At 41.9% G+C, this 57671-nt stretch carries 33 protein-coding genes (2 of these 33 cut by a window edge); 9 read left to right on the top strand and 24 right to left on the bottom strand.

The genetic code is table 11. The features are described from left to right. Window positions 1-1464, bottom strand: the 5' portion of a protein-coding gene (locus MMU05_RS12330) for a glycoside hydrolase family 3 protein (RefSeq protein WP_241141988.1). It extends 876 nt beyond the left edge of the window; the window shows 1464 of its 2340 coding nt (coding positions 1-1464); it begins with the start codon at window positions 1462-1464; the stop codon falls past the left edge of the window. A 222-nt stretch (window positions 1465-1686) separates the two neighbouring features. On the opposite strand from MMU05_RS12330, the gene MMU05_RS12325 reads away from it, so the two are divergent. Then, window positions 1687-5115, top strand: a complete 3429-nt coding sequence (locus MMU05_RS12325; RefSeq protein WP_336246920.1) for a ThuA domain-containing protein — start codon at window positions 1687-1689, stop codon at window positions 5113-5115. Between the two features lie 730 nt (window positions 5116-5845). On the opposite strand, the gene MMU05_RS12320 is transcribed toward MMU05_RS12325, so the two are convergent. From MMU05_RS12320 to MMU05_RS12295, 6 genes are all read right to left on the bottom strand, one after another. After that, window positions 5846-6598 carry an NIPSNAP family protein gene (locus MMU05_RS12320; protein WP_241141986.1) on the bottom strand — a complete coding sequence of 251 codons (753 nt, stop codon included), beginning with the start codon at window positions 6596-6598 and terminating at the stop codon, window positions 5846-5848. Window positions 6599-6628: 30 nt separating this feature from the next. After that, a complete protein-coding gene (locus MMU05_RS12315) occupies window positions 6629-7000 on the bottom strand; it encodes a transmembrane 220 family protein (RefSeq protein WP_241141985.1) in 372 nt (123 codons plus the stop codon). Between the two features lie 91 nt (window positions 7001-7091). Then, window positions 7092-7415, bottom strand: a complete 324-nt coding sequence (gene rhaM / locus MMU05_RS12310) for an L-rhamnose mutarotase (protein ID WP_241141984.1) — start codon at window positions 7413-7415, stop codon at window positions 7092-7094. 82 nt (window positions 7416-7497) lie between these two features. Beyond that, window positions 7498-8058, bottom strand: coding sequence for a LutC/YkgG family protein (locus tag MMU05_RS12305; RefSeq protein WP_241141983.1), 561 nt, complete (start codon window positions 8056-8058; stop codon window positions 7498-7500). Further along, a complete protein-coding gene (locus MMU05_RS12300) occupies window positions 8055-9413 on the bottom strand; it encodes a lactate utilization protein B (RefSeq protein WP_241141982.1) in 1359 nt (452 codons plus the stop codon). The genes MMU05_RS12305 and MMU05_RS12300 overlap by 4 nt, the downstream gene beginning before the upstream one ends. Continuing rightward, the gene (locus MMU05_RS12295; RefSeq protein ID WP_241141981.1) at window positions 9410-10168 is read right to left on the bottom strand and encodes a (Fe-S)-binding protein; all 759 of its coding nucleotides are present in this window, start codon (window positions 10166-10168) and stop codon (window positions 9410-9412) included. Before MMU05_RS12295 ends, MMU05_RS12300 begins: the two co-directional genes overlap by 4 nt. Before the next feature lie 649 nt (window positions 10169-10817). Between MMU05_RS12295 and MMU05_RS12290 the strand changes: the two genes are divergently transcribed. Together MMU05_RS12290 and MMU05_RS12285 are read left to right on the top strand one after the other, a co-directional pair. Beyond that, window positions 10818-11981 carry a hypothetical protein gene (locus MMU05_RS12290; protein WP_241141980.1) on the top strand — a complete coding sequence of 388 codons (1164 nt, stop codon included), beginning with the start codon at window positions 10818-10820 and terminating at the stop codon, window positions 11979-11981. A gap of 111 nt (window positions 11982-12092) precedes the next feature. Next, window positions 12093-13277: a hypothetical protein gene (locus MMU05_RS12285; protein WP_241141979.1), complete on the top strand. Its 1185-nt coding sequence runs from the start codon at window positions 12093-12095 to the stop codon at window positions 13275-13277. 36 nt (window positions 13278-13313) lie between these two features. Here the strand turns inward: MMU05_RS12285 and MMU05_RS12280 are convergent, their stop codons facing one another. From MMU05_RS12280 to MMU05_RS12270, 3 genes are all read right to left on the bottom strand, one after another. Next, window positions 13314-14351: a GntR family transcriptional regulator gene (locus MMU05_RS12280; RefSeq protein ID WP_241141978.1), complete on the bottom strand. Its 1038-nt coding sequence runs from the start codon at window positions 14349-14351 to the stop codon at window positions 13314-13316. A 388-nt stretch (window positions 14352-14739) separates the two neighbouring features. Next, a complete protein-coding gene (locus MMU05_RS12275) occupies window positions 14740-16860 on the bottom strand; it encodes a bifunctional rhamnulose-1-phosphate aldolase/short-chain dehydrogenase (protein ID WP_241141977.1) in 2121 nt (706 codons plus the stop codon). 96 nt (window positions 16861-16956) lie between these two features. Continuing rightward, window positions 16957-18315: an FGGY-family carbohydrate kinase gene (locus tag MMU05_RS12270; RefSeq protein WP_241141976.1), complete on the bottom strand. Its 1359-nt coding sequence runs from the start codon at window positions 18313-18315 to the stop codon at window positions 16957-16959. A gap of 371 nt (window positions 18316-18686) precedes the next feature. Between MMU05_RS12270 and MMU05_RS12265 the strand changes: the two genes are divergently transcribed. From MMU05_RS12265 to MMU05_RS12250, 4 genes are all read left to right on the top strand, one after another. Continuing rightward, a complete protein-coding gene (locus MMU05_RS12265) occupies window positions 18687-20087 on the top strand; it encodes a purine-cytosine permease family protein (RefSeq protein ID WP_241141975.1) in 1401 nt (466 codons plus the stop codon). Next, a complete protein-coding gene (locus MMU05_RS12260) occupies window positions 20084-20278 on the top strand; it encodes a hypothetical protein (protein WP_241141974.1) in 195 nt (64 codons plus the stop codon). Before MMU05_RS12265 ends, MMU05_RS12260 begins: the two co-directional genes overlap by 4 nt. Then, window positions 20262-21542 carry a sugar isomerase gene (locus MMU05_RS12255; RefSeq protein WP_241141973.1) on the top strand — a complete coding sequence of 427 codons (1281 nt, stop codon included), beginning with the start codon at window positions 20262-20264 and terminating at the stop codon, window positions 21540-21542. Before MMU05_RS12260 ends, MMU05_RS12255 begins: the two co-directional genes overlap by 17 nt. 118 nt (window positions 21543-21660) lie before the next feature. Beyond that, entirely contained in the window at window positions 21661-22692 is a 1032-nt protein-coding gene (locus MMU05_RS12250; RefSeq protein ID WP_241141972.1) for a PDDEXK nuclease domain-containing protein, read from the top strand. Window positions 22693-23003: 311 nt separating this feature from the next. Here the strand turns inward: MMU05_RS12250 and MMU05_RS12245 are convergent, their stop codons facing one another. From MMU05_RS12245 to MMU05_RS12200, 10 genes are all read right to left on the bottom strand, one after another. After that, window positions 23004-24380 (bottom strand): alkaline phosphatase family protein, encoded by a 1377-nt coding sequence (locus MMU05_RS12245; RefSeq protein WP_241141971.1) that lies wholly within the window; start codon window positions 24378-24380, stop codon window positions 23004-23006. After that, entirely contained in the window at window positions 24377-25591 is a 1215-nt protein-coding gene (gene eboE, locus MMU05_RS12240) for a metabolite traffic protein EboE (protein ID WP_241141970.1), read from the bottom strand. Before eboE ends, MMU05_RS12245 begins: the two co-directional genes overlap by 4 nt. Window positions 25592-25626: 35 nt before the next feature. Continuing rightward, complete coding sequence (locus tag MMU05_RS12235) at window positions 25627-26781, bottom strand: 3-dehydroquinate synthase (RefSeq protein ID WP_241141969.1); 1155 nt, start codon at window positions 26779-26781, stop codon at window positions 25627-25629. Between the two features lie 93 nt (window positions 26782-26874). Continuing rightward, the gene (gene eboC, locus MMU05_RS12230; protein ID WP_241141968.1) at window positions 26875-27786 is read right to left on the bottom strand and encodes a UbiA-like protein EboC; all 912 of its coding nucleotides are present in this window, start codon (window positions 27784-27786) and stop codon (window positions 26875-26877) included. Window positions 27787-27788: 2 nt separating this feature from the next. Next, the gene (locus MMU05_RS12225; RefSeq protein WP_113925701.1) at window positions 27789-28697 is read right to left on the bottom strand and encodes a TatD family hydrolase; all 909 of its coding nucleotides are present in this window, start codon (window positions 28695-28697) and stop codon (window positions 27789-27791) included. A gap of 223 nt (window positions 28698-28920) precedes the next feature. Further along, window positions 28921-29823: an EboA domain-containing protein gene (locus MMU05_RS12220; protein WP_241141967.1), complete on the bottom strand. Its 903-nt coding sequence runs from the start codon at window positions 29821-29823 to the stop codon at window positions 28921-28923. Window positions 29824-30244: 421 nt separating this feature from the next. Further along, a complete protein-coding gene (locus MMU05_RS12215; protein ID WP_241141966.1) occupies window positions 30245-32449 on the bottom strand; it encodes a S9 family peptidase in 2205 nt (734 codons plus the stop codon). A gap of 42 nt (window positions 32450-32491) precedes the next feature. Then, entirely contained in the window at window positions 32492-33208 is a 717-nt protein-coding gene (locus MMU05_RS12210; RefSeq protein WP_241141965.1) for a 4'-phosphopantetheinyl transferase family protein, read from the bottom strand. Continuing rightward, complete coding sequence (locus MMU05_RS12205; RefSeq protein ID WP_241141964.1) at window positions 33205-47469, bottom strand: non-ribosomal peptide synthetase; 14265 nt, start codon at window positions 47467-47469, stop codon at window positions 33205-33207. Before MMU05_RS12205 ends, MMU05_RS12210 begins: the two co-directional genes overlap by 4 nt. 189 nt (window positions 47470-47658) lie before the next feature. Then, the gene (locus tag MMU05_RS12200; protein WP_241141963.1) at window positions 47659-51096 is read right to left on the bottom strand and encodes a non-ribosomal peptide synthetase; all 3438 of its coding nucleotides are present in this window, start codon (window positions 51094-51096) and stop codon (window positions 47659-47661) included. Window positions 51097-51311: 215 nt separating this feature from the next. Here MMU05_RS12200 and MMU05_RS12195 point away from each other — a divergent pair, with 215 nt between their 5' ends. Continuing rightward, complete coding sequence (locus tag MMU05_RS12195; RefSeq protein ID WP_241141962.1) at window positions 51312-51917, top strand: DUF2911 domain-containing protein; 606 nt, start codon at window positions 51312-51314, stop codon at window positions 51915-51917. A 66-nt stretch (window positions 51918-51983) separates the two neighbouring features. On the opposite strand, the gene MMU05_RS12190 is transcribed toward MMU05_RS12195, so the two are convergent. The 4 genes from MMU05_RS12190 to MMU05_RS12175 form a co-directional block, all read right to left on the bottom strand. Continuing rightward, window positions 51984-53147: a Gfo/Idh/MocA family protein gene (locus MMU05_RS12190; protein WP_241142052.1), complete on the bottom strand. Its 1164-nt coding sequence runs from the start codon at window positions 53145-53147 to the stop codon at window positions 51984-51986. A 213-nt stretch (window positions 53148-53360) separates the two neighbouring features. Further along, window positions 53361-54392: a sugar phosphate isomerase/epimerase family protein gene (locus tag MMU05_RS12185; RefSeq protein ID WP_241141961.1), complete on the bottom strand. Its 1032-nt coding sequence runs from the start codon at window positions 54390-54392 to the stop codon at window positions 53361-53363. Between the two features lie 223 nt (window positions 54393-54615). Beyond that, window positions 54616-55827 (bottom strand): hypothetical protein, encoded by a 1212-nt coding sequence (locus MMU05_RS12180; RefSeq protein WP_241141960.1) that lies wholly within the window; start codon window positions 55825-55827, stop codon window positions 54616-54618. Between the two features lie 139 nt (window positions 55828-55966). Beyond that, entirely contained in the window at window positions 55967-57046 is a 1080-nt protein-coding gene (locus MMU05_RS12175) for an aldose 1-epimerase family protein (RefSeq protein WP_241141959.1), read from the bottom strand. A gap of 333 nt (window positions 57047-57379) precedes the next feature. Between MMU05_RS12175 and MMU05_RS12170 the strand changes: the two genes are divergently transcribed. Continuing rightward, on the top strand, window positions 57380-57671 hold the start of the coding sequence (locus MMU05_RS12170; RefSeq protein WP_241141958.1) for an NIPSNAP family protein. 494 nt of this gene lie beyond the right edge of the window; only the first 292 of its 786 coding nucleotides appear in the window; its start codon is at window positions 57380-57382; the stop codon falls past the right edge of the window.

Below are 57671 nucleotides of genomic sequence, written 5' to 3'. Positions count from 1 at the left end.
TGTCTGGAAAATATTCCTCAACAACCTCACCGCTGACTTTTCAAATCTTGCCCTAATCCATTCTTCCCCATGTTCTTTAACGCCTAACTGATAGGCTTCCAAGACGGGATTGATGTCATTGTTGCCACCAAACTGATCCCCGCCCGCCATGATGACCCGGTAATGCCTTTCTGCAATGCTGGCAGTTTCCATACCCCACGGTTTTCCGGCAAAGACTTCCACATTGTCCCTTTCATTCCCTGTCACTCCCCAATCGGTACAGACGACGCCTTCATACCCATATTTTCCTCTCAACAAATCGGTAATAAGATATTCGCTGTAGGCATTAGCTACATTTTCTCCGTTTTTGCTGTCCTGCCCATAAGAAATGGTATAGTAGGGCATGACTGCTGAGGCAGATTTGGTTTTTCCGCTCAGTTTAAATGCGCCTTCAGTGAAGGGTACCAAATGTTCTTCGAAGTTGTTCCCGGGATACACTGCAAACTTTCCATAAGCAAAATGTCCGTCTCTTCCTCCTTCTTCAGGTCCGCCACTTGGCCAATGTTTGACCATGGCATTGACACTTTGAAAGCCCCAACCCCCGGAGATTTCATATTCAGGTGCAGAAGACTGAAATCCGTCTACATATCCCCGTGCCATGTCCGCCGATAGTCTTGAATCCTCTCCAAAAGTGCCTTTCAATCTGTTCCACCTTGGTTCGGTACCGAGGTCTATCTGCGGAGAAAGTGCTGTCGTCAATCCCAAAGCCCGGTATTCTATGGAAGCAACTTCTCCAAACCTTTGCACCAAAGCTGGATCAAAAGTCGCTGCCAATCCAAGGGCTTCAGGCCACATGGAGATATTGCCTCCTGCGCCGGCATTGTATTCCGTACTCGCGATTGGGCTGTGTCTTGGGTCTGAACTGTTGTTGGTCGGAATTCCGAAACCCAAACCTTCGACATAAGCTTGGGCATTGTTGTTCCATTGGGCAGCTACTTCGGGGCTTTCTACCCTTGTGATCAATACATGCCTGAGATTGTCTTCTGTCAAAAACTTCTTTTGTTGGTCTGAAAGCGAGGAAGAAGGCTTGCCGCTCTCAGGAAATGATTTTCCTTCGTAAGTACCTGCACCAAATCCCACGGGTGCAGCAGGGATAGCTTGATGAGAACTGTAAAGCATCAGTCCTGCAATCTGTTCGACTGACAATCTGGAGGCCAAGTCAGTTGCCCTTTCCTCAAAGGAAAGCCTCCAGTCTTCGTATTTGTCAAGTTCTCCGTTCTTATTCAGGTCCTTGAATTTCAACCCTTTTTCATCAAGAATATTGACACCCGAAGATTTTGAATAACCGAGTTTTGCACCCAATGATTGGGTGAGGATGGTGATATTTTCATCTAATTGGGTTTCTTCCACCACATTTTTTTCACAGGACATCAACATGGCTGCTATCGCAAACATGGGGATGGTTTTTTTGGTTATTTGTTTCATGGTCAGCACATTTATACCCAAATGTATTTCAAAATGTAAAAAATACATAATGAAATTTTTGCAGGTCAATTTAATTAATTAATATTTGCTTTTGGTTCAAAGAAATCGACCAATCTTACGGCCAAATGCCCACTTAAATGATTCAACCGCAAGCACATTGAGAATCTCTCTATCTTTCCAAATATTTCCAAAATACAATAACCTATGTTAACCTTGAATTCCTTGAAAAGAAGTTTATTTCTTCTAGTGATGGTCTTGGTGGTTTTTTCTTCCTGTAACAAAAGAAGCGGAAAACCAAAAGTCCTAGTATTTAGTAAAACGGCCGGATATTATCATGAATCCATCGTGGATGGGGTAGCCGCTATCCAAAAGCTCGGTGCAGAAAACGAATTTGATGTGGATACCACCACCAATTCGGAGATGTTTACCGAGGAAAACCTGAAACAATATTCAGCAGTCATTTGGTTAAGTACAACGGGTGACGTGCTCAACCATTATCAGGAAGCAGATTTTGAGAGATATATCCAAGCAGGTGGAGGATATGTAGGAATCCACGCAGCAGCAGATACAGAATACGAGTGGGGATGGTACAGTAGGCTTGCCGGTGCTAATTTTTCTTATCACCCCGGCATAGGGGACCCACATCCAAATGTTCAGGATGGTAAATTGAATGTTACGGATAGGAATCATTCTACCACCCGTTTTTTGCCTGAGATATGGAACAGAAGAGACGAATGGTATCATTTCCAAAAGCTGAATCCTGATGTCAATGTATTGATGGATATCGATGAATCAAGCTACTTGCACACCAAACCGATGGGATTCCATCCGATGGCTTGGTACCATGAATTTGATGGTGGAAGGGCATTCTACACCGCAGGAGGCCACACAAAAGAATCTTATTCTGAGGAGCTTTTCCTAAAACATGTTCTTGAAGGAATCAAATATGCTATCGGGGAAAACAAAGAGTTGGATTATTCCAAAGCGAAGACCCAAAGAGTTCCTGAGGAAAACAGGTTTGAGAAGATCAACCTTGTAGTCGGTGAATTTACCGAACCTACCGAAATGACCATTTTGCCCAATCTTGACATCTTGATAGCACAAAGAAGAGGTGAAGTCATGCTGTACAAAAACGGTGATTCGACAGCACGTGAGATTGCAAAGCTTGATGTGTATTGGAAAACAAGTACCCCCGGTGTCAATGCCGAGGAAGGTTTGATGGGCATTCAAAAAGACCCTAATTTTGCTAAGAACAATTACATTTTCATGTTTTACAGCCCTACCGGCAAGGAGGTCAACAGGCTTTCTAGGTTCAAATTTGAAAATGACAAGCTGGATTTGGCTTCTGAAAAAATCATTTTGGAACTGTATTCCCAAAGGGAAATATGCTGCCATACCGGTGGTTCCATTGCTTTTGATAAGGATGGCTTGCTTTACCTTTCGACAGGTGACAACTCCACGCCTTTTGACCAAAAAGACAGCAAATTTGTCAACAGAGGCTTTGCACCTTTGGACAACAGAGATGGTTTTGAGCAATATGATGCTAGGAGAAGCTCGGGAAATGCCAATGACTTGCGAGGAAAGATTTTGAGAATCAAGGTCAATGAAGATGGCAGCTACGAGATTCCGGAAGGCAATCTATATCCAAAAGGTACAGAAGGCACAAGACCTGAAATCTATGTTCAGGGAAACAGAAACCCTTATCGAATTTCCGTCGATCAAAAAACAGGTTTCCTCTATTGGGGTGAAGTTGGGCCGGATGCTGCCAATGACAGCTTGGATACAAGAGGTCCAAGAGGTTATGACGAAGTCAATCAGGCAAGAAAAGCAGGCAATTTTGGTTGGCCATATTTTGTGGGCAACAATTACCCTTACCGGGAATTTGACTATGCAACCGGAACTCCTGGAGCGCCTTTTGACCCTGAAAAACCTACCAACAACTCCAAAAACAATACAGGAGCCAAGGTGGTGGCACCTTTGTCTCCAGCTTTTATTTGGTATCCGTATGGAGTTTCCCCTGAGTTTCCACAGTTAGGCACAGGCGGTAGAAATGCCATGGCAGGTCCTGTCTATTACTCAGACATGTATCCTGCAGATACAAAATATCCTTCCTACTATGACGGGAAGTTTTTTATGTACGATTGGGTGAGGGGTTGGATCAAAGTGGTAACCATGTTGCCAAACGGTGACTTTGACAAAATGGAGCCCTTTATGTCCAAAACCAAATTCAATGCTTTGATTGATTTGGAAGTCGGTCCTGATGGGAAATTTTATGTTTTGGAATATGGAAATGGTTGGTTTACCAAAAATGCGGATTCAGGACTTTCGAGGATCGATTTCAATGCAGGAAACAGAACGCCTGTAGTCCAGTCCATTTCAGTTGATAAAAAATCCGGTTCCATTCCTTTCACGGCAACATTTACTGTAGAAGCCAATGACCCTGAAAATGACCCAATGAGTTTTGTATGGGATCTTGGAAACGGCGAGACAGTGACTACTTCAGAGCCAAAACTGACCCATACTTTCAATGCCGTTGGAGATTATGATGTGCAGGCAACGGTAAGTGATCCTGGCAAGTTGAGTGCAAAAAGTACCATTGCCTCTGTTTATGCAGGAAATATTGCGCCGATAGTAAACATTGAAATAAAAGGAAATCAGACTTTTTATTTCCCTGGCAAAAAAGTGGCTTATACCGTAACGGTATCCGACCCTGATGACGCAGAAGCGGGCCAAAATCTATCTACCCTCTATTTGGCAGCAGACTATATCTCAGGATTGGATCAGGCAGAGGCTGCTAAAGGTCACCTTATCATGACCGATGCTATGACCGGAAAAAGCATCATCAGTTCGTTGACCTGTAAGACTTGCCACAAAGAAGATGAAGCCTCTATAGGCCCTTCTTATGTAGACGTTTCAAGAAAGTACAGAAGAAATCCTGAAGCTGCTACTGCTTATCTCGTAAACAAAATCCAAAAAGGTGGAGGCGGTGTATGGGGTGAAACTGTAATGCCTGCAAATCCAAACTTGAAAAATGAGGACGCCAAAAAAGTGGTAGCTTATATCCTTTCGCTCGGACGCAGAGATGCTGTTGAGAAGTCTTCGTTGCCTGCCACTGGATCTGTTGAACCAACAGCAGGAAAGCCACTCAGCGATAATGGTGTGTTTGTGCTCTCGGCAAGCTTTACGGATAGGGGTGCTGAGGGTGTCAAACCGTTGACCGGAAATAGTTCGGTAACGCTCCGCAATCCAAAAATGGGAATGCATCAAGCTACAAATCTGGTTGAATTCTCTACCACGACTTATGAGGGAATGATCTTTATGATGATTCCTTCCAAGGAAGCATCCTTTTCATTCCAAGGAATTGATCTGACTGATGTTGCTTCTATCCAAGTAGTGGGAGGTGGTCAGGAGCCTGGAAAAGAAGGATTTGCGATTGAAGTCAGGTTGGATTCTCCAAGTGGACAGAAAATCGGGGAATCCAGATTCATCACTCTTGCCGGTGGACCCGGAGGAATAGCGGCAGGAATAGCCAACATTGCCATTGAGCCAATCACTGATGGCAAAAAGCATGATGTTTATTTTGTGACGAGACCTGCAGCGGCAGGTGAACCTATAGCGACAATACATTCAGCCGAATTCAAATCCAAGTAAAAGTCCAATATCGGAAGCATTACCTAGTACGCGTGATTTATAGCCAAAAGAAAAGCCCCAAGGAAATCTGTTGATGACCTTGGGGCTTTCTCATTTATAGATGCTATCAGAAAAGTTTAGGAAACGTGGCAGTCAAAGAGAGCAAACTTGCTAAAATTTCCAAGTGTGTAAGTGAAAAATCTGTAGACCACAACATTAAAGGATCAACCACAAATGAACAAAAGGGATTGAACCTGCTAATATTTTGCGGAATGGAATAGTTGAAAACTTCGGATATCGTAGAAAAAAAGTTAACCACAAATAAAAGGAAACAAAGGGAATAATCCTGCTAAAAAAGGATCAACCACAAAGGAACAAAAGGAAACAAAGGGATTGAACTTGCTAATTTTTTTAAGGGGTACTTGAAAATCCTATAAATCACGGTTAGAATGAATCAACCACAAAGGAACAAAAGGAAACAAAGGGATTGAAACTGCTAGTAAAGGATCAACCACAAAGGAACAAAAGGGCTTATTAAGGGACAGTTTAAAGCCCCAAGGAAATCTGTTGATGACCTTGGGGCTTTCTGATTTATTCTCGGGCCTCAACAGAAGGTGCACTTTCGATCTAGTCCTATACCCGCAAAAGCAATATCGATCAATATCCAATATCTATCAATATCTTTTGGGAAGCGGTTTAAGTTTATATATTTAGTGATGAGTCGAGTTTAATTTTTCACCCTGAGAAAACATTATTTCAAAGGCGAGAAAGGCAAAGGCTTGAGGTATACCGAGGTTATCTTTTCAACTATTTTTCCGTTTTGCTCGGAAGCATCACGGACGACAATCCAAGATGGATCTTTGCCGAATTTCTCAAAAGAAGCTTTGCCTGCTTTCTCACTTTTATGCGCCAGGAGGTAAACCAATTTGGTCTGCACAGCAGGATCTTTTTCGACCGTGTACCAATACATCACATTGATCATGCCGTGTTTTTGGAATAATTCACGGGTGTAATCCCGGAATCTCGCATGAATCGCGTCCACTTTTCCGGGCATCATGTAATATGTCCTCAATTCAAAAACCCTGTTACCTTCATTCTGATCACGGATGATTTCCGGCGTCAGGTCAGGGGCATTTTTCATGAATACCTGTTCCACTTTAGCTACCAATGGACCATTTGCTTCAGAAGCTTTTGCGGCAGCTTGCCACTCAGGGCTGTTGGCAAATTTATTCCACAATACATCCCTAGATTCTTTGTCCGGATAGGCAAGGATAAAGGTAAGGGTGTTGTTGGTATCGTCGGTAGGAATGAAATAGGCAATATTTTCTATTCCGTTTTTTTCAAACAACTTCAGCGTATGGTCTTGAAATCTTTTGATCAGATCCGGTCTTTTCCCTTCATGGGCAGTGTAAGTCCGCATTTCAAAATAACGGGTTTCCTGAGCATGGATCAGATTGGGAATCAGGCCGCAAAGGACCAAAATAAATATTGAAAACTTTTTCATAGAGAATGGTAATTTAATTGGACTGTAATTTTAGATTTTATTTTTCCAGCCAAAATAGGCTGAAACGGAAAGAATAGCTGCTATGATGAGCAAGCCAAAGGTTTCCCTTGCCTCTTCGGAATCTTGTGTTTTCATGGTCAGGTCTTTGTTTTCCATTTCATAATTGACCCACTTGGATACCGAAGTCGGGTAGAAATAAACCGCTCCGACGATGCAGGCTACAATAATTATTCCCAAAGGAATCAAAGGATGTTTTCCCCTTGCGGCAAGTCCGCAAAATATAGCTGCAAGGATATAAAGGGAAACCCATATTTGAGGGTCGGGATCGTTGACCTGCCAATATGCAAAAAGAAGGAACACGACGCTCCAGAAAATGAAGAAGTATTTTGGGAAATTTTTCATGGTAGGATGGGTTTTGTCTACAATTTAGGAATTTAAAGTTTTCCTTTTACATACTTTTTCAACCAAATTGATACGTTGGTAGAAAGAAAAATCACAATCTGAACACTTCCTCTAAAGGAATGCTTACCGGCGAATTGTCCTCATTGGAAATAGAAATATCGGCCATGTCCTTCCACCATTTTTGTACCACAGGATGGTTGCCGAGTTCTTGGGAATTGCCCTTTCCGGTTATTTTTTGAAAGGCAAATAGGGTGGAAGTGTCCCTGTCCAAAAAAATGTAATATTCAGAAATCCCTGACTCCTCTAATAATTTTCTCAATTCAGGCCATATTTCATCATGTCTCCGCTTATATTCTTCCTCCATGCCGGGACGGATAGACATCTTGAAGGCAAATGTGCGCTGTTCTGTTTTCATTCTGTTTAAATTCAAAGTAAAAGTCCGGCTAAAATCTTGACCAGATTTTGTCAAACCTTCGAGGTTTTGGAAACCTCAAAGGTTAGATCAACACCACCCTCAGACTCTTTGCACCATGTGCTCCAATAACCAAGGACTGCTCGATGTCTGCCGTCTTTGATGGGCCGGCGATAAACAGTCCAAAACCCGATTCCTGCAAGCCGATCCTGTCATAAGCCTGATGCATGTTGGCCACCAAATGGGCAGAATCCAACACAATCACCAAATGCTCTGTGATAAAAGGAAGCGCTCGCAAACCCATATCCCGATCTTCCAACCATATTGCACCATTTTCCGCCACCCCAAATTGTCCCCGTATAATGGCAAGATTCAGGTCATTGAGTTGGTGAGCATCTTCAGTGATTTTGATGTTGTTGAAGGAAGAAAAATCTTCAATATGAGAATAGACTTTCTCGAAAACCCCAGAATCCAACAAGCTAAAAAACTCCGCTTTTGTGATGACTTCGCCTTTGTTGGCTAGAATGGACGCTATAAACCTGGCTTTCAAATCTCCCTCAAATTCGAATTCAGGAATAGTGGGAAGTTCCTTTGCTTCCAAAGGAACAGCCTTGATTTTGGACAATATCAGATCCCTGCTGCTCATTTTCGGTTCTTTTTGTACCAGTCTTTGAATGATTCTTTTGGCAACTCAGGCAAGTCCCGTTGCTTTCCCCAAGTATTCAAACCTGAATAGGTAATGCTGTCAGGCAGGATTTTCAATGCGCCACGCATCATATTTCCGCTGAGGTTATAAGCAAAAGGAACAGCGAAAACCCCGTTGGCAATCTTCATCGCCAGGCTTTTAGCCCTGTCAGGCTGTGCTTTGGTGATTTCTTGACGCCACTCATAGAGTTGCTCGTGGATGTTGATCTTGACCGGACAGACATCGGTGCAGCTGCCGCAAAGGGTAGATGCAAAAGGCAGGGAACTGTGCTTTTGTAAATCGATACCGGGGGAAAGGATAGACCCAATCGGTCCGGGAACTGTGCTTTCATAGCTAAAACCTCCGCTTCTTCGATAAATCGGGCAGGTATTCATGCAGGCGCCGCAACGGATACATTTGAGTGAATTTTTGAATTTTGGTCTTGCCAATTGGGCGGTGCGGCCATTGTCTACCAAGACGATATGGATTTCTTTTCCCGGAAATGGACTTCTGAAATGGGAGGTGTAATTGGTGACGCTTTGTCCTGTCGCCGATCTTGCGAGCAGACGGTGGAATACCCCCAAATGGGCCCGCTTCGGAATGATTTTTTCTATTCCCATACAGGCGATGTGCACATCTGCGAGGTGGACACCCATGTCGGCATTGCCTTCATTGGTGCAGACCACAAACTCTCCCGTCTCCGCAACTCCGAAATTCACTCCTGTGATCGCCACTTTTGCAGAAAGGAATTTTTCTCTCAAATGGATTCTTGCCGCGTGGGTGAGGTAATCCGGATCTTCGTTTCCTTTTTCGGTATGGAGTTTTTCGTGAAAAATCTCAGAAATATCCCTTTTCTTCAAATGGATTGCCGGTAATACAATATGGCTGGGAGCTTGATTTAGGAACTGTACGATCCGCTCGCCAAGGTCCGTATCCACGACTTCAATGCCGTTTTTTTCCAGATAGGGATTCAGGTGGCATTCTTCTGTCAGGATGGATTTGCTTTTGACGATGGCATTGCAGCGTTTTTCCTGCAGGATTCCAAGGACAATCCGGTTATGTTCTTCTGCATCTTTTGCCCAATGGACATGGATGTTGTTGGCTTTTGCATTTTTTTCAAATTCCTCCAGATAACTCCCCAAATTGGCTAATACATTATCTTTGATCTGGGAGGCAAGTTCCCGGAGATTTTCCCATTCAGGGACGGATTTGCTGATTTTATCCCGCTTGTCCCTGACAAACCACAGGGTTTCATCATGCCATTTGGACTTGGCTTGATCCTGCAAAAATTCAGCTGCCTGTATGGGATGGCTCATGAGATGGCTTCATTTAGAATTTCGGCGATATGCTTAAACTGGATCGGATTGCCGTTTCGCTTGGCTATTCCCTGCAAATGCATGATACAGGACATGTCGCCTCCGGTCAGGATTTCAACATGTTGTGCTTGGTGGTCGGCCAACCTGTCTTTGCCCATTTGGATGGAAAGGGCTTCTTCGCTTACCGCAAATGTGCCTCCAAAACCACAGCATTCATCCTTCCTTTCCAATTCCACCCATTCCAATCCCTCCAGATTAACCATCAATTGCTTCGCTTTGTTGAAAGGAGTTTGGTGTAATTCACTTGAGGACGAAAGCCTCAAACCCCGTTGCCCATGGCAGGAGGCATGGTAGCCGACCCTGTGTGGAAAGCTTCCTTTGATGTTCTCGATTTTCAAGATATCAGTCAAAAATTCCGTCAGTTCAAAAATCTTGTCATGAAGCTCGGACTGTTCTTTTTCCATTCCTGCGATCGCCGGTGCATGTTCTTTGACATGGAGGACGCAGCTTCCTGATGGGGCGACGACATAATCAAAGTCTTTGAAAATCCTGATAAAATGCTTGGTAGTCGCTACCGTATCCCGTTCATACCCGGCATTGGCCATGGGCTGCCCGCAACAGGTCTGACCCATTGGATAAGTCACCTGACAACCCAATTTTTCCAGCAATTCCAAAGTTGCAATCGCCACCTTGGGATAAAACTGATCGACGTAGCAGGGGATGAAGAGGCCTATATTTTTTTTATTCTCGGGCATTTTATCAATTCTAAATTAATGGATACTAAGATAAGGATAGATATTGGTCCTGAAAGTGAAGGGTTAACTCAATATAATTGAGTATTTAAAGAGCGTTCTAAAGCCATAGAGAAAAGGTAATTTTTTCATTCTCAATTCAGATTCTGAAGAACTTTTCCAAAGTTCGGAATGGATGTGAGGGGACTATCTTGGTTTTTGCCCAACTTTGGAAAAGGTTCTCACTACTCAACCGCTTGTCTAAACGGAATTGATTCTCAATTTCAAATAATTTGAACGATGAAATATCCTGTAGTGTAGGGGTTTGAGTTTAAGCAGTGGATTCAAACGGGAAGGTTCAATTTCCCTAATCGAAAAAATACGCCTAATTTTTCGATTAAGATCTAAATATTAGGCCTAAAATTTCGATTACGATCTGAAAAATCAGCTTCATATTTAAAGTAGGTTTAAATCCTACACTAGATTGGAAGGAGAAATTTGATATTAATGACTCCAGGATCCCTAACTCTTACTATTATTTTTCCTCAATTTGGAATAGGTTGAATAATTTATTTTGATGTATAGAATTTATTCTTTAGGTTTAATCATCGAGCATTTGCAAAAAGTAATGTGTCGAGCAAACTTTTTGATTAACATTTAAACCTTTTCCTCTATGCGTTATCCATCTCTATTGATTCTATTCATTTTTTTTCTCTCCTGCAATTCCAAAAATCGGGATTCTGAAGTTATTGAAACTGCTTCACCTCAAAAATCAATTTCCTTGGTTAAGCTTGATAGTATTCAGATTGATTATTTGGGAAACCCCACCGTTCACGATATTGACCCAAAGTCTGGAACAGTTATTTTTATGGATCATAAAGAGTTTTCAGAAGATATCTTTATCGCTGACTTTGAGGGTAATATCCTTTCATCTTTTTCCAAGTTCGGTGACATGCTTGATACTTATGGAAAATTAATGGGTACGATAAAAATTAATGGTCCTAATTCATTTTTGGTGTATGGTTATAAAGGATTTCTAACTTATGATTTTGAAGGAAAACTTCAATCTTTGGTCAAATACGATGATTTTTATGTTCCTAGCGAATCTTGGAGAGCAATGGGGTTTGGAATGGAAAGCTTATCAAATAAATTCCTTTACATAAACCAGGAGGAAAGGCCATGGGAAGTTCATCAATATAAAGGCCATAAATTATTATCCTTGCTTGACCCTATTGATGGGAAAAGGAATTCTATTATTGGGTTTCCAGAAAATAGTGTTTTTTTAAATGGCAACTATTTCTTTTCTGCCTCATGGTTCCCTGTTTACACAATTTTTGAGGACAATATTTATGTAGTATTTGGTTCTGAGCCGGTAATTTATGTTTATGAGGGTACCGAACCCTATTCTCTAAAGTCTTCCATTACAATTAATCTTCCTGATTACAATTATTTTAAAGGAACTGATGATCCAAACGATGAAACATATTTTCTTATGCCATTAATATCAGGTAGTATTGAAAATATAAAACTTATAGATGGATACTTTTTAATTGCCTATTTTCCAGGCTATGATGAATTAGATATTCAATCAAATTTTGAAGAAAAATCCCAGGAAGAGAGAATTGTTTTTAGGGAAATGATGGGGAAAAAGTATCTCCACCGCATTGCAATCATTGACTCACTGGGAAATGTTATTAAAGATTTTGTCCCGGAAGGTCTGGTACCCCGAAGCATGCTGCTCCGCAATGGAGAACTCTGGATGATGGAAAAACCGGATGAGGAAGAGGAAAAAGATTATTTCAGGCTGTTCAAGGTTGGGCTGAAAACAGAGGAATGATGTGAGGGGTACTTTTGAGGAATATGAATATTTAGAATAACAACCTAAACTTATTTTAGATCGTTATACACCTTATCCAAGCACTTTTCAACCATTTACTTTCTCACAACCATGGCAACAATAACCCAAAAACTATCGCTGGCATTTGTTTTTTCTTTATCAATGCTCTTTTTGCCAACAGATTCATTTTCCCAATACCAATTAGAGAAGGTGGAGGAGTTTAAAATCAACTCCTTGCTTCCGGTTGTGATTGTTGATTATCATCCAGAGAGCAAACTTTACTTGGGATATATTTCCGATTCTAAAGGGACGAGGATAATCCTGATAGACGAACAAGGAGATTTTGTCATCAATAAAGGTTTGGTAGGGGAAGGACCTAATCAATCCTCGGCTGCATTCAATGCCATGGCTTTTACAGAGGAAGGTGATATTTGGCTTCAGACACCTTATCAGCTTTTTCTTTATGACCAAAAGCTAAATGTCAAAAAAAAGATCCGCTATCAATCTGGAAGAAAGGTTCATATTTATGGCAGGTTGGAATTTTTCCCCTATTTCTATCAAAATGAATCACCTTCAAGTTTGTCATTTATTACCAATCCTACCGGAACAAATTCTTTCATTCCAGATCCTGATGTAGTCAACCCCACTACTTTAATTGAGATAAATTTTGTCGAGAAAGATGAACTGTTTAGGTTGGCCCCAATCACCGAAAGGTCGATGTTTAAAGTTTTTGACAAATCGAATTATGGCATGCTGTATTCCGTTGTTTACAGTGTTGACCAAACCAGAAGAAAGCTTTATTTGACCAACAGTATAGATAATGAAATCACTAAGTATGATTTGATTACCCGTATGTTGGAATCAAGAATTAAGATTAACCATGGTGAATTCGACATGCTCAAAAAGAGCTCGATTTCAGACGATGATTTTCCATCTGATGGAAGAATCAGTTTAGGTCCTAAGAACAATAAATTATTTTTCCTTGACGGTGGAATGATTGTTCTCGATTATATCCGGGAAATACCCTATGGTACTTATGAAAGTAAGAAAGCAGATGATCCTACCTATCATCATTTTGAAGATCCTGCGTACCACAGACTCATTTTGTTTGATGGAACCAAGCAAGTAAGCGGAGACATTCCGCTGCCAACAAATGGAAAAGTAACCATGGCTTTACCTGGCAACAGACTTTTGATCCAATTGATCAATACGGATGTGGAAGAAGATTTTATCCGGTATGGGATTTATAAGGTGATTGAGTCAAATAATTATTTGTTAAAGCATCTGATTTTTTAAGTTCAGATGCTTGGGAGAAAAAATCTGATTTAAACCTCACAACGTCTTCCTCACCGTCATCTTAAATGGGTTTTTGGAGACTTTTTCGGTGGTTTTTCCCAAAATCAGTTCTGCAATCCTTTTTCCCATATGCTCAAAATCCGTGGAAATAGTTGTGATACCATCTGCCAAAATTTCCTTTAGCGGAGTGTCATTATACGAAATCAATCCCACTGCCTTTCCCAATTCCAAACCTTGTTCCCGGCTTTTCTTGACAACATTCACCAGGTCCGTCTCCGCCAATGTGATATAAACATCGCCTTCGTACAGGGGTTCAGCATCGATACCGTCCAAGATTACATTGTCAAAATTGTAGTAGAAGCAGAATTTCTTAAACCCATCCACAATCTCCGGCGGATACATCAGCCCCCGCGGATAGACGAGTTTGAGTTTTTGGTATTTTTTCAAATGCTCGATCCCATCTTCCAAGGCGTGGAAAATGTCCTTTTCAAAATCCTGATACACACCGGGGAATTCATTTTCGTGGCCTTTGACCGCACGGTCCATGATCAGCAGTTTGTTTTCGGGAAACTGCCGTGCAATGTCATAAGAATCCATCAGGTGGGAATCTTCATCATAGAAATGGGGAGCAAGCACATAGTAGTGGTACTTTCCCATATTCCTTTCGAGCAGTTCCTGCACCATCGACTTATTGTAATGATGGACATGGATGTCCACGGTGGCTTTTTCGCCGAGGGTTTCCAAGACCGAATAGTAGATGATTTTTTTGTAGGAACTGAGCTTGTTGAAAAGGAGCAGGACTTTGAGTTTGTTGGAAGTATTGGTCGAACTCACATAAAAGCCTTTCCCTTTGACCGAAGTGATGATGCCCCGGTCTTTGAGTTCGTTGTACGCTTTTTCTACAGTATCCCTCGAAAGCAAGAAATCAAAGCTCATCTCGTTGATCGAAGAAATCCGCTCTCCGATCTTCAGCCTGCCGCTTTCGATATCTTCCAAGATCAGGTTGACTACCTGCTGGTACTTCGGGGTTTTGGACCCGTTGTTGATTTTGTCCATTTTGTCGAACATCGTCATTTTTGGGTTGTTTTGGAGTTAATGTGAATTCATTTCAGCCTCTTTGCAAATGGCTCATTATCCTAATTCAGACGGGAAGGAAGACGGAAGACCGAAGACGGAAGTACCGTAGATACCGAATCCCTACCTTAAACTGAAATTCATTTGTTCGAGGCGGGGAGGACGATCCCGTACTTACGGGAGGCCGGCACAGGCCTTGTGCGTGGATAGGATTCCGCCGTCTATTCCTGAAGTTTTCGAGATTAATAATTTTGTGCCGGATACAATGCTTAAATCTTGCTTTAAAATTTTCTTATCCGGTTTTTCTGTCTTCCGTCTTCTGTCTTCCGTCCCATTTGAAAAAGAAAACAATCATTCCTTGCATTAGCACTTCACTATGCCATTCCGACTACCTCGGGAAAGAAGCTGCGAATCCACCATCCACATTCAGCATATTTCCCGTTGTTTTATTGAGCATGCCACTCACAAAGACAAAGGCCGCCATGGCAATGTCCTCTGTCCTCACTTCTTCCTTCAAAAGTGTCCTGCTGGCATAGAATTTTGGCAAATCCTCCAAAGGTACGCCATAAGCTTTGGAACGGTCTTCTGCCCATCCACTCTGCCAAATCGATGAATTTTCAATCACCGCATCGGGATTGATGGAGTTGACACGGATTTTGTAATCACCCAATTCGGCTGCCATCAATCTGGTGAGGTGGAGTTGGGCGGCTTTGGCAGAACCATAACCGGCGTTTTTTGGACCGGCCACCAATCCGTTTTTGCTGACAATGTTGATGATATCTCCGCCTTTGTTTTGTTTTTTCAGCACATCAAAGGCCATTTGGGAGACGATGAATTGTCCTTTGACCAAGATGTCATACAACCTGTCCCATTCCTCCAACGAATGCTCTTCCAATGAACGGCTGATGCTGATGCCTGCATTGTTGACCACAATATCCAAACCGCCATAGTTGAGGCAGATTTCCCGGATACAGGCTTTCAAAGTTTCAGGCTTGGTCACATCAAGATACACCCCTATGACATTGTCTTTGGTAAATTTCTTCTCAAACTCAGCCACTGAAGCAGCGAGTTTGGTGCTGTCAATGTCAGTCAAAATCACACAGGCACCTTCTTTGGCGTATTTTTCGGCAATTGCTTTTCCGATACCTCCTGCACTTCCGGTGACCAAAGCCACTTTTCTTGACAGTGGTTTTTCGGCAGGCATCCTTTGGAGTTTGGCTTCCTCAAGCAGCCAATACTCAATATTGAAAGCTTCCTGCAAAGGCAGCGACACATAAGTCGATATTGCCTCGGCGCCTTTCATGACGTTGATGGCATTGATATAAAACTCCGCCGCGACACGTGCGGTCTGCTTGTTTTTAGCAAAAGTAAACATCCCGATTCCCGGCCATATGATGACTACAGGATTGGCATCCCGGATAGCAGGGCTGTTTGGATGCTTGTGGTCTTGGTAGTATTTGGCATAATTGGCCCTATATCCTTCAAATTGGCTGTTCAGTTTTTCAAGCAAACCTTTATCAGTCAGGTCTTCCTCAGGTGCCAGATTCAAAACCAAGGGGCAGATTTTGGTGCGGAGAAAATGATCCGGGCAACTTGTACCCATCGCGGCAAGCGGTTCGACATCTTCGCTGTTGATGAATTCCATTACAGCAGAGGCATCGGTAAAATGTCCGACCATCAAGCCTTCCGAAGAACAGAGACCACGGAGGGTAGGAGCAAGTTTGGCAGCCTGATCCCTTCTTTGGGTTTCGTCCAAAGAAGTTGTGGTTTTGGTTCCGCCAAAAACCGGCCTGTCCTTTCCATAATTTGCGTGGAGGTATTGGCTGCAGGTTTCGATGACTTCAAGGCTGTTGATATAGGATTCATAGCTTGTTTCTCCCCAGGTAAAAAGTCCATGCTGACCGAGGACAATGCCCCGAAGGTTTGGGTTTTTGGTGATGGCTTCTTCGAGTTTTAGCCCAAGGTCAAAACCCGGTCTTTGCCAGGGAACCCAGGCGATGCTTCCGCTAAATAAGTCCTGAATGATTTTCTCACCATCCTTTGCGGCCGCGATGGCGATCAGCGCATCCGGATGCAAATGGTCAATATGGGTATAGGGCAAAAATGAATGCAGGGGCGTATCAATGGAAGGCGCTTTGGAATTTAGGTCGTAGATGCAGTGGTTGAAAAGCTCCACCATTTCATCTTCGAATTCCAGGCCTCGGTATATTTTTTTCAGGGAATGCAGTCGGTCGAGGTACAGGCCAGCCAAGCCGCTTTTGGTCAAAGTCCCGATATCTCCACCGGAACCTTTCACCCACATCACAGGGACGTCATTGCCGGTCAGCGGGTCTTTTTCAATGGTTTTGCAACTTGTATTTCCGCCGCCGTAGTTGGTGATTCTCAAGTCAGCGCCCAATATATTGGACCTGTAGATGAGCATGGCCACTTCATCGTGCTTCAGTTGGTCTGCTTTGGCATCATCCCAGAGGTAGCTGACGTGCTCAAATTTCTTGCTGTTGTTTCCCATTTTTGTTTCAATTTTGATAGATAAAATTGACGGTTTGGTGCTGTTAATGTGTCCTGTACTATCTTGGAATTTGTGTCTAAGGTAGGAAGAATGGCGCTATAAGCCGGTTTCAAATTCCTTGATCCTAAGAATATCCTGTTTCAATTTGCTTTGGTCCAAAGCGAGCAAAGCCCCCAATGCAGATGCCCGTGGCTGGTTGCTGAGGTAGATTTTTTTGTTTGGATATAGGAGTTGAAGGAAAGCCAAAAAGGTTTTGTTCTTGGTAAATCCTCCCGCGAGGATGATATCCGTGACTTCGCTTTTGCCTAACACCAAATCCGTGCTGCATTGCTGCCATTTGGCCAGATCGAGCATAAGTTGCAGGCAGGCTTCTTCGGCATTTGTAAATTCATCCAAAGGATTTTCACGTCCTTCCCATTTGACTTTTGGTCCTGAACCTTGGAAGCTGATAGGACTGAACACGTCTTTTTTGTTTGCTGCGAAAAGGGAAATGATCCGTTTTTGGGAGAACTCCAGTTTTTGTAGCCTTTCGACAGTATCCCCAAAATGGGAAGCAATCCTGTTGACCTGTACTTCGTATTCTTTGCCTAGGAAAATCCGCGCTCCTTTTACTTTCCTTCCATCAGGCTGCAAGAAACTCAGACAGTCGCTTTCCAATTCTTCGGCTGTCAAAGTTTGCTGATCAAATGGATTCAGTGAAATGCTCCAGGTTCCTGTTGAAATCAGGATAAATGGATGATCAATCAAACGTATGTACGGAAGCAAAGCAGCAGAACTGTCATGCATCCCAAAACCTATTTTCACATTTTGGCCAAAGAGATTTTTGTCCACTCCGGTTTCGGTGGGAAACGGAGGAAGGATTTTTTCAATCCGGGTTTTCTTTACCCAATGGGCAAAATCCTTTTTCTCAAAATCCCAAAAACAGGTGTGGCAACCGACTCCGGTATAGTCATTCCATTTTTCTCGGGTCAGAAGAAAAGAAAAGTATTGGGGAAGGTGGAAGCTGAATCGGATATTTTTGAAAAGTTCCGGTTTTTCATGCTTCAGCCAATAAAGCTGGAATCCGCTGTTGAGCATCCTCAATGCCGGGCTTGCGGTTTTTTGGAGGAGATTTTCTTCTTCTGCTAAGAACTTTTCCCAAAGTGATTCAGGTACCGGTTTCAGGTAATTGTAGAAAGGCGTACAGACCTTTCCTTCTTCATCCACATGTACCAAACTGGCGCCATAAGCCGAAAAGTTAATTCCGAAGACCTGGTATTTTGGATCCTTCAGAAAATTTTCAGTTACCTCCAAAACCCAATTGCTGACCTTCATCAGGTCATCGCAGGGAAAACCATCATCGTCTTGGATCTCTGGTACATGCATGCTGGACTCTTCGAGAATTACAAAGTCCGGGTTGTAGAGGATCGCTTTTTTGTTGGTTTTCCCAATATCAAAGATCAGATAGGCTTCCATATAATTTCCGTCAGCAATAAGACTAACCCATTGAAAAGAGATCCAACAGGTTATTTTGGGTTTGAAGTTTTCGGTTAATTCAATACTTATTTTCGTAATGGTGCCAAAGAAATGGAAAATCTATACTTCTTGGCAGGATGCTGAAATGTCCGGCACATCGGTCTTCCGACTTCGGTCTTCCGTCATGTCTGAATAAGAATCTTGGCATACTTGCAAAGAAGCTGATAACCACTTAATATCTCCCCAATATGGCAAGAAATGGAGGCAATTTAAACCCAAATTATTCAAAATTTTGCATTTTTGTTTGGTGCGGACAGTGCAGGATAGCGACTGGATTTTTATTCTTTTACTTACTAGATTAACCCGATCTTATGAGCCCACAAACCCAAAACACCGGCCCGGCAGTCAATGAATACGAGCGCGAACCTGTTCCCGCTTCCGCACAGAAAGGTTGGCGGAGTTTCCTTGGAATGTATGCCGGAGAACATACGGCCGGAACAGAATTTGTCATCGGACCGCTCTTTGTAGCGCACGGCGTCGGTGCGTTTGATTTTTTTTCTGGATTGATTTTGGGAAACATCCTGGCAGTATTGAGTTGGGGACTGATGACGGCGCCGATAGCGACTTCAAAAAGAATGACGCTTTATTACCAATTGGAGCGGATCTGCGGGTACAAGATGGTATCGATCTACAATGTTGTGAATGCGCTGATGTTTTGCTTCTTGGCGGGATCAATGATTGCAGTGTCAGCGACAGCCGTTGGCATTCCTTTTAACCTGACCATGCCGACGCTCACAACCTGGCTACCCACATCTTTAGGGTGGGTTTTGGTGGTATTGGTGATCGGTTTTTTGACCACTTTGGTAGCGATCAAAGGGTACAACCAAGTCGCAAGGTTTGCGAATGTGGCGGCACCTTGGATGATTTTGATTTTTTTGTCTGCAGCTTTGGCGATTTTACCAGAACTTGGAGTTACGCGTTTTTCGGAGTTTTGGGCTGTTGCCAATAAGGTGATCTGGACAGGAATTCCTTTAGAGGGGGTGAGCAAATTTTCCTTTTGGCATGTGCTGTTCTTTGCCTGGTTTTGCAATATGGCGATGCATATCGGGATGTCCGACCTGACGATTCTCCGCTATGCAAAATCCTGGAAATATGGCTTTCTTTCATTTTCAGGGATGTTTATCGGGCATTTCATTGCATGGATATCTTCTGGAATTCTATATGCAGCATTTCTTCAAAGCAGCAATTTTTCCACTGAATTTGCACCCGGACCGATAGCTTATGGTGCCGCAGGTTTGGCGGGTGCCGTTTGTGTGGTAGTCGCCGGTTGGTCGACCGCCAATCCTACGATCTACCGTGCAGGACTGGCTTTGCAGGGTGTTTTCCCAAAAATGAAAACCTGGAAAGTCACCGCTTGGGTCGGTGCGGTAACAAGCATAGCCGCTTGCTTTCCGGCCTTGGTGATGAAGCTCTTGGACTTTGTAGCCTTATATGGCTTGGTACTGATGCCGATGGGAGCGGTGATATTTGCGGATTTTTACCTTTCTCCAAGGTTTGGGATAACACAGGAAATGGCGTATAATCGAAATATCTCCTTTTCAAATGCCACTTTCTTTACCTGGCTGATTACTTTGGCCATCTGTCTGGGTTTGAATCTGGGATTCGGAATCGACATTTTCTTCCTTGGTTTACCCGGATGGTTTATCGCCGTATTCACATTTTTGATTTTATCCAATACATTATACCCAAAAGGAAAGGAGGCGCTCGTATGAAAATCCTATTGATCATCATTTCTTACATCGGTTTGGCCTTGTCCATTATACCATCGGTATTGGTATTTTTGGGTAAAATTAGCATGCAGACCAATACGACCCTGATGGCGGTCGGGATGGTATTGTGGTTTGGCACAGCGCCTTTTTGGATCAACAAGAAAACGGACAAAGACAATGCATCTGACAACTGAAAATATACAGGAATCAAATTCCAAATATGTAGCCCTTCATCAGAAGTCCTTTGCTGCTTTGGCTTCGCAATTGGAGGATGAAGGGATTTCAATCGAGAAAATACTTTTGAAAATCAGAAGTTTTCAGATCGCGGTGCCAAGTTGGGCATTGGGTGCAGGAGGAACGAGATTTGGGAGATTTGGAATAGGGGGAGAGCCAAGGTCTTTGGAAGAGAAAATCCAAGATATTGGCCTTTTGGCCAAACTCACCAAAAGTACAGATGCTGTTTCTCTGCATATTCCCTGGGACATTCCATCAGATTATGCCGCAATCATGCAGCTTGCCAAAAGCCACAACATCGGTTTTGATGCGGTCAATTCCAACACCTTTCAGGATTATGGGCAGGAGAAAAGCTATAAATTTGGTTCGCTGAGTCACAATGACCCAAAGGTCAGAGAACAGGCAGTTGCCCATAACAAACAAGTGATTGAAGTTGGGGAAAAGTTGGGGAGCAAAGGACTGACTGTTTGGTTGGCCGATGGAAGCAACTTCCCCGGTCAGCAAAGTTTCCGTAGGGCTTTGGACAATACCTTTGAATCCCTTCAAAAAATCTATGGGTCAATGCCCAAAGACTGGAAACTGCTGCTGGAGTACAAGCCTTACGAACCGAATTTTTACAGTACAGTGATTCCGGATTGGGGCACCTCTCATATGCTGTGCAGGCAATTGGGAGACCGGGCCAAAGTCCTTGTCGATCTTGGACACCACCTTCCCAATACCAATATTGAGCAGATTGTGGGGATTTTATTGGGACAAAATCAGTTGGCGGGATTCCATTTCAACGATTCTAGGTTTGGAGACGATGACCTGACTACAGGCAGTATCAAACCTTATCAGTTGTTTTTGATCTTCCTTGAACTTGTGGCAGGCACAGAAGACGGTTGTCAGACTTGGGAAAGTATCTCTTGGATGATCGATGCGAGCCACAATACCAAAGATCCCTTGGAGGACCTGATGCAGGCGTTGGAGGCGATCAAGATTGCCTATGCCAAATCCCTTTTGGTGGATCGGGTGAAACTGACCGAACATCAACTTAATGGCGATGTGGTGATGGCGCAGGAAATCCTGCAAAAAGCTTTTTTGACGGATGTGAGGCCATTATTGAAAGAAGCCCGGTTGCAATCTGGTGGGGCTTTGGAACCTATTTCCATTTACAGACAACATGAAATCCGAAAGCAGCTGATTCAAAAAAGGGGAGAGAATACGAGGGCGACGGGGTTGTAATTTACTTCTGAGTAAGTGACCATGCTATCAAACTGTGCTAACATAGAAAGTTGGGGTGTAAAAGTGATATGGCAAGGAGCAAAATTGTTGTAAATTACAGTTTCTAAAACAGTTGATTATGAGTTTCGTAAAGCCTGATACATACATTTCCGAAATAAAACTTATTTTAGAACAAGCCCGACAAAAAGCCTATCAAGCAGTAAATTCAGCAATGGTTGAGGCGTATTGGCTAATCGGGAAAAAGATTGTAGAAGAAGAACAAAACGGAAAAGAAAAAGCAGAATATGGCGAAGCCGTTTTGAAAAACCTGTCTAGTACACTAACTTCTGAATTTGGGAAAGGGTTTTCCTATTCCAATCTTCGAAATTTCAGACAGTTTTACCTTACTTATTCCGATAAAGAGAATTGCTACGCACTGCGTAGCAAATTAACTTGGACACATCATCGACTCATAATGCGAGTTGAAAATCCCGAAGCAAGAAACTATTATTTGAAAGAAACCGAAGAACAAAATTGGAGTTCCCGAGTTTTAGAGCGCAATATCAATACTTCGTATTATCACCGATTGCTTTCTTCACAAGATAAAAAAGAGGCATTGGAACACAGTACAACATTAGAAAAGCACACAAAAACAGATTTCATTAAAGACCCTTACGTTTTTGAATTTTTAAATCTTCCTCAACCAATTACCGCTACTGAAAATGAAATTGAAACAGCCTTAATTGAAAATTTGCAACAGTTTTTGTTAGAATTAGGAAAAGGGTTTTCATTCGTTGGCAGACAAGTCCGCATAAGTACCGAAACATCTCATTTTTACATTGACCTTGTATTTTACAATTACATTCTAAAATGTTTTGTATTGTTTGACTTGAAAACAACCAAACTTACACACCAAGACACGGGACAAATGGATATGTATATCAGAATGTATGACGATTTAAAAAAACAACCCGAAGACAATCCGTCAATTGGTATTATACTTTGTGCAGAAAAAGACGAAACTGTTGTTCAATATTCAATACTCAAAGAACACAAACAACTTTTTGCAACTAAATACATGCCGTATCTACCAACAGAAAAAGAATTGGCAGAAGAAATAGAACGAGAAAAAATATTGATAAAACATAAACTTGAAAACGACCAAAAATAGAAAAGCAAAGTCACCAAAGGTACTTACATGCATGCTCAGACCTTTTCTTAAAATTTGGTTCGGCACTGCCGAACCCATAACCCGAAAATTTCATCTGCCCAAGTCAGTTTCTCCACTGACTTTTCAATGAGCAATAATAGGGTTGTCGGTGGAGACACTGACAACGGCAGGAAAAATTGAACCACAATAGTAAAATCAATTTATTCTGATGAATTCACCTCTGCGCCCTTTGGGTACTCCGTGGTGAAAAATTAAGGAGAGGAGCACTTTGCGAAACCTTTGCGCTCATTGCGGTTAATTTCTCAAATATCTCAATTGCCAAATACCGATTTCAAAATCAAATCCTGGATTTCGATGGGGGAGAGTTTTGCTTTGGAATTCAATGCAGGATCTTGGCTGATGAAAACCGGATGGTCGAGGCTGTCCTTGGGAATGGCACCGTGTGAACCTTTGACCAAGTTGGCATCCAAAGGAATGATGTCCATCAGGTACCGGAAGCCAAGTTTTTTCTTCAGGATTTTGAGGCCGACAGTGGCTTTTAGCATTTTGATTTTTGGGTCGGCAAACATCTCTACTGGGTCATAACCCGGTTTGCGGTGGATGTCCACACAACGCGCATAGTCCGGCGCTTTGGTATCATCCAACCAAAAATAATACGTAAACCAGGAATCCTTGTCGGCTACAGCCACCAATTCCCCTGATCTTTCATGGTCGAGGTGATAGTCTTTTTTGCCTGCCTCATCCAAGACCGATTCTATTCCGGAAATACTTTCTAACAAAGATTTCACAGCTGGAATGTCCTTTTTGTCTTTGACATAAATATGTGCCAATTGGTGGTCAGAAACAGCGAAAGCCTTGGATATCCCGGCGTCCAAAGTCTCCAATCCCAATTCATTTTTGACAGCGATGTATCCTTTTTCTCTCAAAATCCTGTTGATGTGGATCGGGTGATTGACAGAAGTGATGCCGTATTCGGAGAGCAAAATCACTTTGGCACCCTGCTTTTCATAATAGCCGATTAGGTCTTTGGCGACTTCATCTATTTCGCCCAATTCTTTTCCGATTTTGGAAAAATCAATACCGCACTGTTGCAACTTATAATCCAAATGGGGCAAATAGATCAGCGTCAGCGTCGGATTGTGCCACTCGTCCACTTTTTTGGATGCGTCCGCAATCCATTTGGTGGAGGCAATATTTGCGTTTGGTCCCCAAAAAGAAAAAAGCGGAAACTGTCCCAATTCTGTCTGTAACCTATCCCTCAGATCCATCGGATGGCTGTGGCAGTCGGGTAATTTTAGACCATTGGCCGGATAAAGCGGCCTTGGGGTTACCTGATAATCCGCATTGGAGTACATGTTGTACCACCAAAACATATTGGAAACCGTAAAATCAGGATTGATTTTTTTAGCCACATCCCAGATTTTTTCGGATTGAACCAAGTGGTTTGATTGCCTCCAAAACTTGATTTCGCATTCGTCCCTGAAATACCAACCGTTACCGACGATACCGTTTTCGGAAGGCCATTTTCCTGTGAGGTAAACAGATTGCGCCGAACAAGTTACGGCAGGCAAAACCGGATCGATGGTGGCCCTTTGGCCTTTTGCAATCCAATCTCTCAAAAATGGGGTATGCTCGCCGATCACCCGACCGGACAAAGCGACGATATCTATGACTACTGTTTTTTTCATGGGTTGCTGCTGTTTTGTATGACCCACTGCAGTTCCCGGATGATCGATCCTCCGAGATCAAGGTTGATGCTTTCCGGCAACACTTCCCAAGTGTATGTTTCCACTTCAAGGTGATTGCAGACAGGGTCTTTGGCAATGTAATTCAACACATCAAGGATGTCTTGTTGCGTGGAGGAGATTTTTCCATAATCCGCTAGGAAAACGGGGACATGGTAATGGATTCTCCATTCCTCTGAGGCTGTACTTTCCAAGGTTTCCATGGCCTCTGGCAAATCATTGAAAGAAACCAAGCTGCTGTCTGAATTTCGGGCTACGACTTGGTGCAAGTATGTTGACTCTGCAAATGGGCTAAGCAAGGATTCGAGTTCTTTCCTTGCAGATTGGTCCTTGGGGATATTTACCTTCAATGCAGCACTGATCTGGATTTTTCCGATTTTGATGCCGGCTGATCTGAATGACTGGAATATTTCCGCTGGTTTTTCATAAACTACCGCAAAATGACAAATGTCATAACAGATCCTGATATGTTCTTTGAGACAGGATTCTGCCTCTTGGGAGGAGATTCCAAGTTTCTCGGTGAGGTATTTTCCACCAACAGGAACCAACCAATTTTGATAGAAATCAAGCACTTCCTGCGTGTTTTCCAAGATTCCGTCAGGTTCTGGTTCGATGTCAAGGTGAAGGAGTTTGCCTGAATTTTTATGGATTAAATATAGCTTTTCAGCAATTTTGGCAAAGTTCAAAGTTGAGGACTGAATTGCTTGATCCATTTGAAATTTGTCTTTGTGCCAATGTCTGTAGGATAGCGGAGAAGTGGAAATGCCGCCATCCATGCCATCAGGAATCAGCGTTGCGAGGATATCGAAAAGCCGGTCTGTGTAAGCCCATCTTTCCCGAGTCGTCCAATCAGGTTGATGGACTTCATCTTTTACGACCTGATTGTGAAAACCCCCGTAAGGAAATCCATTGAAAGTAAATACATAACAGTCGTTTGCTGCTAACCAAGATTTGAATTCCTTCAGGTTTTCGGTTTTTGCCAATTCCAGGCTAGCCTCATGGGATGAACGGAGTCCGATTCCAAAAGGTGCGTTTGGAGAAACGGCAGCTTTTATCCTTGGGATGTATTCTTTGAGGTTTTGAAAAGTTGCCTCCCAGCTTTCTCCCGGATGGATATTGGTACAATAGGTTAAATGGTGACCGTTTTTAAACATGGGTTTTGTGGAATTAATCAAATTAAACCCAAAATTCAGGAACGGGCAACAAGATTTTCTTGGTGAAACAATTTTAGATGATCAATGGATTTCAGAATCAGGTCATTGTTCATTTGGTGGACTTCAACGCCTTTGCCCATAGATTCCAACAAAGTAATGGTGAGTTCACCGCCAAGATGCTCCCGAAACTCTTCCAAGCCTTTAAGCAATGCCTGACCGGACAATTCCGGGTTGTAGATTTCAAATCCCAGGGTTTTGATTAGGGTGATGATCCGCATCAGGTCGTCTTGGCTGATCATTCCTTTGAGATAAGAATAAGTACTGTCCAAAGCAATTCCTATCGCTACGGCTTCACCATGTCTGACCTGATAGTGGGTAAGATGCTCAAGTTTATGGGCTGCCCAATGTCCAAAGTCCAAGGGTCTTGCCGAACCCGTTTCGAAGGGGTCTTTGCCTGCGATATGGTCCATGTGCATTTGGGCACATCTGATGATCAGTTCCTGCATGGGTTCCATCACCCTGTTGGCGAGCTGATCGGCATGTTTTTCCAACCATTCAAAAAAGCTCAAATCTTTGATCAGAGCCACTTTGATAGCCTCTGAAATTCCAGATCTCCAATCCCGGTCGTCTAATGTAATAAGGAAATTAAAATCATTGATGACTGCAAAAGGAGGGGCAAAAGTGCCTAGGTAATTTTTCTTTCCGTAAGAATTGATGCCGTTTTTGACACCTACGCCGGAATCATTTTGCGATAGTACAGTGGTCGGAATCCGGATATGCCTGATTCCCCTGTGGGAAATGGCAGCTGCAAAACCAACCATATCCAACACCGCTCCGCCCCCGATTCCCACGATATAGGAATGTCTGTCAATCCCATAAATGCTTGTGGCATCCACAATTTTCTTGAAAATAGTTTCATCGTTTTTGGATATTTCCCCACCAGGGACTACCAAAGGTTCTGAGTTTAACAAAAACTTGTTTTCGTAAGCTTTTGCGTATTCCGTGATATCGTTGAGGAGATTTGGAAAAGCATCTGATACACCGCTGTCCACCACAAAAAAGGCTTTTGCTTTTTTTCCGTTGTCCAGAAAATCCGCAAGCATTGGGTTATTGACATTAAAAATTCCTTCCAAAAAACAAACCTGATACCGAAACGGCACGGAGAAGGCTTGTTCAATAATCTTTTCCATTTTTATAAACTTAAATTATCAAAGTCTCTATTCAATCTCAAATATGGCCTTTTTGTTTTCTTAATCTGCAACTGAATATGATTGCAAAAAATTTCAAGTGACGGCGAATTTTTTGGCAAGGTAAATTGAAATGGGCAATAACAATAATACAATTATACCAAATTGCCATCCGGCAAATGCAGCTGCAAGGGTAGCATTGAGGATAATCAGAGAAATTACCCCTGCTTTGACAGCCTTTCCTATCAGTTGGGGGATTTGTTCACGGATAGCCTTGATCAAAGGAGGGAATATCATGTAGGCAAAAAGTGCGATGAATGGAATGACATGAAAAAAACGATTTCCTTCCAGAATACTTAAAACAGCAATAGAAAGTATGATGAAAACGTACATCAAAAAACCACCATTGAGGGCTCTTCTGTTTTTACCATGGACTTCCCCACGACTGATCATGGTGATCGCAGCCACAAAAATCAGCGGTATAAACCCCAAATACCAATAGCTCTGAAGCATGACGGGGAAGGCGCTGATTCCCAAAAGAAGGTTTCCCGCACGGCAAAGTCCCATATTGATGGGGCCAAAAATAAACTGATGCTTGCCCCAATAATCATACAAGACCGCCAAAACAGCGACAGTCAAAGCAATCAGTGCGCTGAGAGTACTGACATTCCAAGCGGCAATTATTCCTATCAAAAGCAACAGAAAAGCCATCAAAGCAGCTTTTTCCTTGGAAACTCTTCCGCTGGGAATCGGTCTTTCAGGTCTTTCTTTTGCATCCAATTCAGCATCGAACACATCATTGAATGCCACACCGCCTCCGTACAATCCGATGGTGGAAAGTGTCAGCCAAAGAAGGTTGTGAAAGACGGGCGAGTCTATCAACTTGGTTTGGTCGGCAAAAATAACCAAGGCTCCGCCTGCGATGGCGAAGCCTGCCCAAATATCAGCAATGGCCGTGACGATGTTTGCGGGGCGGGTGAGTTGAAGGTAGGCTTTGATTTTTGACATGCTTAATTCTCCACAATGTCAGATCCTTCGACTCTTGGGGTCTGTCCGCCTCTGAGGACCGAGTTGCCAAATTGCCTTTCTCTTTGGTCAATTGGTTCGGGTTTGAGCCAATCCATCTCATCCATCTGTCCACTTTGGGAATAGGCTGTCAGGGCGTTTTGGTAGCAAGTCATGCGGATATGTTCTTCAGGAATTCCCATTTTTCGCATCAAAGCAGCTGTCTTTGGAACAGCCAAAGGGTCACTGATGCCCCAATCCGCGGCACTGTCTACAATAATCCTTTCGGGACCATAATGCTTTACTATCTCTGCCATCCGCTCACTTCCCATTTTGGTATGGGGATAAATGGTAAATGCTGCCCAATAACCCCTGTCCAAAACCTCTTTGACTGTTTCTTCATTGTTGTGGTCGACGATGACCATGCTTGGAGGCAGGCCGTGTTCTTCACTGACATCCATGCTGCGGTAAGTTCCTTTTTTCTTATCCCTATGTGGGGTATGGATCAAAACCGGAAGATTCACTTCCTTGGCCAATTCAAGTTGAAGGCGATAAAAACGGTCCTCAGCTTCCGTTTGGTCATCATAGCCGATTTCACCGATGGCGACAACACCTTCTTTGCCTACATACAATGGTAACAATTCCATTACTTCTTCGGCCAAAGGCACATTGTTGGCTTCTTTGGAGTTCAACCCCATGGTGCAATAATGGACGATGCCGAATTGTTTGGCGCGGAACCGCTCCCAACCAACCAAGGTGCTGAAATAATCTTTGAAGCTTCCCACCTCAGTACGGGGCTGACCCAACCAAAAAGCCGGTTCGATGATTGCGACGATCCCTGCTTTTCGCATGGCTTCGTAGTCATCAGTAGTCCTGGAAACAACATGAATATGGGGATCTATAAACATTTCCATTTTGTGATATTTTTATGTGGGTAAACTATTCGTTTTACTGTTAAATTCAAAAACTAACTTAAATAATGGTCAGGTGTTTTCGTCATTCTGAACCGTAGCTTGCGGAGGTGAAGAATCTCGATTTACAAATGAGACCCTTCGCTTCACTCAGGGTGACGTACGTTGATTCCAGTGTTATGGCAAATTGCAATTATATTTTGACCATGAGCAATGCATTCCAAGCCTATTTCGGCAGCGTTTCCTGAAATTCCTTTCCGATTGACTCCCAGCTAATTCCTCCGGTTTCGATGGCTTCTTTGATGACATGGTTTTCATCAAGCAGGTTCCTTGCTTGGTCAAAACTGCTTTTGCTGCAAGCCAAAAGCGCGGCCTTTTCCTGAAGAAGATCTCCGGTCTGTAACACTACCTCTATGTCTTTTATGTTTTCTTCATTGATAAAAGGCCCTACAAAACGCCAAAGTTCAGGCATCACCTTACGCCCTGCAGCCCATCTTTCATGGGCAAAGTCGATCAGGATATTGGCAAGTTGAGGATTGGCCCTTTCATCCGCTCCTTCGATTTGATATAAAGGTCGTAATAGAAAGATGGACTTGATCACCATCTGATTCCAAGCCCTTTCATCAAAATTAGCGGCAGGATATGGATTGTTCAGCGCAATGGCATCAAAGATAGAACTGATGTTGGTTCTGAGACCTTCGATGGCGCGGTCCCTCATTTCTTTTTGGAAAGGCATCAAAGGAATAGCGGCATAAAGGGACTGCTGTTCGTGCATGTCGCCAGTTTCAAACAGTTTGTTCATCGCCGTCACCCAAGAGGTCGGGTCTCTTTCTTCAAAGTGAAGCAAAAGGTAAGTTCTTGCTGTCTGCAGTTGGTCCCAAGTATCGGGACGGAAACCTTGAAGCAAAGTATTTGCCTCGTTATTTTGACTTTCCGAAGGCTGTAAAAGATATTTTTTGAAATACCTCGAAGCCTGACCAAAGGCCATATAAAACTTCAGATAAGAAGATTCATTTTGGATTTTTTCTTTTTGAAGCAAGAGCCATTCCATGGATTTTGGATCTGATTCTTGTTGTAACAGTTCAAAAAGAAAGGCTTTGGCTTTATCTAAATCTATAATTTTGTCCATGGTTTAGACTGTTATTTGGGTCAAATAAATCAGCATTTTAAAGTTAATGGTTTTTTTGAAAATATGGACGAGATCGATTTTGAAGGGTAAAATCTGACTTTGTACTGTTTACAATATTTCACTGGTTTTTTTCTCAGACAGATCTGAGCCTTAGAAAAAGTGGTCTTTTTGCCGTGATTTAAGCCATTTTAATTTAATATAAATGAGGATTTAATTAAGATGAGGATTTCCAATTTGGGACTGACACAAAAATATGATTAAAATCATAACTCGTTTTTTGCAGAAAGTGGGCAAACTCCATGTTTAACATTTCGGTGAAAATATGTTTTACACTTTTCCAAAGGAATAAATGTATTGAACCACACTTTTCCTAAGGAAAGCTTTGAAATTGGGATGAATTTTGCCTTTGAATCTGTTGATTTTACCTTCCTCCGGGAGGGCAATATTTCTTCAGATAGTCAGTATACAGCGTAGTAAGGTGTAGGAAAGTCCCTTGTCCTTCTGATATGCTGTGTGACCTGTTGGGGTAGGGCATGACCTGAAATTGCTTATTGTGTTTGATCAGTTCATTGATGAGCATGTCGGCGTTTTGGTAATGGACATTGTCATCGGCAGTACCATGGATGTAAAGCAGATTGCCCTGCAGGTTTTTGGCATGGGATAGCGGTGAACCGTTTACAAAGTCTTCCAGATTTTCCTGAGGCAATCCCATGTACCTTTCCTGATAAATATTATCATAAGTGAGCTGATAGGCCACAGCAGCGATGGAAATGCCGGTTTTGTAAATTTCAGGATATTGAAACATCAGGTTAAGTGTCGCAGTTCCTCCGCCGCTCCAACCCCAAACAGCGACCCTCTCGGGATCCACAAATGACCATTTTAGGATTTCCTTAGCACCTAACGCTTGGTCTCGGATATTGATGTCACCGATTTTTCTGTAAATGGATTTGCGCCATGCTCTGCCCTTTGGCGCCGGAGTTCCTCGGTTGTCAAGAGAGATATAGATATACCCGTCTTGCCTCATGTCTCCTTTGTAGAGACTGTTTCTAGATGACCCGAATCCGTCGGCGACCGTCGCACCCCAAGGTTCAGAATAAACATAAAATACCACCGGATACTTTTTGGAAGGATCGAAGTTTGCCGGTTTTACCATCCAACCGTCCATCTCAACCCCTTCTTCCGTGGTGATTTTGAAAAATTCGGTTGTTTTTTCCACTTGAGCGGAGGTGAATTTTGTAGCGATACTTTCTTTTTCATTCAAAGCCTGATGTTTTGGCAGGCTGATCATTTCGCCCAAAGGTCTGGTGTAGTGGTTTGAAAAACGGTGTTGTGCAAATTTTGCTGTTGGAGAAAGGTTGTAGCTGTGCGTTCCAGGAAATCCTTCCGGAGTGACCATTTCCAATTTGCCTTTGCCGTCCAATCGGCTACGGTAAAGGTATTTTTGGGTGGCATTGTCAGGAGAGGCGATGAAATAGACAAAACCGCTTTTTTCATCATAAGCCTTCATCGAAATCACATCATAATTTCCCGGTGTGACCAAAAGCTCTTTTTTTCCATCTGTGCTGATTCGGTACAATTGCTTCCAACCTCCCTTTTCACTGGTCCAAAGAAATTCTTTGCCACCGGCAAGCCAATGTACCGGATGCTTGAAATCGATATCGTAAGTATCGTCACCCGGGCTCATTACATCTACCCAAGCAGGGTCGGTTTCCGTCTGAATAAGCGTGGCTTTTCCTGTTGCTGCATCACAACGCAGGATTTTGCTTTCGTTTTGTTTACGGTTCAGCTGCTGCACGAGAAATTCATTGGTACCGGGAATAAACTCCAACCTGACGAGATAATGTTGTCTTGGGTCACCTTCAATATCCATCCATTTGGTTTTGGCGGTAGCAATATCAATCACGCCGATCCGAGCTGCTGAAGGGCTTTCACCGACTTTTGGATACTCTACAGGAATGATCCTGGAATACACCGAGTCGGTATTATTGATCATGTAATAATCCCTTGTTCCTTCTGCATCCAAATGCCAAAATGCGATCGACTTGCTGTCAGGACTCCAACGGAAACCGTCACGGCAAGCAAATTCTTCCTCATATACCCAATCAAAAGTTCCGTTGATGAATTTCCTGTTTCCGTCTTTGGTAAGAGGAGTGATGTTCTGTGTGGCAAGATCTTCCAAGTAGATGTTGTATTCACTGACGTAGGCTGCTTTGGTGCCGTCAGGGGATATCTTGGCAAACATGAGCGAAGATTCAGGCCTCGATTTTCCCAATTGTTTCAGGCTGTTGTCCTCTAAATCCAAAACCCAATAATCACCTCTCGTATTGATTCTCCAAACCTGTCTGGAATTGGTGAAAATGAGAAGCTTGCTATTGTCAGCGGAGAAGGCATACAAATCCAACTTGAGCGGTTCATTTTTTCCTGAGGGAGTCAGTTGTTTTTTGCTGACGATCACTTTCCTGTCATTTGTCGGCAAGGTGTATTGGACGATCTCGTTTTGTTCGACGCTGAAATAAGCCGTGCCATCATTTGACCATTTGATATCGCCTTGTTGGGCTTGGGCATGGGAAATGAAAAGACAAACAAAGAAAACCAAGAACAGCTTCAGGGAATGATGGGGTTTCATAGGGATTGTTTAAATTTTAAAAGAAAAGGATATTGCAGATTTTCAGATTTCAAAGAATTTTATTTTTGCAGAAGCGTTTTTAAAGCACAGGCTGCACCAATAATCTCCTTCGATCAACAAGCTTTTGGTATACCAAGTATCCGTGTTGCTTGGCAATTTAGCAAAATCTTGGAGTGTATTCAATTCATTGAGGTTGTCCATCATTCCTGTTCCTTCCGCTTTCAATATAGATTCTTTGATAGTCCATATTTTGAAAAATTGGTTGATTGGTTCTTTTGATTTTTGAATAAAATCAACTTCAACGGGATGAAAAGACATTTCTAAAATGGAGTGAAAATCAAAATCAGGATTTATTCTCTCCACATCAATGCCGCAGGGATTGCCCGAAAAGGCAAAAACAAGCCAATCACCTGAATGCGAGGTATTGAAATGAATCTTTTCTTGATTCCTGATTTTTGGTTTGTTGAATTCATTTAACTCAAATTCTACTGATTGTGGTTTACAACCGAGGTAGTATCCACAAAGGATTTTTTTCATAACGGAGCTTGCAAGAAAACTGTGCTTGTCCTGTTCTCTCACAAATCTTTCTGATTTTTTTAATTCTTCCCCGGTTAATAATCCTGTATGCCGCTGGATTTTCTCTAAGTTATTAGCTATCCCAATCCGGATTATATGAATCTCATCCAAAAGCGGAGAGGTTGCGAATTTTTCCCAAATGGGATTGGTTTCTTGCAAATCAATGGATTTATAGAGGATCATGAACTATTTGGTTCGTCAAGTACCTTTTGGATTTTTTCGGCCATCTCCCTTAAGATTTCCGGTTTTTTGAAAATATTGTCGTGGTGGCCGGATACATGTACATTATGAACTTGGTTTACCAAGGGTTCCCAACCATAGAACTTGGTATCTTCCACATAGAAAGACCTGTTTTTCACCTTAAAAAGATGGAGATCCCCTTCATATTGGTTCAATTTATATTTTTTAAGAATTTTGATATTATTCTTGGCCACAACTTTAATAATACTTCCCTGATCCTTTTGGGTTTCAGGTCTAGCCTTTAAATTTAATTTGATTAAAACTTGGTCTTTTTTTCTATCAAAAGACCTTCTTTTTTGTTCATAAAAACCTTGAGGTTCCTTAAAAGCAAAAATCAGGTTTACTATCCTTTTGCCAAGTTGAAGTTTTAATTTTTTCAACCATGTTAATTTAGCTTCATCTTCATAAGCGGATGTGTCAAAGAGAATCAGTTTGGAGACTTCTCTTCCCATTGCTTTCAGTTGACGGGCCATTTCATAAGCCACATATCCGCCGAAAGAATAGCCCGCAATGTTATAAGGGCAAGAAGGATATTGTTTGATCATTAAAGAAATGTAAAAACCAGCCATTTCCTCTACTGAATGGTTTGGAACTTCCATCCCATCCAAACCTTTAGGCTGAAAACCATAGACAGGTTGATCATTTTCCATGTATTTGGCCAAACTATAATAAATTGAAACTGTTGATCCGACTCCATGAACAATAAACAGAGGCGGTTTATTTCCTGTCGGTTTTATCGGTACCAATGAGTTCCATCCAACCATTTTATGATTGGGGTTTTCTAACGCCTTTGCTAAAGCAAAAATGCTAGGGAAATTAAATATTAGGTTAATAGCAACCTTTGAACCAATTTCTTTTTCAAGTGCAGATATTACTTTTACCGCAAGTATGGAATGTCCACCTATGGAAAAGAAATCATCGTGGACACCTACCCTCTCCAAACCGAGGATTCTCTGCCAGAGAGTAGCAAGTTTTTTTTCCAGTTCAGACCTTGGCTCGGTATAATTCGCAGTTACCATATCTTGGGAACCAACGTCGGGAAGTGCTTTTCTGTCGATTTTTCCGCTGAAGGTGAGGGGTAGTTTTTCTAGCTGCAGCCAAAGGGCGGGCACCATGTATTCAGGCAGTTTTGACCTGAGGAATGCACTGACGGATTCTTTGTCGAAATCCCCGTCGCAGACCACATACCCCACGAGTCTTTTGTCACCCTGCCCGTATTCTCTTGCCGTGACCACGGCCTGCTTCACGGTGGGGTGGAGGAGTAGGACGGATTCGATTTCGCCTAATTCCATGCGGTATCCCCTGATTTTGACCTGGTCGTCCATCCTGCCGAGGTATTCTATATTTCCATCGGGAAGCCATTTGGCGAGATCACCCGTACGGTATATCCTGTCACCAGGAACATTACTGAATCGGTCAGGGAGAAATTTTTGGAAAGTAAGTTCAGGTCTGTTAAGGTAACCTCTTCCGACTCCTTTTCCCCCGATGCAGAGTTCACCGGGGATTCCTAATGGGTTTAGGCCTCCGTTCGGGCCTAGAATATAAACAGAGGTATTGTCTATAGGTTTCCCTATGGTTACCTTTTCGGCTATCTCCATTTTTTTATAGGTTGACCATATAGTTGTTTCGGTGGGGCCATACATGTTCCAAAGCGTTCCTAATCCCACGAGAGTATTCTTCAATTCCTCTCCGAGTGCTTCCCCCCCGACTAGCATTTTGAGATTTTGAGGATTGTTCCAGCCTGAATTGAGGAGCATCTGCCAACCCGAAGGAGTAGCCTGCATATGGGTAGGACGTACTTCTGACTGTTTTTTGGATAGGCTGAAGCCGTCCATAGCAGTTTCCCTGCTTACCAGAAAAACCTTTCCACCATTAATTAGAGGAAGAAAAAGTTCAAGGTAAAAGATGTCAAAACTGAAAGTAGTGACTGAGAGTAAACTTGAAGAAGCGTTGAATTCTACGTTTTTCGACATACTTGCCAAAAAGTTTACCACATTCCGGTGTTCTATCATTACACCTTTTGGTCTTCCTGTAGAACCAGAGGTGTAGATGATATAGGCAAGATTATCTGGTAATGGTGAATTTAGGATTGCTTCAGAAGGCATCTTTAAGATTGATGCCATTTCTTGGTCTATGATAACACGGCTTATCCCACCACCGAAATTATGTTCAGTTTTTGAAGAACAAATGACAAAATCAGCCTTGGTATCTTCAACCATATAATCAATCCTGTCTTTGGGTAAGGCCGGATCTATGGGGACATAGGGTACACTCGATTTAATGACCCCAAAAATCCCTATAACCATCTCCAGAGAGCGGTCGATACAGATCGGTACAGGGCTTTCAGGCTTTAGGCCGTTTCTAATTAGATAATGAGCAAGCTGATTGGATTTGATATCCAGTTCCTTGTATGAAAGCTTTCTTCCCTCAAATTCAACAGCCACTGCATCAGGAGATTTTAAGGCTTGGCTTGAAAATAGATCTAGGATTGTCTTGTCGTGTGGGTAAGCCGCTTGTGTAGCATTCAAGGTCTCTAACAAATAGCTCTGTTCTTCCGATGAAATTATTTCGTATTGAACTATCGGTGATGCTATGTCCATGGCTATCTCCTCTAACAATTGCTCCCAATGTCCCGCCAATCGATTAATAAATCCTTCACTGTATTTTGTGCTATTGAACTTCATTCGAAAGAACAACCTCTCCTCAGATGCTGCCATCAAAGTAAAATCATAATTCAACTGCTCAAAAAACTCTACAGTCTCCCCTATAATCTCTACTTCGCCTTGTATTTTTGGTTCCTTATAAGCGGTGCCATCCTCTGTCTGACCTGATATCGGATAATTCTCAAAAATCACCAAGTGATCTATCAAATTGGTACCTAACTCACTTTGTTGTTGTATCTCAGCTAAGCTCAAATGGTGATGGTTCTCCCCTTCAATAAAGTTATGATGTACTGATTGTAACAACTCCTTGAATGTTGTCTGCTTTGTATAATTGACTCGCTGAGGTACAGTGTTGATGAAAATTCCTATCATCTCCTGAACGCCCTTAAGCTGTGATGGACGCCCGGACACCACAGAGCCAAAAACTACGTCTTGGGTATTATTATATCTGCTTAACAAAATCCCCCAAGCACTCTGAATAATTGTGTTTAAGGTAGTTTTTTCTTTTGAAGCAATAGCAATTATCTTATCACTAAGCTCCTGATCAAGCCAAAACTCATAATCCTTACCTAAATATTCTGTACTACGCGTCAAGTTCTCCACGTCAAAAGGAAGTATAGCTTTGCTATTATATCCACTCAAATAATTGTTCCAATAGGAATTGCTCTTTTTATGGTCTATCTCATCCAACCAAGCTATATATCGGCTAAAAGGCTCCAATTCGTTTAAGGAGGCTTGCTTCCCTGCTAGTAAAGACTTGTAGGACACATCAAACTCATAAAGCACTGAATTGGCACTCCAGCCATCTAAGATTAAGTGATGGTTACTCCATATCTGATAAAAGTTGTCTACTGAAAGTTGAATAATAATTAATCTTAGCAAAGGACCTGCGCTTAAATCAAACCCTTCATCTTTATCTGACTCTCGTAGTTGCCTTATAAACTCCTGCTGTGCTGATTTTTCCTTTTCCCGGATGTCCACATATCTAAAATCCATAAATCCCTCTTTCAATACTACCTGCAAGGGTTCATCTGCCAAATCTGTTCTAAAGACAGTGCGCAATACAGCATGTCTTTCTATTATTCTTTTAAATGCGATTTTTAGCTTCTCTATATCCAAACCCCCAATAAGCCCATAACCTATTTGTATAAAATAAGCATGACTTTCAGGTTCAGACAATGCGTGGTAATACAATCCCTGCTGCATAGGACTCAAGAGGTACACATCCTCTATGGCACCGTACTGGCTTGTAAGGGCCTCTATCTGTTCTAGGATTAAGCCCTTATAGGTAAAACTGCCTGGTAATTGTATGAATTTATCGTAATTACTCAAGTTTTCACTGATGTTGAGCAGTTGTATTTTAAAACTAGCTGCCAGTTGTAGCATCAACCCTTCATCCATACGCTCTGCACTATACTGTATACTCATTTCCAAGCAACCGTCCTGACTCTGTCCACTCACCTCTAATTCACTGTCCCGTTCTAAATCTGGATGGACATCCGGGCCGTGTTCATATTTAGAATAAGTAAAAGAAGATTTAATATTACCTTTATTTGATTGGATAATCTGGTCTTTCGAATCCACTACATCCTCCCTGCTAAAATCTCCGAAATAGTTAAAAGCTACTTGTGCATCTTCCATTTCAGGTAATTGTTGTGGATGCAAATAACGTAACAACCCAAATCCTACTCCCTTGTCCGGAACCTGACTTAAGGCATCTTGAAGTAGTAATACCGACTCTATACTTTCTTCTCTATTAGATAAAACAAATGGATAAATACTCGTAAACCAACCCACAGTTCGGCTGATATTCGTTTTTTCCAAGTAATCCTCTCTTCCGTGACCTTCCAGTAATAACCTGACTTCTTTTACACCAAAAACCTCCTTTAACGCTCTGGACAAGGCCGATAACAATAGGGCATTGATCTCTACTTTGTTTAGTCCATTCATCCCTTTTTGTACAAGCGCTGTTTCTTCCTTACTTAATGCAAAGCCAACCCGCTTACTTACTCCAAAACAATTACTTCCTTCCGGATTTTGAACCGCTATCCTATCCACTTTCTTCCCCTGTTGCTGTTCCCAGTACTTTCGCTGACGCTCTAGTATATGTCCTTCTGTATATTCCGCATTGCGTTCCATCCAATATTGATAGCTGTCGGTTTTTTCAGGTAAAACTAACTCTTCCCCTTTGCGGTACTGATCCAGTAAAATCTCTATATCTTCAAACAAAATACGCCATGATATCAAGTCTATTACCATATGGTGAATACTGAGCAACAGATGGCTTTCATTTTGTTTTAAGTCATGGTACAAGCCAACACCTAGTAAAGGACCTTGCCTAAAGGTTATACGTTGCTTCAATCGCGAACCCTGATCCTCAAAGAATATTCTTCGAGTTGCTTCGGTATTACTGCTGTCTGTAGGAAGCGAGGCTTCTTCGAATATATAATAATCCCCCGATTGCCCTTCATTGTATTGTTCCCAAAGTCCATCTGACGTCTTTTGGTAACGCATACGAAACACATCGTGATGGGCAATCAGCTTTTCTATGATTGCCCTAACTTCTGGAGCTGTTATACCATTTGAAAAACAAAACATAAAGCTCTGATGAAACAGGTCTTTGTTTTCTTCTATTCCTCTTGCAACGCTATTCTCTAAAAAAGCACGTTGAATCGGACTCAATAGCACTTTCCCTTCCACAGGTCTTTGGTCTATCTTTCGAGTCAATGCACGGAGCTTGGTAGCCATTTCTGATAACTTGCTACTGCCCATCACGTCCGATATCTTTAACTCATAACCCACAGCACGCAGTCTCGCCACAATCTGAATCGCTTTGATACTATCTCCACCTAAAGCAAAAAAGTCAGACTCCAAACCAATCTCTGCTTCCTTCGCCCGCAGTACCTCTGACCATTTCCTTACCAATAGCTTTTCTTTATCGGTTCTTGGGGCACCATACTCCCCACCTTGCATGCTCGTACTTTCTGGATCCGGTAAGTTTTTTCGGTCTACTTTTCCATTGCTCGTTAATGGAATACTGGCCAGTTTTACATAGTAGTTAGGTACCATATATTGTGGAAGCGTCACTTTCAGATGGGATCTTAGTTCCTCGGCAGTGGCTTCGCCGGTTGCATAGGCTATTAGCTCCATATCCGTTCTGTTTCTGAGTGCTCTAGCTATCACTACACATTTTCCGGACTTAGAATGGCTGTTCAAAGCTTGTTCGATTTCACCTAACTCTATCCTATAACCCCTGATCTTGACCTGGTCATCTATCCTTCCCAGATATTCAATGTTTCCATCAGGAAGCCAACGCGCAAGATCCCCTGTCCTATACATCTTTTCTTCTCCGATTTTGTCTAATGGGTTTTTAACAAACTTTTCCGAAGTCAGTTCAGGATTATTCAAATAACCTCTGGCAACTCCTTGACCTGAAACACATAACTCCCCGGCGACATTTATGGGGTTGAGCTGATTATCTTTATTGAGAATATAGATTTTAGTAAAATCGATAGGTTTGCCTATGGTAACGTTTTCATCCGGTGAATGAATTTGAGCTACTGAAGCCCAAACAGTACCTTCCGTCGGGCCATATTCATTAAATAATTTAACATTTTTAGTTTTGTTAAAATGCAGCTTAACAAGCGAATGATCAAGGTTTTCCCCGGCCAGGATTACATTGGATAGCTTGGAGTCTGAAAGCAATTCTTCTTCCTGCAAGAACCTATAGTAGGATGGGACACAAAGGATAGTTTCAGTATCTTTCAGCAGCTCTTGGATATGATGAGGGCTTTTGATCAAATCACTTTTACACAAGATCAATTGACCACCTGTAGTCAGCGCTCCAAAAATCACAGCAACAGATGAATCAAATGCAAATGAAGGTATCATTAATACCGCACCGGTGTTATCATAGTAGGATTTTCTTGCCAATGTAGATGCCAATAAACCCTTATGCTCGATTAATACTCCCTTTGGTGTCCCTGTAGAACCCGATGTATAAATTACATAGGCAAGGCTATTCTGATTGATTTTCTTTTCCTTGAAATCAATTGAAATTTTCTCCATTTCAACTGTATCAATATCGAGACAAATGATTTCAATTGAGTTTGAAAATTTTTCTTTTAAATCCGAAGTCGTCAAAAGAATTTTTGCGGCTGAATCAGCCAAAATATAATTGATCCTGTCCTTAGGATAAGTGGGATCAACCGGCACGTATGCACCCCCGGCTTTTAATATTGCCAAAATGCCGATGATCATTTCAAAAGATCTATCCAGGCAAATGGGAATCAGGTATTCATTTTGAATTCCTTTGAAGATTAAATAATTGGATAGCTGATCAGATTTTTTATCAAGATCTGAGTAGCTCAATTTTTTCCCCTCAAAGACAACAGCTATAGAATCTGGGCTTTTTATAACCTGACTTTTAAAAAGGTCAAGAATGGTAGTGTTTTCGGGAATTGGTTTATGGAGTTTGTTAAAGGAATCTAGAATTTTGTTTGATTCCTCATTTTGAATTATTTCCAGCGTCCCGATTTTTTCTAAGGGATTATTACAAATTGATTTTAAGAGCTGTTTGTAATGCGAAACAAAGTTGGTGATGGTTTCTTTTTTGAAAAGATCTGTACAATATTCCAGCACTCCTTCTATCCCTTCATTTGTTTCAGTTAGCTCAAAAGTCATGTCAAACTTAGAAGTAAAATGCTCAAATGATTTCTCGGATACTTCTGCTCCTTCTATTTCGAATTTGGAATCCGGAACGTTCTGCAATACAAAAAGAACTTGGAAAATGGGGTTTCTACTCAAGTCTCTTTCCTGGCCCAAATTTCCCACAATGATTTCAAATGGAACCTGTTGAACTTCAAACGCTTCTAAAGTAGATGTTTTTACCTGCTCCAAAAATTCATCAAATCCCAAAGAATTTTGGATTTGTGTTCTGAGGGCTAGTGTGTTTACAAAAAAACCTATCAAATCTTCTGTTTCTTTGTTTTCTCTTCCTGCTATCGGTGTTCCGACACAAATATCCTCCTGACCACTGTAGCGGTAAAGTAGGATTTTATAGGCCGCAAGCAATGTCATGAAAAGTGTAACTTTCTGACTTTTACCTAATTCCTTCAGTTGGTTGACTATATTGGAATCAAGTAAAAATCTATGAATATCTCCGTTTGTACTAAGAATGGAAGGTCTCGTAAAGTCCGTTGGAAGTTGTAGTGGTGCGGTATCTTGAAGTCTTTTTTTCCAAAGGTCTATTTTCGATTGGAAGGAATCCTGGGCTATAATTTTTCTCTGCAATAGTGCATAATCTGCATATTGATAGGGAAGCTCGGGTAAATCAGGAGAATTTCCGATTGATAAAGCCGTATAGAGTTCTTTAAGCTCTTTTTTTAGTATAGAAGCGGACCATCCATCAGAGGCTATATGGTGCAGTATGATTACCAAACAATGCGCATTAGGGGCTAATGTGATGATACAGGCCCTCATCATATGGTCTCTGGTGAGGTCGAAAGGTATCCTGATCAGTCCTGTCACTTCTCTGTCAAGAAGTCCAGGATCATGCAATTCCCTTCTTTCAAGCTTCCAGAGATCTTTGCCAAGCACGGTCTGGCAATCGTTGCCGTCTTTCTCCCTGATGACGGTCCTGAGGACTTCATGGCGGTTGACAATGGTTTTGAGCGCTTCTTCGAGGGCAAGGATATTGAGTTTTCCTGAGATATTGAAGATGAGTGGGATGTGGTACTGGATGCTGCCTTCGAGCTGGTGGATAAACCAGAGACTCTGCTGGTTATAGGAAAGGGGAAGAATTTCAGTTGTTTCTCTTAATGTTTTGACTACTTCTTCCCTATGATCAATTTCTTTGGTAGAAAGGATTTCTGTGAATTGTTTCAAAGTGGGGTTAGTAAACAGATCTCGGATAGAAAGCACCTGTCCAGTTTCTTGTCTCAAAGCTACTATTACCCTCATGGCCATAAGGGAATGGCCCCCAAGCTCAAAAAAATCATTATTGAGCCCCACTTTCTCAACTCCTAGTATTTTCCTCCAAACTTCAGACACTATTTTTTGTAGGTCTGTTTTGGGTGCTTCATATTTTATGTTTTCATTGGATTCCGCTACTGGTTCTGGTAAGGCTTTTCTATTTATTTTCCCATTGAAAGTCAACGGGAATGCATCCAGTTCCATCCAAGTATGAGGGACCATGTATTCTGGAAGTTTTGCATTGAGGAAAGAAATGACCTCATCCTTGTCAAATGGACTTTTGCAAATCACGTAGCCGATAAGCCTATTGATTCCAAAGTTGTCCTGTTTTACTGCTACAACTGCCTGTTTAATCCTCTTGTGCTGCTGAAGTACAGTTTCGATCTCCCCAAGTTCAATTCGGTGTCCTCTGATTTTTACCTGGTCATCAATCCTGCCCAGATATTCAATATTTCCATCCGGCAACCATTTTGCAAGGTCTCCTGTCCGATAGAATCTGGCGTCTTTTGTTTCGCTAAAGGGATCACGAACAAACTTTTCGGAGGTAAGTTCAGGCCTGTTGAGGTAACCTCTTCCAACACCATCCCCTCCAATACAAAGCTCACCAGGAATCCCTATTGGATTTGCTTGATCTCCTGAACCAAGAATATAGATAGAGGTATTGGCAATAGGCTTACCGATATTCACTTTTCGAGTCGGGTCCATTTTCTTTAAAGTAGACCAAATAGTGGTTTCCGTAGGACCATACAAATTCCAAAGCGTTCCTAAAGAAGACAAAGCATTTTTTGTATCCTCCTTTAGCGCTTCTCCGCCTACTAGCATTTTAATCCCAGTTGGGTTTTTCCACCCACTTTCAAGAAGCAATTGCCATCCAGATGGCGTGGCTTGCATATGAGTAGGTGCTTTTTCTTCAATTAACTGTGCAAGTTTATAGCCATCAAGGGTAGTTTCTTTATCAGCTAAGATTACGCAGCCTCCCTGAAAAAGCGGAAGAAACAGTTCAAGATAAAAAATATCGAAACTATAGGTGGTGACAGATAGAATACTGGAAGAAGGATTGAAATCTACATCCTTGGACATGCTGAAAAGGAAGTTGACCAGATTTCTGTGTTCAACCATCACGCCTTTTGGCCTTCCCGTAGATCCCGAGGTATATATTATATCAAAGAGATTTTCAGGTTTAGGTGAGGGGAGCGGCTTGTTAGAAGACATTAAGGTAATTCCCTCTAGTTCTTGGTCTAACAAAAGTTTTTTGTGGTTTGAAACTTTCTCTAAAGTACTGGAAATGCAAATGACAAAATCAGCCCCGGTATCTTCCAACATGTAATCAATCCGGTCTACAGGAAGAGAAGGGTCGATAGGAACCAATGCGCCGCCGGCCTTTAGAATTCCGAGAATCCCAATGACCATCTCAATGGATCGATCTATGCAAAGAGGTATGGGATTTTCTGACTTGACACCTTTTAATATCAGGTAATTGGCGAATTGGTTGGCTCTCCCATCAAGTTCTTTGTAATTAATATTTTGGCCGCCGGCAACAACAGCAATCTTGTTTGGTGAAGCCTTCGCTATTTTTTCAAATAGACTTACAATTGTTTCACTTTTGGGGTAATTGGATTTTGTATTATTGAATTTTCTTAAAACGAGATCATCTTCCTCAAGTCCTATCATTTTTAACTTATCAATCCTGTTAGATGGATTTTCAGAAATTGAATATAATAAGGTCTTGTAATGGCCAACCATCCTTTCTATGGTCTCTTTCAAAAAGAGGTCTGTACTGAATTCTACTATTCCATCAAGACCATTCTCTGCTTCTGTTAATTCAAAAGCAAAGTCAAATCTTGAGGTTGAATGATTATAATTGTGTGAAGTCCATTTGGTGTCTTCCGTTTGAAATCTGGTATCATTGGCGCTATGGAGGGCAAATAGTACCTGGAAAACAGGATTTTTGCTCAGATCCCTTTTGATTTCAAGAGATTCCACCATTTGCTCAAAAGGTATTTCACTGTTGTCAAAAGCATCAAGCGTATTAGTTCGCACCTGTTTGAGCAACTCCTCGAATCTCATTTTACCCTCAACAGCATTTCGTAAAGGAATACTATTGACAAAAAAACCTATCAGATTCTCAAGATTCTGATAATTTCTTCCGGCGACTGGTGTACCGACACATATATCTTCCTGCCCGGTGTACCTGTACATCAACACTTTGAATGCTGAGATAAGTGTCATGAACAGTGTCGCATTGAATTGTAATCCTATTCTATTTAGATCGGATATCAATTCTTTGGTGATTGAAAACCGTGCGGTCCCACCCTTTCTGCTTATTTCGGAAGGCCTGCTAAAATCTGTTGGAAGCTGAAGAGGAACAATGTTTTTGAGTCTGGCTTTCCAATAGTCAATCTTAGGCTGTATTGAATCACTGTTCAGGAAATTTCTTTGCCAGATGGCATAGTCAATGTACTGTATGGAAAGTGGAGACAGGATTATTGGCAGTCCTTTGGTGATGGCTTGATAGCATTCGGTGAGTTCTTTTCTCAGAATATTTGCAGACCATCCGTCAGATGCAATGTGGTGCATGGTGATTACCAGACAATAATCGCCTATGGTTTTTGTGATCAAGCATGCCCTCATCATGTGGTCATGGGTGAGGTCGAAAGGTGTTCTTATCAGTCCGGAAATTTCATTGTCTAGGAGTTCGGGTTCAGGTAAATCCATTCTGTCCAGCTTCCAGAGGTCTTGTCCAAGCACTTTTTGCCAATAGTTGCCATCCTTTTCAGTGACGACAGTGCGGAGGACCTCGTGACGGTTGACAATGGTTTTGAGGGCTTTATCAATGGCAGTAATATCCAGGTTACCGTCAATGTCAAGGATCTGGGGAATATGATACTGTATACTTCCTTCCAGCTGGTGGATAAACCAAAGACTTTGCTGATTGTAAGAAAGGGGAATGTCTTCAGGCCTTGCCACGGGATGAGGAACATTACTTGAGACTTCCCCTCTTCTAGACTGGAGGATGAGGGCAAGTTGTGCGACCGTGGGTGCAGAGAAAAGCTCACGGATGGAAAGTTCTGCTCCCAAATCTTTTCTGACTGCTGCCAGGGTACGCATTGCAAGAAGGGAATGACCTCCGAGAGCAAAAAAATCATCATGGATTCCTACCCTGTCCAGCCCAAGAAGTTTCTGCCAGAGAGCAGCGAGCTGTTTTTCGAGGTCATTTTTTGGTTCAGCATATCTGGCAGTCACCATATCGGCGGAACCGACATCGGGAAGTGCCTTTCGGTCGATTTTTCCGGTGAAGGAGAGGGGGAGTTTTTCGAGCTGAAGCCATAGGGTGGGTACCATGCATTCAGGCAGTTTTGACCTGAGGAATGCAATGACGGATTCTTTGTTGAAATCCCCCTCGCAGACGACATATCCCACAAGCCTTTTGTCACCCTGCCCGTATTCTTTTGCAATGACCACGGCCTGCTTCACGATGGGGTGGAGGAGGAGGACGGATTCGATTTCACCGAGCTCGATTCGGTACCCCCTGATTTTGACTTGGTCATCCATCCTGCCGAGGTATTCGATGTTTCCTTCGGGTAGCCACCTGGCTAGGTCACCTGTACGGTACATCCTATCACCCGGGACATTGCTGAATGGGTTGTGAAGGAATTTTTGAGAGGTAAGATCTGGCTTGTTGAGGTAACCTCGTCCGACACCTTTTCCACCTATGTAGAGTTCACCGGGAATCCCGATAGGGTTTACCCCGCCATCAGGACCTAGGATGTATACAGAGGTATTGTCGATGGGTTTTCCGATGCTTACCTTTTCACCCACCTCCATTTTTTTGAATGTTGATGTTATTGTAGTCTCTGTCGGTCCATAAAGGTTCCAAAGCTTTCCTGTTTGGGCGAGAAGATTTTTCGTTTCTTCCATAAGAGCTTCACCTCCGGTAGTCATAATTATTCCTTCAGGATTGTTCCACCCCGAACTGAGGAGTAATTGCCAACCAGAAGGCGTAGCCTGCATGTGGGTAGGACGAACTTCTGCAAGTTTTTTGGAAAGGCTGAATCCGTCCATGGCAATTTCCTTTTTTACCAAAAAAACAGACCCTCCATTTATCAGGGGTACGAACAGTTCCAAACAAAATGCATCAAAAATGAAAGGAGTAACCGATAATTGACGCGAAGAGGAATCATACTCCACAATTTTTGTTAAGCTAATCGAAAAATTGATGAGGTTTTCATGGTCCACCATAGCACCTTTTGGCTTTCCCGTAGAACCAGAGGTGTAGATGATGTATGCCAGATTTTCAGGCTGGAGCGAAAACGGAAGTTTACCAGAAGGCATCCTGAGAACCGCCTCTATTTTCTGGTCCATGATGACAAGATTTACCTTTTCGCTGAAATTGTGGGCTGTTCCTGAAGAACAAATGACAAAATCCGCTTTGGTATCTTCAATCATATAATCAATCCGGTCCTTTGGAAAGGCAGGATCGATGGGGACGTAGGCCCCACCTGATTTGAGGATTCCAAAAATCCCTATGATCATTTCCAGAGACCGGTCCATACAGATCGGAACAGGACTTTCAGGTTTGAGTCCGTTTTTGATTAAAAAATGGGCTAGCTGGTTTGATTTGGCATCCAATTGACTGTAGGAAAGCTCCTTTCCTTCAAATTCAACAGCTAACGCATTTGGGTTGTTTATGACCTGTTGTTCAAATAAATCCAAAATTGTTTTTGTGTCCGATAATGGGGATTCAGTATCGGTGAAGGATTTCAGCAGAAAATCTTCCTCATCAGGAATAATATTTAAGAGACCTAAGTTTAAGGATGGATTGGATTGTACTGATTCAAGAACCGTTAAAAAATGAGAGGCCATCCTCTGAATTGTTTCGAAGCAATACAATTCAGTGTCAAAGGTGATTGTAGCATCAATTGTATCGTCATTTTCCACAAAGCCAAAAAAAAGCGTGGAATTGAATTGCTGAAGTTTTATTGTTACTCGGTGGTTGGGTTCATGGTTTTCCTTATTTTTTTGATAATCGAAGATGACGGGAAAAAGTATGCTTAAATCCTTTTTGTTCTTTATTCCTAAAGAAGAAATTAATTGATCAACAGAGATTTGATTGTAGGAATTGGCTTCAGCTAAATCGGCCCCTAATTTTTGGACAAACTCACCAAATTGCATGCTGCCATCTATTTTGGAACGAATAGGCAGGATATCCAAAAAATCGTTTTGTTCATTTTCTCCACTTGGATGGAAAAGACCCGATTTTTTGATTGTTTTTCCAACACAAAAATCATTTTGGCTACTATACCTGTAAATCAAAACTTTCAGGGCTGAAAAAAGGACTAAAGACGATGAGGGGGTTTTTTCAGAAAAGGAGGCCTTAATATCATGGAGTAGAGCCTTATCTAAAAAAAAGTTAAGTGTGTTATTCTCTTTTCCTTTTGTCAAAGATTTTGAAGGGTCCTTTGGCAGTTGTAACTCTTTGATGCCCTCAAGCTTTTTAATCCAATAACCATTGATTGATTGCGAAGATCCTGTCGCTGATTGGTTATTAAGCGATTTTTTGACTGACATAACTAAATTATTTTGGGTATAAAAAATAATTTCTCAGCTCTGTTAAAAGCCGGAATTTGCAAGTCAAGTTAACAACCTTTTTTAAGAAAAAATCATTGGGCATTAAAAATCAATAGATTTTAGAAACCATTTAAATAACATGAATTCCTTATCGTGATTTCACAATTCTAAAAAAAGCATATCAATTTATTATGACGGATTTGAACCAGATTTTTCATCAAGTATTTTTTGGGTTTTTTCAGCCATATCTTTTAAGATTTCAGGTTTTTGGAAAATATTGTCGTGGTGCCCGCCAATATTTACCACATTGACTTTTTGTACAAATGGCACCCAGCCATAAAATTTTGGCTCTTCGACATAAAACAACCTGGTTTTTGCCCGAAATAAATACACCTGGCCATTGTAAGGAACCAACCTGTATTTATCTAGGATCTTGAAATTGTTTTTTGTGATTGTATCTAGGCTACTTGTGGATTCATTCACCAATTGTAATTTTGGTTTTAAGTTAATTTTACCAAATATCGAATCTATTTTACGTTCTAGAGATCTTGTCTTTTTTTCAAAATATGCCTGAGGTTCGTTCACGGCAAAGTTTACTTGAGTTATGAAGTTGTTAATCCGAAGTTTTATTTTTTCAACTTGTGAAAGTTTTTCCTTGTATTCTGTTGCAGCTGTATCAAACAAAATAAGCTTATCAACTTTTTTCCCCATCAATTGCAGCTGCTTGGCCATCTCATAAGCGACACATCCGCCAAAGCAATAGCCGGATAAATTGTAAGGGCCGTCAGGATTTTGCTTAACCATCAGGGAAATATAATAAGTAGCCATATCTTCAACGGAACTATCGGGTACCTCAACCCCGTCCAAACCTTTTGGCTGAAAGCCATAAATAGGCTGGTCATCGTCCACGAATTTTGCCAATCTGAAATAAATAGATGCAGACGATCCTATTCCATGGACGATATATAAGGGTGGTTTGCTTCCCGTGGGTTTAACGGCCAATAATAAGTTCAAACCCACCGGATCTAGTCTGCTGTTTACTATTGCTTTTGCCAAGTCCGATATATTCGGATGTTTGAATATCTGGTTAATAGAGAGTTTTGAACCTATTTCTTTTTCCAGCAGCGATATTACCTTAACTGCCAGGAGGGAATTTCCCCCCATTTCAAAAAAGTCGGCATTGATGTCAATTTGATCCCTCTTCAAAGTTTTGCACCAAACTTTAGAAATTGACTTTTCTAGATTTGTTGATGGGGCTATCTTTGGAGAGCTATTTTCTAATGGTATGGGTAGATTTTTTTTGTCAATTTTATTATTGGCAGTCAGAGGAAGATACTCCAATAAAACAATCTTACCGGGTACCATATAGTTTGGCAATTTCTGCTGCAGTCCTTTTCGTATTTCGTAAATCCAATCCTCCTGAATTAATGTATGCAGAGGTTCCTGACTTACCACATATCCAACCAATTGTTTTTGTCCCGGCACATCCTCCCTCAATATCACTGCTGATTCTTTAATCCCGGGCATGCTATTGATGGTGGATTCAATCTCCCCTAATTCTATTCGGTATCCCCTGATTTTGACCTGGTCATCAATCCTTCCCAAATACTCGATATTACCATCAGGAAGCCACCTGGCAAGATCGCCTGTACGGTACATTTTAGCATCCCCATCTTTATTGAATGGATTTATTACAAACTTCTCCGCGGTAAGTTTCCGAAGATTTAGATATCCCCGGCTTACTGTTTCACCTGCTATGCAGAGTTCTCCGGTGACATTTACCGGATTGAGTTGGTTGTCTTTGTTAAGGATATAAATTTTTGAATAATCTATCGGTTTGCCGATGGTCACTTTTTCATTCGGAGATTTGATTTGGGCAACGGAAGCCCATACGGTACATTCTGTGGGCCCATATTCATTATAAAGAGCAGCACTTCCCGATTTTTCAAAATGAAGTTTCACCAATGACCTATCTAGGTTTTCTCCCGCTACTATTACATGGGATAGACTGGAATGAGCAAGCAATTCCTCTTCCAACAAAAATCTGTAATAGGAAGGCACACAGAGGATAGCTTCAGTCTCGTGCAGGAGTTCTTTTATATGAAATGGGTTTTTGATTAGCTCACTTTTACATAAAATCAATTTCCCACCAGTGGTCAATGTCCCAAATATCACAGCAACGGATGAATCAAAGGCAAATGAAGGAATCAGCAAAACTGTTCCCAAATTGCCGTAATAAGATTTTCTTGCTAAAGTGGAGGCCGCGAAACCCTTGTGTTCAATCATTACCCCCTTCGGTTTTCCGGTAGACCCTGAGGTGTAAATAACATAGGCCAAATGGTTTTGTCGGATGTCTAATGAAATTAATTCATCTGGCATCTTTTCTATTTCAGGCCAATCTTCATCCAATTGGATAACTCCTTTTGCCTTTTGAAGCTTAGATTTTAGGTCCGAGGTGGTAAGAATCGTTTCTGCATGGGTATCAGAAAAAACAAACTCTATTCTTTCGTCTGGATAAGTCGGGTCAATCGGTACATAAGCCCCACCTGCTTTTAATATTCCAAAAATACCGATGATCATTTCAAGGGAACGGTCAAGACATATCGGAATCAAACTTTCGGGTTTAATTCCTTTGCTAAGAAGGTAATTAGCAAGCTGATTGGATTTGAAATCAAGTTCTCTATATGTCAGTTGCTTCTTTTCAAAATCAACAGCGATATCATCAGGCTTTTTTCTTACCTGATTATTAAAGAGATCCAGGATGGTAATGTTATGGGGTGATGATTTTATTTGGGGATTAAATGAATACAAGAGCTCATTTTCCTCTTCTGGGGAAAGGATTTTTAACAACCCCAAGGGTAAGGAAGAATTTTCAGAAATAGATTTAAGAAGTTTTCTGTATTGGTAAGAAAAATCAGAAATGGTTTCCTTTTTAAATAAATCAGAATTGTAATCTATTACACCCTTTATACCATCTGGGGTTAAAGTGAGGCCCAAAAATATGTCACACTTTGCAGAATATCTTTGATAAATACCTTCGGCCAAATCTGATCTGTCTATCTCAAAGTGATTATCTGATTCTTGCTTAAACTCAAAAAGAGCCTTGAAATTAGGATTTTGACCTATATCATTTTCATTGCCCAAGTAATTTAAGAGACTGTCATATGACACTTCTTGAAATTCTTCAGCTTCTCCCACAAAATCGTGAATATTGGTAACCAAGTTTTTAAAATCCAATTCAGTTTCGATCTGGGTAGGTATTGGTGTGATATTTTCAGTGAAATTAATTTTTTGATTTTGCTCTTGTTGTTCGATCCTTCTTTCCAGGATACCTACACTGAAGATATCTTGCCCACTCCACCTGTACAGAAGGATTTTGTAGGCAGCTAAAAGTTTTATTGCAAGTGTTTCATTAGGATGTTTTTGAATTTTATTTAATTGAGCTGAAAAAATTGAATCAATGGAAAAATGAAAAGTAGCTCTGTTGTTACCATTTCCTTCATTCTTGGTAAAATCAAAAGGCAACCGAAGCGGTTCAACACTTTCTAATTTTGTTCGCCAAAACTTGATTGTTTCTGTAATCTTATCTTCCGTGATTTGTTTGAAAGTATTGTTTTTAAAAGACATAATTATTACGCAAAAAAGGAAATATTGAATTATTTATGGAAAATTACAAAAGGAAATTTGATTTAAACGTTCTTTTTGCCGGTCCGATGAGATATTTTAATAAGGATGTCAACGTAGAATAATTATAGAGGTTAATTTTCATGAAAAAAGAATAAATGGAAGCCAACCTTATCGTATCTTCACTCGCAATTTCTTTAAATCCAAATTATATAACTATGAAAAACACCAGAATCTATTTCTTTGCATTAACCTTGATGTTGTTTTTGGCAGCTACAGTGCAGTCTCATGCACAACTTCAGTCCCCTGCTGCCAGCCCTGCAGCCTTTGTGTTCCAAAATGTTGGTTTCACCAAAATCAGCATTGACTATTCCTCTCCCGCTCTGAAAGGAAGGAAGATTTTTGGGGAAATCGAAAAGTATGGGGTTACTTGGAGAGCAGGTGCCAATGCCACCACCATCATTGAATTCAGCACAGGCGTAAGCGTTGGTGGTAAAAATCTTCGTGCCGGTAAATATTCCATTTTCATCACACCAATGGCCTCGGGCGAGTGGACTGTTCACCTAAATGGGAAAGGCAATTCTGTATTTGCTTATATGAAAGATGGGAAAATTGACGAAGAAGCAGTTGCCAAAGATGATGCTGCTACCATCAAAGTAACCCCAATGATGGCTGCTGATTCTCAGGAAAGACTTTCCTATGCCATTTCTGCGGAAAACAACAAGGTAGCCAAAGTCACTATGGCTTGGGATAAAGTGAGGTTGTCATTTATGGTGGACACTCAGGTTGACCAAAAAATGGAAGGCTTCAAAGGAGCTTTTTAATAGACCATTCAACCGCCTAAAAAATAAAAAACCTCCTTTATAGAGGTTTTTTTATGCTCTTTTGGTTTACTTCTCTGTCCATTCCACTCCGGTATCTTTCCAGCTTTTTGAGGCTGCGGAGTCAAGGACTGCCTGACAGACTTTTTGGGTTTCGTAGGCATCTTTGAAAGTCGGTGAGCAGGGTTTTCCGGTTTCCAAGCTATGGAAAAAATCAGCTGCATGATGGATGAAAGAATGCTCATACCCGATACTAGTTCCGGGAATCCACCACCTCTTCATGTAAGGTTGCTCGCCTTCGGTGATGTGGATTTTTCTCCATCCCCTGACATGCGGGTCATCTTTATGGTCAAAATATTCCAGCCAGTTCATGTCGTGTAAATCCCATCTGATCGAGGCATGTTCCCCGTTTATTTCAAAGGTATAAAGGGCTTTGTGTCCCCTTGCATATCTTGTGGCCTCAAAAAGCCCAAGAGATCCATTGTCAAAGTGGCAATGAAAAATACATGCATCGTCAATGCCGACTTTCTGAACCTGTCCGCTTCCCTGATGAACCCTTTCTTTGACGAAAGTTTCGGTCATGGCTGACACATCTTTGATGCCGCCGTTAAGCCACATCGCTGTATCGATGCAATGCGCCAACAAGTCTCCGGTCACCCCCGAACCTGCAGCGTCTACATCCAATCTCCAGAGCCCATCTCCACCTTGCGGCAGTTCGGGATTGATTGTCCAGTCCTGGAGGAAATTGGCGCGGTAATGGAATATTTTTCCCAGTTTTCCCGAGTCGACGATTTGCTTGGCCAAAGTCACTGCCGGGACTTTTCTATAGTTGTACCAAACAGTATTGGCAATGCCTGCCTTTTCTGCTGCTTTGACCATTTTTTCGCCTTCCTCCAAAGTTTTGGAGAGCGGTTTTTCACAAAGGATCATCTTTCCGGCAGCAGCTGCCGCTATCGCTATTTCGGCATGAAAAGCGTTGGGCGTACAAATATCCACAGCATCAATGTCGGCTCTCTCAATGATTTTCTTCCAATCTGTTTCGTATGATGCATAGCCCCACTGTTCAGCAAAGGCCTTGACCTTATCTTCCCTCCTTGCGCATACAGCCTGCAATACTGGCAGGTATTCAAATTCAGGAAAAAAGTCAGGGATGCGCTTATAGGCGTTGGTGTGAATTCTACCCATCAAGCCCGTTCCTATGAGTCCGATTCTTATATGTTTTTTGCTCATTATTTTGGATTTAAAGATTTAAAGATTTGAAAATTTCAAAATTGAAAAATTGGAAGATTCAAAGGGTTAGAAAGTTTAAAAGTTGCAATGTTTTAAAGTTGAAAAGGATTTCAAATCCTCCTTAATACTTCCCACTTCAAACTTCTTACTTCCAACCTTTTACCTCTTACCTTTTACCTCCTACCTCCTACCTACTTCGTAATTCCCACTTCCTCCTTACCCAACCCATCCATGTGCATTGCGCACCTCGATCATTTTGGCAAGGATGTCGTTCCAAGTCTGCTGATTGCCCATCACGGCATTGGGAAACATACAGCCATCCCAACAAATATGCTGGAAAGCTTTGGTCAGCACGCCGTCTGCATTTCGTAGCCAATGGCCTGCGTCTCTAGCAATGTCAAGTTTGCCATTTGGATCATTAGCAAGGCAATGTCTGCCTGTTTTGTCATGCGAACCCGAACCGAAAACTGTCCCGTCATTTTGTGCCACATGGAAATCTATGGTCCAAGGTCGAAGTGCTTTTGTCAATTTTTTGAATGCCTCATCCAATGTTTCCCTGTCATTCCAGTCAAAGTTCTTTGGTAGAATCCTGTCATCAGGACTGTTGTAACCCAACATGTAAAGGAAAGTATGGGACATATCTGCCTGAAATCCGATATTTGGCCTGTTGGTTTGGTCAAGGGTGTCCACCATCGCCCTCCAACTGTGCATGCCTCCCCAACAGATTTCACCTTCGGCAGCGAGTTTTTCTCCAAAATCCGCAGCCACATCACAGGCTTCCCTGAATGTCTGTGCAATCAGTTTGGTATTGTTTATCGGGTCCTTTGCCCAGTTTTCAACACTGCTAGCCGAATCGATTCTTACTATTCCGTAAGGTCTCACACCAAGGTCTTTGAGTTTTTGACCGAAAACACATGATTTTCGGACCATTTCCACAAAAAGCGCACGGTCTTCCTTACTTCCCATAGCGGGCCCACCCCAGATCGGAGCAACAAGGCTTCCGATATTCAGGTTAAGTTTCTGCACTTTTTCTGCCAATCTCTTGATACCGTCATCAGACATATCCAGATCAATATGTGGATCAAAAAGTCCGATATCAATACCGTCAAACTTTACCCCGTTGACTTCTGCGGCGGCGGTGGATTGCAGCATGTCATCAAATGAAATGATTGGCTCTGAGTCGGGGCCTTTCCCCACAATACCCGGCCAAGTCGCATTGTGTAGTTTTGGATAGTTATTTTGGGACATGGTTGTTTTGGTTATTTGTAAATGGATGTTTAATGGTTATTTGATTAACTGGTTAACTGATCTTGGAATCCTAGCTTTTTCTCGCTTCTAGGCTCTAGTATCTTGCCTCTTTTTACTTGATACTTATACTTTTTTACGTCACCCTGAACGTAGTGAAGGGTCTCCACTTTAAATGAGATTCTTCACCTACGCAAGCTTCGGTTCAGAATGACGTAACCAAAATTCAATTTCTAAGTTTCAAATCCGGATTGTCAGGGCCGAAATGCTTCAACATGACAATGGGATCGGTCTTTGAATGGTTTGTGATTTTGACACCGGCCAAAGCGGCTTTTTCGCTGACGAAATATTCGTCATGGGTCAACTGTCCAAACCGGATCAAGGCTGGGGTTTCGATATCCCAAGCCCCCATTTTTCCATGGCCCTGCATCATGATCATGCCGTAAGCGGCATTGTCGGTGATGGTTACAGTTTGACCCGGGAAAACGGTCAGCTCTTGGGCACTGTAATCGTGGGAGCGATAGCAAATCCAAGATTCATGGTATCCTGCAGCATGCATTTTCTTAGTATCATGCACAGGCTTTGGTTCCATGTAGTGGTTATCCATCAGGTTTGGATTGACATTCAAATCCCAATCGATCATCTCCAAAAGCAGCTCATAATCTCCGATTCGGTCTTTTGGAGTGGCATTCCATAGGAGTTCGTCAGGAATGATGGCTTCATTGACCAAAGATTGGTACATGGCAAAAATATCAGAAGCTTTTTGTGGTTCATAGGTACACAAACTTCCCGGTGCATGCAGCATTCCTGGAGGCACATCCCAACCTGTTCCGGGTTGTAGTCGGAATGCCTGTGAATAATTGGTAATCTTATTGTCGCCTTTATTGAAATTTTTCAGACACTCAAGGATAGTTTCTTTAGATGTCCCCGGTGCAATTCCGAAGAAAGTATATGGAAAATCCCCGCCGTGGTTATTCACCTGCGGTGGAAAATAATAAGCTTCTGGCTTACCGTTTTGTCCGGTCAGCGCCCCGAATTCATCACTCGGATGGATATGGTGGGGTAGCGGGCCCATATTGTCAAAAAATTTGGAATACATCGGCCATGATTTGTATTTGTCCCAAAGCCTATCGCCGATGATTTGGGAACCGAGTTCGGCTATGGCATCTTTCAACAAAAAAAGCTCAGTTTTGCCACCGTCTTCAAAGGCGATGTGGCTGAGTCCTTCATTTTTACTGGTTAAAGGTCCGTTTTGGGCAGCAGTTGTCGAGGAAAACCAACGTTCATCAATTCCCCCACGAGCTCCCCCAAGTGCGTAATAATCGTCAGGATGGAGTTTGATCCGCCTTCCTGGAACACAAAAAGAACGTGGAACCCATGTCGGGGTCAATCTCAGAATTCCTTCTCCTTGGTCTAATGCTTTTTTTGCCAAACTCATTGTTGTTATTGGTTATTGGGTTGGTGCTAAATTTATTAATCTTAATCTTTTTATTCTTTCAGATATTTATTGATACGGGATATTAATAGATATTATTTGCGCAGTTATACTTTGAGGTTCGCGGAAATTCAATACATATTCATTCATTTATATTGGTGAATTCTGCAATCACATTATCTCCTGACAAAACCCTTATTTCCAAGTCATAGATTCTTTTTTGTTTGGGTTCCAAAAGGATCAAAGTGTCGTTTTTCCTTGCACCGCTTTGCCCGATAGGTGGGTTGGTAGCGGGTTCAAGGGCAGTCACATATTCACCTTTGCCCCAATGCTGCCAGTTGATCAGCCAAGGCAATTGATTCTTATTGAAGGTCAGGGAAAGTCCGATTCCAAGCTTTCGGTTGACAAATCCGCAGGTGCTTTTCCCGTTTTCATCGGCTTTGGGATTAATAAAGGCTACATCTTCGCCAAATCCCGCATGGGCATCCATCGGAGCAGGACATTTTTTGAAGTTATTGTTTGGGTTGAAAATCCTGTTGTTCGGATCGTTGTCAATTGAATTCCATTTTCCTTCCCAAACGATATCTGTTCCTTCATCAATCAGCGGCCAACCGCAGTTCAGATGATAAAGCAACATGTGGGGAGCGGGAGTATTTCCATGGTTAGAAATTTCATCCCTGACCTTGATAACAGGCTCTCCCAAAACGCCTGAAATGGTTCTTTTCATTTCCAATGAAGGGCCAAAGCAGGTAGTCTCCCGGATGATACCGGTAATGCTCATTTCCATGTTTCCATTAAGTGGATCAGGTTGAATGATGGATGTGATTTCTGCCGGGATATTACTCGCATTTCCATGTAATCCTCTATTTCCAGATTCATCAGATTCGGGACCCCCAACATGCGATAGACCGCAAGTGGTCAATAGTCCTCCTCCAAATGTCCTCAGCCAATCTATCCCTTTATTGGAGAATGGTTGGGGAGAAGTAACTCCTGCATGGCTGATCCAAGCAAGGCTGTGTGCATTGAAGAAGGCATCGGCGATGTCCATTCCTCTGTCAAGTACCACTTTATATCTCAGGCCTGTTCCGGTATTGATCCAGGCGATCCGAACTCCTTTCCCCAATCCATTGTCCAAAACGGAAGTTTCGATCCCACCCAATTGCTTGAAGTTGGAGATTTTGTCTTTCCAAAAGGACTTCTTTAGCTCATTCAAATCGCTCATAAATCAGGTAAGATATTCAAAATTCAATTTATCATCTGAAATCTTTGTCAGTATCCTGTTCTGTCAGGCATGAAATTTATCTCCCTTAAAATTAACCATTTAAAACTCTCAAAAAAGCCATCATTAAATTTTTCCCGTCAGAAAAACTCCGGATATCCAGAATATTCCAAGATAATCCTGTGGATTTTATCCTGATGAAATGATGAACCAAAAAGTACCTTAGTCATTTTATAAATTTTTATCCATTTATAAAATTCTCCTGCTTATCATCAATTACTTACTTATCCAAATGGGGATTTCAGTACATTCAAACAGCTATAAACCTAAAAGCCCATGAAAATCAAAACATTACTTCCGGTCCTTTTTTGGATCATTTGCTTCTTTATTGTTTTGGATCTTTCTGCCCAAAGCAAAAAAAGGGATTATTATGAATTGAGGATTTACCATATCGAAAACAAAAGTCAAGAAAGCCAGATTGACAATTATTTGCAAAATGCTTTGCTGCCTGCCTTGCATAGAAATGGTATAGACAAAGTCGGGGTTTTCAAACCGATTGCAAGCCAACCTGATGCTGGCAAAAAAATCTACATATGGATCCCATACAAGTCAATGAAGGAATATGTTG

Source organism: Cognataquiflexum rubidum (assembly GCF_022538115.1).
GTDB lineage: Bacteria > Bacteroidota > Bacteroidia > Cytophagales > Cyclobacteriaceae > Cognataquiflexum > Cognataquiflexum rubidum.
This window is presented reverse-complemented; position numbering and strand designations above follow the sequence as displayed.

Bases quoted from the DNA above. Each gene is read 5' to 3' on its own strand.
- MMU05_RS12320 (WP_241141986.1), bottom strand. From the start codon at position 6,598: ATGAAAAAGTTTTCAATATTTATTTTGGTCCTTTGCGGCCTGATTCCC.
- MMU05_RS12315 (WP_241141985.1), bottom strand. From the start codon at position 7,000: ATGAAAAATTTCCCAAAATACTTCTTCATTTTCTGGAGCGTCGTGTTC.
- rhaM (WP_241141984.1), bottom strand. From the start codon at position 7,415: ATGAAAACAGAACAGCGCACATTTGCCTTCAAGATGTCTATCCGTCCC.
- MMU05_RS12305 (WP_241141983.1), bottom strand. From the start codon at position 8,058: ATGAGCAGCAGGGATCTGATATTGTCCAAAATCAAGGCTGTTCCTTTG.
- MMU05_RS12300 (WP_241141982.1), bottom strand. From the start codon at position 9,413: ATGAGCCATCCCATACAGGCAGCTGAATTTTTGCAGGATCAAGCCAAG.
- MMU05_RS12295 (WP_241141981.1), bottom strand. From the start codon at position 10,168: ATGCCCGAGAATAAAAAAAATATAGGCCTCTTCATCCCCTGCTACGTC.
- MMU05_RS12290 (WP_241141980.1), top strand. From the start codon at position 10,818: ATGCGTTATCCATCTCTATTGATTCTATTCATTTTTTTTCTCTCCTGC.
- MMU05_RS12285 (WP_241141979.1), top strand. From the start codon at position 12,093: ATGGCAACAATAACCCAAAAACTATCGCTGGCATTTGTTTTTTCTTTA.
- MMU05_RS12280 (WP_241141978.1), bottom strand. From the start codon at position 14,351: ATGACGATGTTCGACAAAATGGACAAAATCAACAACGGGTCCAAAACC.
- MMU05_RS12275 (WP_241141977.1), bottom strand. From the start codon at position 16,860: ATGGGAAACAACAGCAAGAAATTTGAGCACGTCAGCTACCTCTGGGAT.
- MMU05_RS12270 (WP_241141976.1), bottom strand. From the start codon at position 18,315: ATGGAAGCCTATCTGATCTTTGATATTGGGAAAACCAACAAAAAAGCG.
- MMU05_RS12265 (WP_241141975.1), top strand. From the start codon at position 18,687: ATGAGCCCACAAACCCAAAACACCGGCCCGGCAGTCAATGAATACGAG.
- MMU05_RS12260 (WP_241141974.1), top strand. From the start codon at position 20,084: ATGAAAATCCTATTGATCATCATTTCTTACATCGGTTTGGCCTTGTCC.
- MMU05_RS12255 (WP_241141973.1), top strand. From the start codon at position 20,262: ATGCATCTGACAACTGAAAATATACAGGAATCAAATTCCAAATATGTA.
- MMU05_RS12250 (WP_241141972.1), top strand. From the start codon at position 21,661: ATGAGTTTCGTAAAGCCTGATACATACATTTCCGAAATAAAACTTATT.
- MMU05_RS12245 (WP_241141971.1), bottom strand. From the start codon at position 24,380: ATGAAAAAAACAGTAGTCATAGATATCGTCGCTTTGTCCGGTCGGGTG.
- eboE (WP_241141970.1), bottom strand. From the start codon at position 25,591: ATGTTTAAAAACGGTCACCATTTAACCTATTGTACCAATATCCATCCG.
- MMU05_RS12235 (WP_241141969.1), bottom strand. From the start codon at position 26,781: ATGGAAAAGATTATTGAACAAGCCTTCTCCGTGCCGTTTCGGTATCAG.
- eboC (WP_241141968.1), bottom strand. From the start codon at position 27,786: ATGTCAAAAATCAAAGCCTACCTTCAACTCACCCGCCCCGCAAACATC.
- MMU05_RS12225 (WP_113925701.1), bottom strand. From the start codon at position 28,697: ATGGAAATGTTTATAGATCCCCATATTCATGTTGTTTCCAGGACTACT.
- MMU05_RS12220 (WP_241141967.1), bottom strand. From the start codon at position 29,823: ATGGACAAAATTATAGATTTAGATAAAGCCAAAGCCTTTCTTTTTGAA.
- MMU05_RS12215 (WP_241141966.1), bottom strand. From the start codon at position 32,449: ATGAAACCCCATCATTCCCTGAAGCTGTTCTTGGTTTTCTTTGTTTGT.
- MMU05_RS12210 (WP_241141965.1), bottom strand. From the start codon at position 33,208: ATGATCCTCTATAAATCCATTGATTTGCAAGAAACCAATCCCATTTGG.
- MMU05_RS12205 (WP_241141964.1), bottom strand. From the start codon at position 47,469: ATGTCAGTCAAAAAATCGCTTAATAACCAATCAGCGACAGGATCTTCG.
- MMU05_RS12200 (WP_241141963.1), bottom strand. From the start codon at position 51,096: ATGTCTTTTAAAAACAATACTTTCAAACAAATCACGGAAGATAAGATT.
- MMU05_RS12195 (WP_241141962.1), top strand. From the start codon at position 51,312: ATGAAAAACACCAGAATCTATTTCTTTGCATTAACCTTGATGTTGTTT.
- MMU05_RS12185 (WP_241141961.1), bottom strand. From the start codon at position 54,392: ATGTCCCAAAATAACTATCCAAAACTACACAATGCGACTTGGCCGGGT.
- MMU05_RS12180 (WP_241141960.1), bottom strand. From the start codon at position 55,827: ATGAGTTTGGCAAAAAAAGCATTAGACCAAGGAGAAGGAATTCTGAGA.
- MMU05_RS12175 (WP_241141959.1), bottom strand. From the start codon at position 57,046: ATGAGCGATTTGAATGAGCTAAAGAAGTCCTTTTGGAAAGACAAAATC.